Annotated in this window: 40 protein-coding genes and 3 pseudogenes; 23 read left to right on the top strand and 20 right to left on the bottom strand. The window is 59.1% G+C overall.

The window, feature by feature from the left end; all coding sequences use genetic code 11:
- Positions 1–223 precede the first annotated feature (223 nt).
- From FHT84_RS30210 to hemN, 12 genes are all read left to right on the top strand, one after another.
- Complete coding sequence (locus FHT84_RS30210) at positions 224–2,158, top strand: heavy metal translocating P-type ATPase (RefSeq protein ID WP_112340155.1); 1,935 nt, start codon at positions 224–226, stop codon at positions 2,156–2,158.
- Between the two features lie 141 nt (positions 2,159–2,299).
- Positions 2,300–2,611: a hypothetical protein gene (locus FHT84_RS30205; protein WP_095437860.1), complete on the top strand. Its 312-nt coding sequence runs from the start codon at positions 2,300–2,302 to the stop codon at positions 2,609–2,611.
- Between the two features lie 91 nt (positions 2,612–2,702).
- Entirely contained in the window at positions 2,703–3,407 is a 705-nt protein-coding gene (locus FHT84_RS30200) for a CBS domain-containing protein (protein WP_112340154.1), read from the top strand.
- 44 nt (positions 3,408–3,451) lie between these two features.
- The gene (locus tag FHT84_RS31730; RefSeq protein WP_281023926.1) at positions 3,452–4,240 is read left to right on the top strand and encodes a divalent metal cation transporter; all 789 of its coding nucleotides are present in this window, start codon (positions 3,452–3,454) and stop codon (positions 4,238–4,240) included.
- The gene (locus FHT84_RS31725; RefSeq protein WP_281023925.1) at positions 4,189–4,716 is read left to right on the top strand and encodes a divalent metal cation transporter; all 528 of its coding nucleotides are present in this window, start codon (positions 4,189–4,191) and stop codon (positions 4,714–4,716) included. Before FHT84_RS31730 ends, FHT84_RS31725 begins: the two co-directional genes overlap by 52 nt.
- A gap of 231 nt (positions 4,717–4,947) precedes the next feature.
- Positions 4,948–5,661: a CBS domain-containing protein gene (locus tag FHT84_RS30190; protein WP_112340153.1), complete on the top strand. Its 714-nt coding sequence runs from the start codon at positions 4,948–4,950 to the stop codon at positions 5,659–5,661.
- A gap of 455 nt (positions 5,662–6,116) precedes the next feature.
- Positions 6,117–7,877 carry a thiol reductant ABC exporter subunit CydD gene (gene cydD, locus FHT84_RS30185; RefSeq protein ID WP_112340152.1) on the top strand — a complete coding sequence of 587 codons (1,761 nt, stop codon included), beginning with the start codon at positions 6,117–6,119 and terminating at the stop codon, positions 7,875–7,877.
- The gene (locus FHT84_RS30180) at positions 7,874–9,562 is read left to right on the top strand and encodes an amino acid ABC transporter ATP-binding/permease protein (protein ID WP_183765708.1); all 1,689 of its coding nucleotides are present in this window, start codon (positions 7,874–7,876) and stop codon (positions 9,560–9,562) included. The genes cydD and FHT84_RS30180 overlap by 4 nt, the downstream gene beginning before the upstream one ends.
- 80 nt (positions 9,563–9,642) lie before the next feature.
- Positions 9,643–11,238 carry a cytochrome ubiquinol oxidase subunit I gene (locus FHT84_RS30175; protein WP_112340150.1) on the top strand — a complete coding sequence of 532 codons (1,596 nt, stop codon included), beginning with the start codon at positions 9,643–9,645 and terminating at the stop codon, positions 11,236–11,238.
- 5 nt (positions 11,239–11,243) lie between these two features.
- The gene (gene cydB / locus FHT84_RS30170) at positions 11,244–12,398 is read left to right on the top strand and encodes a cytochrome d ubiquinol oxidase subunit II (RefSeq protein WP_112340149.1); all 1,155 of its coding nucleotides are present in this window, start codon (positions 11,244–11,246) and stop codon (positions 12,396–12,398) included.
- A gap of 22 nt (positions 12,399–12,420) precedes the next feature.
- Entirely contained in the window at positions 12,421–12,534 is a 114-nt protein-coding gene (gene cydX, locus FHT84_RS30165; protein ID WP_112338802.1) for a cytochrome bd-I oxidase subunit CydX, read from the top strand.
- Between the two features lie 79 nt (positions 12,535–12,613).
- Complete coding sequence (gene hemN / locus FHT84_RS30160) at positions 12,614–13,960, top strand: oxygen-independent coproporphyrinogen III oxidase (protein ID WP_112340148.1); 1,347 nt, start codon at positions 12,614–12,616, stop codon at positions 13,958–13,960.
- 10 nt (positions 13,961–13,970) lie between these two features.
- Here the strand turns inward: hemN and FHT84_RS30155 are convergent, their stop codons facing one another.
- Both FHT84_RS30155 and FHT84_RS30150 read right to left on the bottom strand, forming a co-directional pair.
- Entirely contained in the window at positions 13,971–15,890 is a 1,920-nt protein-coding gene (locus FHT84_RS30155; protein ID WP_112340147.1) for a PAS domain-containing sensor histidine kinase, read from the bottom strand.
- 21 nt (positions 15,891–15,911) lie between these two features.
- Positions 15,912–16,670, bottom strand: a complete 759-nt coding sequence (locus FHT84_RS30150; RefSeq protein WP_112340146.1) for a helix-turn-helix domain-containing protein — start codon at positions 16,668–16,670, stop codon at positions 15,912–15,914.
- A gap of 142 nt (positions 16,671–16,812) precedes the next feature.
- Between FHT84_RS30150 and FHT84_RS30145 the strand changes: the two genes are divergently transcribed.
- A complete protein-coding gene (locus tag FHT84_RS30145; RefSeq protein WP_112340145.1) occupies positions 16,813–17,538 on the top strand; it encodes a response regulator in 726 nt (241 codons plus the stop codon).
- A 25-nt stretch (positions 17,539–17,563) separates the two neighbouring features.
- Here FHT84_RS30145 and FHT84_RS30140 read toward each other — a convergent pair whose 3' ends face one another.
- Complete coding sequence (locus tag FHT84_RS30140) at positions 17,564–18,004, bottom strand: hypothetical protein (RefSeq protein ID WP_112340144.1); 441 nt, start codon at positions 18,002–18,004, stop codon at positions 17,564–17,566.
- Between the two features lie 68 nt (positions 18,005–18,072).
- Positions 18,073–18,906, bottom strand: a complete 834-nt coding sequence (locus FHT84_RS30135) for a universal stress protein (RefSeq protein WP_112340143.1) — start codon at positions 18,904–18,906, stop codon at positions 18,073–18,075.
- A gap of 284 nt (positions 18,907–19,190) precedes the next feature.
- On the opposite strand from FHT84_RS30135, the gene FHT84_RS30130 reads away from it, so the two are divergent.
- From FHT84_RS30130 to adhP, 3 genes are all read left to right on the top strand, one after another.
- Entirely contained in the window at positions 19,191–20,375 is a 1,185-nt protein-coding gene (locus tag FHT84_RS30130; protein ID WP_112340142.1) for an acetate/propionate family kinase, read from the top strand.
- A 70-nt stretch (positions 20,376–20,445) separates the two neighbouring features.
- Positions 20,446–22,860, top strand: coding sequence for a phosphoketolase family protein (locus FHT84_RS30125; RefSeq protein WP_183765711.1), 2,415 nt, complete (start codon positions 20,446–20,448; stop codon positions 22,858–22,860).
- A gap of 201 nt (positions 22,861–23,061) precedes the next feature.
- Positions 23,062–24,144, top strand: a complete 1,083-nt coding sequence (gene adhP / locus FHT84_RS30120) for an alcohol dehydrogenase AdhP (protein ID WP_112340140.1) — start codon at positions 23,062–23,064, stop codon at positions 24,142–24,144.
- A gap of 35 nt (positions 24,145–24,179) precedes the next feature.
- Here adhP and FHT84_RS30115 read toward each other — a convergent pair.
- The 14 genes and pseudogenes from FHT84_RS30115 to FHT84_RS30050 all read right to left on the bottom strand — a co-directional run.
- Positions 24,180–24,455, bottom strand: a pseudogene (locus FHT84_RS30115) (DDE-type integrase/transposase/recombinase); the annotation flags it as partial.
- 257 nt (positions 24,456–24,712) lie between these two features.
- Positions 24,713–24,934: pseudogene (locus FHT84_RS31800) on the bottom strand (aldehyde dehydrogenase family protein); the annotation flags it as partial.
- An 11-nt stretch (positions 24,935–24,945) separates the two neighbouring features.
- Positions 24,946–26,025 (bottom strand): ABC transporter ATP-binding protein, encoded by a 1,080-nt coding sequence (locus tag FHT84_RS30105; RefSeq protein ID WP_183765714.1) that lies wholly within the window; start codon positions 26,023–26,025, stop codon positions 24,946–24,948.
- Complete coding sequence (locus FHT84_RS30100; RefSeq protein ID WP_112340137.1) at positions 26,022–26,822, bottom strand: ABC transporter permease; 801 nt, start codon at positions 26,820–26,822, stop codon at positions 26,022–26,024. Before FHT84_RS30100 ends, FHT84_RS30105 begins: the two co-directional genes overlap by 4 nt.
- Before the next feature lies 1 nt (position 26,823).
- On the bottom strand, positions 26,824–27,696 hold the full coding sequence (locus FHT84_RS30095; RefSeq protein WP_112340136.1) for an ABC transporter permease: 873 nt from the start codon (positions 27,694–27,696) through the stop codon (positions 26,824–26,826).
- Positions 27,697–27,809: 113 nt separating this feature from the next.
- Positions 27,810–28,820 (bottom strand): ABC transporter substrate-binding protein, encoded by a 1,011-nt coding sequence (locus FHT84_RS30090; RefSeq protein ID WP_112340135.1) that lies wholly within the window; start codon positions 28,818–28,820, stop codon positions 27,810–27,812.
- Positions 28,821–28,875: 55 nt separating this feature from the next.
- Complete coding sequence (locus FHT84_RS30085) at positions 28,876–29,190, bottom strand: NIPSNAP family protein (protein ID WP_112340134.1); 315 nt, start codon at positions 29,188–29,190, stop codon at positions 28,876–28,878.
- A 5-nt stretch (positions 29,191–29,195) separates the two neighbouring features.
- Positions 29,196–30,659, bottom strand: a complete 1,464-nt coding sequence (locus FHT84_RS30080; RefSeq protein ID WP_183765717.1) for an aldehyde dehydrogenase — start codon at positions 30,657–30,659, stop codon at positions 29,196–29,198.
- Between the two features lie 5 nt (positions 30,660–30,664).
- The gene (locus tag FHT84_RS30075) at positions 30,665–31,705 is read right to left on the bottom strand and encodes an LLM class flavin-dependent oxidoreductase (RefSeq protein WP_112340132.1); all 1,041 of its coding nucleotides are present in this window, start codon (positions 31,703–31,705) and stop codon (positions 30,665–30,667) included.
- Positions 31,702–32,637: a flavin reductase family protein gene (locus tag FHT84_RS30070; RefSeq protein ID WP_112340131.1), complete on the bottom strand. Its 936-nt coding sequence runs from the start codon at positions 32,635–32,637 to the stop codon at positions 31,702–31,704. The genes FHT84_RS30075 and FHT84_RS30070 overlap by 4 nt, the downstream gene beginning before the upstream one ends.
- Positions 32,634–33,479 carry an alpha/beta hydrolase gene (locus FHT84_RS30065; protein ID WP_112340130.1) on the bottom strand — a complete coding sequence of 282 codons (846 nt, stop codon included), beginning with the start codon at positions 33,477–33,479 and terminating at the stop codon, positions 32,634–32,636. Before FHT84_RS30065 ends, FHT84_RS30070 begins: the two co-directional genes overlap by 4 nt.
- 16 nt (positions 33,480–33,495) lie before the next feature.
- Positions 33,496–34,098, bottom strand: coding sequence for an amino acid synthesis family protein (locus FHT84_RS30060; protein WP_112340129.1), 603 nt, complete (start codon positions 34,096–34,098; stop codon positions 33,496–33,498).
- Positions 34,099–34,439: 341 nt separating this feature from the next.
- Positions 34,440–35,351 carry an agmatinase gene (locus FHT84_RS30055; protein WP_112340128.1) on the bottom strand — a complete coding sequence of 304 codons (912 nt, stop codon included), beginning with the start codon at positions 35,349–35,351 and terminating at the stop codon, positions 34,440–34,442.
- A 53-nt stretch (positions 35,352–35,404) separates the two neighbouring features.
- Positions 35,405–36,100 carry a GntR family transcriptional regulator gene (locus tag FHT84_RS30050; RefSeq protein ID WP_112340127.1) on the bottom strand — a complete coding sequence of 232 codons (696 nt, stop codon included), beginning with the start codon at positions 36,098–36,100 and terminating at the stop codon, positions 35,405–35,407.
- Between the two features lie 119 nt (positions 36,101–36,219).
- Between FHT84_RS30050 and FHT84_RS31795 the strand changes: the two genes are divergently transcribed.
- On the top strand, positions 36,220–36,432 hold the full coding sequence (locus FHT84_RS31795; protein ID WP_183765720.1) for a hypothetical protein: 213 nt from the start codon (positions 36,220–36,222) through the stop codon (positions 36,430–36,432).
- Here the strand turns inward: FHT84_RS31795 and FHT84_RS30040 are convergent.
- On the bottom strand, positions 36,423–36,668 hold the full coding sequence (locus tag FHT84_RS30040; RefSeq protein WP_112340126.1) for a CopG family ribbon-helix-helix protein: 246 nt from the start codon (positions 36,666–36,668) through the stop codon (positions 36,423–36,425). The genes FHT84_RS31795 and FHT84_RS30040 overlap by 10 nt on opposite strands.
- Before the next feature lie 309 nt (positions 36,669–36,977).
- Positions 36,978–37,604: pseudogene (locus FHT84_RS30035) on the bottom strand (IS6 family transposase).
- 346 nt (positions 37,605–37,950) lie between these two features.
- On the opposite strand from FHT84_RS30035, the gene FHT84_RS30030 reads away from it, so the two are divergent.
- From FHT84_RS30030 to FHT84_RS30005, 6 genes are all read left to right on the top strand, one after another.
- On the top strand, positions 37,951–38,955 hold the full coding sequence (locus FHT84_RS30030) for a LacI family DNA-binding transcriptional regulator (protein WP_112340125.1): 1,005 nt from the start codon (positions 37,951–37,953) through the stop codon (positions 38,953–38,955).
- Positions 38,956–39,042: 87 nt separating this feature from the next.
- Positions 39,043–39,834, top strand: a complete 792-nt coding sequence (locus tag FHT84_RS30025) for a 3-methyl-2-oxobutanoate hydroxymethyltransferase (RefSeq protein WP_183765723.1) — start codon at positions 39,043–39,045, stop codon at positions 39,832–39,834.
- An 11-nt stretch (positions 39,835–39,845) separates the two neighbouring features.
- Positions 39,846–40,859 (top strand): sterol desaturase family protein, encoded by a 1,014-nt coding sequence (locus FHT84_RS30020; RefSeq protein WP_112340123.1) that lies wholly within the window; start codon positions 39,846–39,848, stop codon positions 40,857–40,859.
- A 10-nt stretch (positions 40,860–40,869) separates the two neighbouring features.
- Positions 40,870–41,187 (top strand): MocE family 2Fe-2S type ferredoxin, encoded by a 318-nt coding sequence (locus tag FHT84_RS30015; protein WP_112340190.1) that lies wholly within the window; start codon positions 40,870–40,872, stop codon positions 41,185–41,187.
- Between the two features lie 52 nt (positions 41,188–41,239).
- Positions 41,240–42,466, top strand: coding sequence for an FAD-dependent oxidoreductase (locus FHT84_RS30010; protein WP_112340122.1), 1,227 nt, complete (start codon positions 41,240–41,242; stop codon positions 42,464–42,466).
- A gap of 65 nt (positions 42,467–42,531) precedes the next feature.
- Positions 42,532–42,653: ACT domain-containing protein (locus FHT84_RS30005; RefSeq protein ID WP_245430235.1), on the top strand; the 122-nt coding region annotated here is incomplete at its 3' end.

The raw sequence follows: 42,653 nt of genomic DNA, 5'->3' as shown, positions 1-42,653 counted from the left end.
TGGCCATGGGGACTTCCCATGAGACCGTATACGTTGACGCAAACTGATCAGAACACCGTAAAATCCTCTTGCAGACGGGCGGGCCATACGTTTTTTTAAATTCGCATGTCTCTCGGAACGGGCCGCATTGAGGCGGATCAATGTCTGTTCGATGGAAACGGTTCTAATCAGCTGATCGAGCGCACCAGCATAGCGGATACAAACTCAGCCACCGGAGCCAATCATGACGTTCTCCAGCGTGACCAGCACGGTAGGTTTCCTGGTAGAAACCAGTGGATCATCTTTGGTGCTGATTGCAGCATCCGGGCTTTTGGCAGGCATTACCTTCGTATTGGTCGATAACGTCGCGCTTGCCTCCCTTGTCTGGGCGCTCGCCACCTTGCCGATCCTGGGCGCGTTGTTGCTTCAGACCTTCCGTTCCTTGCGTAACGGCGATTTCGGTTTGGATATCGTCGCAGCCCTGTCGATGGCGCTCGCCCTTTCCTTTGGCGAAAGCCTCGCAGCCAACGTCGTCGCGCTGATGTATGCAGGTGGACAGATGCTGGAGGGATATGCGTCCGGCCGCGCCGCCCGTGAGATGACATTACTGATGGGACGGGTGGCACGAACCGCATTTCGCTATGTTGGCGATCGGTTGGAACTAACTCCCATCGAGAAGATAGTTGCTGGCGATCACATCATGATCCGCCAAGGCGAAGTGCTGCCCGTCGATGGTATTCTTCTGTCTCCCCGCGCTATTCTTGACGAGTCTGCGTTAACGGGAGAGCCACTCCCTGTGGATCATCGGGCTGGTGAAGAGGTGCTAAGCGGCAGCGCATCGATCGGTCCCGTCTTTACTGTCAAGGCACTTCGCCCCGCCTCTGAGAGCACATATGCTGCGGTTGTACGCCTCGTCGAGACGGCACAGAAGAGCAAGGCGCCGATGGCGCGCTTTGCGGACCGCTATGGCCTGGCATTTTTGCTCATGACGGTAACGATAGCATTGTCGGCCTGGTTGCTGTCCGACGATCCGCGACGTGCTCTTGCCGTTCTCGTCATTGCCACGCCCTGCCCGCTTATCCTGGCCGTACCGGTCGCGCTTATGTCGGGTATCTCGCGCTGTGCCTCGATAGGCTGCCTGGTGAAAGACGGTAGCGCCCTTGAAGCCTTAAGCCGCGTGCGGGTTGCCGTCCTCGACAAGACCGGCACACTCACACACGGCAAAGCCCAAATCATAACAGTCGGCTGCAGCGCTTGGATCGATAAGGACGAGTTGTTGCGTCTTGCCGCTTCGTTGGATCAAGCATCGAGCCACGTCATGGCTGCCGCTTTGATCGAGGGAGCGCAGGAGCGCAATCTGCGGCTGTCGCCACCAACCAATGTCGAGGAAGTTGGCGGAGCCGGGCTTGAAGGAACGGTCGACGGACGCCGCGTCGTGATCGGTGATAGCCGCTTTGTGAAAAGCCGAAGTTCTCGAAGTGCTTCCCAAGTCTTCGAAAATCATCACCGATCTGGTGAAGTTGCGGTGACAGTCGCAATCGACGGTATTGTCGCGGGAAATATCATAATGTCCGATCCGGTGCGCGCCGAGGCGATCAGCGTTCTGCAGCGATTGCGCAGCGCCGGAATTGCGAAAATCGTTCTTGCTTCAGGCGATCGCCTGGATGTTGCCTCGAACGTCGGCAACATCCTCGGTATCGAACAGGTGCTTGGCGAACAGACACCGGCTTCGAAAGTGGAGGCCGTTATCGCGGCGAAAAGCTTCGGTCCGGTGATGATGGTGGGTGACGGCGTCAACGATGCGCCGGCACTTGCGGCGGCCGACGTAGGTGTTGCATTAGGCGCGCGTGGGGCGGCGGCCTCTTCGGAGGCGGCAAGCATCGTACTGCTCGTGGACCGACTCGATCCTTTGGCAACCGCCCTGGTTGTCGCCCGCCGGACCGTTGCGATCGCCCGCCAGAGCGTGGTTGCTGGGATTGGCCTTTCAGTTGCCGGCATGATCGCCGCGGCATTTGGCTATTTGCCGCCGCTGCACGGTGCTTTACTTCAGGAAGTCATCGATGTCGCAGTTATCCTGAATGCATTGCGTGCCCTTGGGCCGTCCAAATCGGAGGGCGGCCCATACAGCCAGTCAGCGAATATAGCGACCAGACCTGCCTCTAAGACGCAAACATCCTGAAGCACGGATAGTCGGATCACATCACCACGTCGCTTTGCGTCTGGTCGGGAAGATCCTTCCCCTCATTGATCCTGATCAATGCCGCGGCGGCAAATATCCGCAGACTGCTTCCTGCTACCAAACCCATGAAGGAGCAAGCCAATGCTGAGAGCCAGACGCGACAGCCTGGGCGGTGCAGCCTCTAAAGCCATTCCCTCCCTCGGCGAGGTGGAAGGGCGCATGATGGTCCTTGAACTCATCGCGCTGACGGCGCTCACCCGTCTGATACGTCTTCACGATATCGGCGAGAGAGCAGATCTCATCAAAGCAATGCGGCACGCCATCGATCGCAAATGCCATGACGCCAGACTGTGCGGAACCGACACGAAGTCCGCTGAGGAATATGCGGAAGAACTGCTGGCCTCGGCCCAAGAGCAGGCAATCGTTCTGGAATCGATCCGAAACGACGCCTGACGATGACATCGAGCGGCTTTTGGCGTGCCTGGGATTCTATAGGCGCGGCAATAGCGGGAATACCTAAAGTAAGTGAAGATGGAGAGCCGTCGTGCAAGCCAAAGACATCATGACACGGAATGTCATCACAACCACGCCGACGATGAGCGTCCGAAACGCGGCGCTGCTCTTGCGCGCCAATGATATCAGCGGCCTTCCCGTGATTGGCGACAACGGCGAGGTCTGTGGCATCCTCACCGAAGGGGATCTCCTGCGACGCGTCGGCGATAACTGGGCGTCGTGGGCCAAAGACAAGTTCGAGCAAGACGATCGGCATGGCTTGAACACTTACATTCAAATCTACGGATGGTCGGTCGGCGAGGCGATGCACCGCGAGGTTATCAGCGTCACCCCCGAAACGGATGTCGGGCGGATTGGTAACCTGATGCTGTCCCACAGAATCAAGCGAGTTCCGGTCATTAGCAACCGTCGTCTTGTCGGTATCGTCAGTCGATGCGATTTGATCAATCTGGTCATCGATGCACCTGATCGACACGTCGCTAAAGGTGATGACGCCATGCGGCTCGCCATCAAGACCCGGCTGGCCGCGGATCTCGGGATTGCTAGCAACAAGGTCGACGTCATCGTCAAAGACGGCCAGGTACAGGTGAAGGGAATCCTCGAATCCAATATCCAACAAAAGGCGATCCGAACGCTTGTGGAGGGAATTCGAGGAATCAATGGATATATCGATCGGACAACGCTCCTGCCTTCGGACGCCATCAGCGTTTCAACGAGGCGAGACAGTGGCCAATGAGTCAGGAACTCGCCACTATTGGACAATCCTCGTGGCGATCGCGATTGTCGGGTCGCCTTGCTCGCCTGCGAGAGCACCCACTCGCGAGTGTGGGTCCAGGCCTGATCACCGGCGTCGCCGACGATGATCCGAGCGGTATTGCCACCTACTCCCAGGCGGGAGCGCAATTCGGTCTGAACATGCTTTGGACAATGCCGGTGTCATTTCCAATGATGGCGGTCGTCCAGGCGACGTGCGCTCGGATCGGGCGTGTGACCGGACAGGGCCTGGCGGCGAACATAAAGACCGCATTTCCACCGGTGATCCTCTATGCCGTCGTTTTCTCGCTCCTGATCGCCAATATTCTGAATATCGCCGCCGATGTTGCCGCCATGGGCGAGGTCGCGGGGCTGGTGACAGGCTTCAACCGACACCTGATGACAATGTTCTTCGTTTTCGGGACGCTCGCGCTTCAGGTCTTCATCCCTTATCACCGCTATGTCGCGTTCCTGAAGTGGCTGACAATTTCGCTCCTGGCTTATGCGGCGGTCCTCTTCACCGTCCATATCGACTGGCAGCAAGTTGCCTTGAGGACGATCTGGCCGACGACCACCCCGACGTCGACCTATGCTGCGGTCGTCGTCGGCGTCTTCGGGACGACGATCAGTCCTTACCTCTTCTTCTGGCAGGCATCGGAAGAAGTGGAGGATATGATGCCGCTCCCGATTCAGTGCCTTTGTCCAGAGACAGTGCGACAGCTCCCAAGGAACTTCGTCGCATTGGCTGGGACACATGGAGTGGTATGCTCTACTCCAATCTCACGGCCTTCTTCATCATATTGGCGACCGCCGTGACGCTCAATGTCGCCGGCATCACCCAGATCGACACGGCCGTACAAGCAGCAAGCGCACTGCGGCCGCTGGCCGGACCCTTTGCCGCACTTATCTTCGCGCTCGGAATTTTAGGCGTCGGTCTCATCGGCGTGCCTGTTCTCGCAGGTTCCGCCGGCTATGCGCTTGCAGAGGCCATGGATTGGAAATTCGGGCTCGAGCGCGCTCCCAATGACGCCCGAGGCTTTTACGGTGTGATCGCCATAAGTGTGCTGCTCGCCCTGGTCATTCAGTATTCGCCGATCAATCCGATGAACGCACTGTTCTGGAGCGCCGTTATAAATGGGCTGCTGGCCGTTCCCTTGATTGCCATCATCCTGTTGTTGGCGACAAACCCGAAGGTCATGGGCCCGTACACGATAGGGATATTGGCAGCATATATCGGCTGGGCCACGGTCGCGTTGATGGCGGTCGCAGCCGTGATGATGTTCGTCTCATAGCGCCTCCCCCGCGGTTCTCCCGCTGTGGCTGTTTGAAGTTGCAGCGCAGCTTTCAAGCAAATGGTCTGCGGTCCATCGTCGCGCAAACAAAACTTGCCAATGACCTCAACTAGCCCCGCTCATTTGATGTCGATCAAAGCATCGCAATCGTGCGCTCTGTAACCTTCTCGGCATGGAACAATCCAAACCCCTATCGGCACCACAAACCAAATCCATCGCCGGGAGACGACCATGCTCATTCAAGAAATCATGAACGCACCAGCCATCACCGTAAGTCCCAAAACATCGGTGGTGGATGCGGCAACGATTATGCTCGACCGTCACGTCAGCGGTCTTCCAGTCGTTGATGCCAACGGAAACATCGTCGGCATTGTCAGCGAAGGCGATTTCCTTCGCCGCTCGGAATTGCAGACGGAGCGCAAGCGATCCTGGCTGCTCGAGTTTCTGACCAGCCCCGGCAAGCTTGCTGATGAGTATGTTCTTTCGCATGGCCGCAACGTTGAAGAAGTGATGACGTCGGAGGTTGTCACTATCGCTCCCAATGCAACGCTCACCGTTGCCGTCGACCTGATGGAGCAGCATGGGATCAAGCGCTTGCCTGTCGTCGTCCAAGACAAAGTGATCGGGATGGTCTGCCGATCAGACCTGTTGCGGGCGCTGGCGAACATGCTGCCAAAGGAGAAGGTCCAGGCCAGCGACGATCAGATCGCCGAGGCGGTCATTGCCGAGCTGTCCCATCAGAGCTGGAGCCAGAATGGCTTTATAAAAGTCAGCGTTCAGAACGGCGTTGTCGAATTGTCCGGCACTATCTTCGACGAAAGAGAGCGACTGGCTGCCAAGGTTGCAGCGGAGAATGTGCCGGGCGTCAAGTCCGTTACCGACCAGATCACATGGATCGATCCCTATCTCGGTGTTGCCATGCCGGCGCCGAGTGAAGCGGTCTGAACAACACAATCGCCATAGGCACAAAGGCGATATGGCGGGCGGCGAACGACTGGCTCGACGCGCCGTTTTGATCGCCATCTGGATTCCTCGGACAGCCAAAAACTAGCTGTTGGTGACGACCGAGCTTTTCCCCACTGGCTGAGACTCTGTCTGGCAACACCCGTCTCTCATAATTTCTCGAAGTTGACCTAGGTCAAAGCTGAAGCGTCACAGGCAGATTACTAAACGTCGAGTTCACCATTCAGACAGTCCAGACCAACCCAAAAATCTCGCACTGAATGAAGTGCATTTAGAATTGTCTAAAAGCAATGAAGCGACGGAAATCATCATGAGCCCTGCGCCTCTCGTCCAATCCTTCCTCATTCATCTCGTGCTTGTCGAAGCAGCGAAGACGCGCGTCATTTGCTCGGTCGCAAGGGCATGAGCGCCAACTCCATCGACAAGAGGCAGGCACGATGACCACCGCATTCTTCGATACGGGATCGGAAGTCAGACGAGAGGCGGAGACCGACGTCACCGACAGCTCAATCCAACCGTCTTCCCCAAAAGACCGGCCGCCAAGGACAATGCGCGCCAAATTATCACCGGCCGCCCTCGTGCAAACGCTGGCGACACTCCTCTGGATACCCCAAGCAGCCTTGCTTGCCAGTGGAATAGGCGTGATCGCTGACGGACATAGCATAACGGCAACGGCGGTACCGGCGCTGTTCGTCTTTCTCCTTGGCGCCTTGCGTGCCGGGCTGGATGCCTTGGGCGGACGTTTGGCCTTTCAAGCCGCGCGCGCAGAACTGAGCCGGCGGCGCGAGATTGCCGTTACGGCACTCGCCGCCCGATCGCCACTGGACAGCGATCGTCCAGCGTCCGGTTTTGCCGCAAGTCTCGTCGCCGAGCAGGCTGAAACCATCGTGCCCTATCTCGCTCGCTTCCGACCGGCGCGGCTGAAAGCAAGTGCCGTCCCACCGGTCATCCTCATCTGCGTTGCACCGGTTTCCTGGGTTGCAGCCCTCATTCTGCTCTTTACGGCGCCACTGATCCCCGTGTTCATGGCCTTGATCGGTTGGCGAGCCAAGGCCGCAAGCGAAAAGCAACTGGCCGAGACCGGCGGGCTCAATGCTTTTCTCCTCGACCGGCTGCGCGGCCTTGCCACTATTCGCGCGCTCGGCGCCGTCGATCGCACCGCCTTGCGACTGCGGGCTGATGCAGAACAGCTCAAGATGCGAACCATGGCTGTGCTCAAGATAGCCTTTCTATCCTCGGCAGTTCTGGAGTTGTTCGCCGCTCTGGGCGTTGCCGCAATGGCCGTCTATGTCGGCTTCAATCTGCTCGGCGCAATCGATGTCGGCACGTGGTCCGGCAGATTGAGCCTGACCCAAGGTCTGTTCATTCTCCTGCTGGCTCCGAGCTTCTTCGAGCCTCTGCGAGAACTATCGGCGGTCTGGCACGACCGGGCAGCCGGAGAGGCAGCCCTGGACGCTCTCGACGCACTATCCAGCACTGGCATGACGTTGCCTGGCTGGCGCGATGAAAAGGTGGCGGAAACCAGCCGTGATCGTACGCTGCCGTCAATCAATGTCGAACGGCTCTGTTTCCGGCATCAGGCTGAACAAATGCCTGTTTTCGACGGTTTCAGCCTGGCGATCGCAGCCGGTGAGCATGTGGCTCTCCTCGGAGAAAGCGGTGCTGGCAAGACAACGATGCTATCGTTGATTGCCGGTCTGGCCCTTCCAGAGAATGGCCTGATCCATATTGGCGCAGAGCGCCTTGACGACACCTGCGCCGCAATGCTGCGCCGCCGGATGGCTTGGATCGGGCAGCGGCCGCATATTTTTGCCGGCACGATCACCAGCAACATCACGCTCGGCCGACCCGAAGTCGGCCCGCACGCGGTACAACGAGCGATTGACCTCGCCCATCTGCGGCGAACTGTGACCCAGCGTGGCGTCACGTCCATCGGCGAAGGCGGGGCAGGTCTGTCCGGTGGCGAGGCCCTGCGGCTAGCGATTGCCCGTGCCGCCGCGGCCCCACATATCGACATCATCCTCGCAGACGAGCCGACCGCGCATCTCGACAGCGAAACCGCACGCGAAATCACCGAGGCATTATTGGTAGTTGCTCGCGGACGGACACTCGTTGTTGCCACACACGACCCGGTTCTGGCCGCAAGGATAGGCCGGCTAATCCATATCGACGCATCGGTCCGGGAGGAAGCCGCATGAGGTCGACATTCCCCGCTCTTTATACCATCTGTCGGCTTTTCCTGGCGGCGCGCGGACGCGTATTATTGCTCGGCGCGCTGCTGTCGGCCCTTACCGTGCTTGCCGGCATCGCTCTGCTCGGGCTCTCGGGTTGGTTCATTACGGCGACTTCGCTTGCCGGCCTGACGGCAACGGCCATCACCTTCGATGTCTTTGCCCCGTCCGCCGGCATCAGGCTGCTGGCGATCCTTCGCACCGCTGCACGCTATGGCGAACGGGTGACTACCCATGACGCGACGCTCAGTGTTCTTGCCGCGCTTCGCGAAAATCTGTTTCGCGGTTGGGCGGCACCCAGTGCAGCAACAATGTTGATGCGCAGGCCTGCCAAGCTGCTCTTCCGGCTGACGGTGGACATCGATGCGCTCGACTCTCTCTATTCGCGCATTCTGGTGCCGGCCGCCGTCGCCATCGTCTCCGCTCTGGCGGTCAGCATCGCGCTGATGCTGCTCTCGGTCCCGTTCGCGCTGCTCGTTGGCCTATGGCTTGTCGCTGCCGGTCTTGGCATTCCCGCCCTTGCAGGACGTCTAGCGCTGAAACCGGCACGGCGGCGTGCGCATGCGATAGAAGCGCTGCGCTCGCGCGCCATCGATCTCGTCGCCGGACAGACCGAACTCGTCATGGCCGGCAGATTGCAGGCGCAATGCGCGGCGCTCGCTGTCGCCGATTATCGTTTGCGAGAGGCAGATGATACGCTGAACCGGATCGAAAGCGGTGTTGTCGCCGGCTTCGGCCTCGCCTCGGCTGCGCTGCTGTCCGGCACTTTGCTGGCGGTCACCACCCTGGCCGAGCGGAACCTTATCGGTGCGCCGGTTGCCGCTCTCGGCCTGCTGGTAGCCCTTGCAGCGCTCGAACCTTTTGCAGCGCTGCGCCGTGGGGCGCTGGAGCTCGGTCGCACCGTGCTTGCCGCTCGGCGCCTTTCCCCTCGTCCGATACACACTGCTCACCCGCCCGCACATTCTATGCCGGAAGACGGGCTTGCCATCCAAGTCTCCGGCGTCTCCGCCCGATATGACGGAGCCGCGATGGCGTCGCTGGAGAATATCACGCTGTCTCTGGCATTGGGCGAGCATCTCGCAGTGATTGGCCCGAGCGGAGCCGGAAAGTCGACCCTGTTTGCCATCGTGGCCGGCGAACTCGCCATCGAACGCGGCGTGGTCGAAACCGCTCCGGCGACGATGCTCACCCAACGCACGGAGCTGTTCCAAGACAGTCTGCGGGATAATTTGCGCCTTGCTGACCCGGATGCAGACGACGAGATGCTCGACGCGGCGCTTGCGAATGCCGGCCTCCTGGAAGACGTACTGGCCCTGCCGAAAGGCCTCGACACCCGCCTCGGCGAAAGCGGGCTTGGCTTATCCGGCGGACAATCCCGTCGCCTGGCGCTTGCTCGCATGTTCCTGCGTGACACGCCGATCTGGCTTCTCGACGAGCCGACTGAAGCGCTCGACCGTGAAACGGGACGTGACGTGATGCAACGCATTGCCGACCGCAGCCGCGGCCGCTCGCTGGTTATCGCCACGCATATTCGCCGTGAAGCCGAGATCGCCGACCGAATCGTCCTTCTCGATCAAGGTCGTATCGTCACGAATGTGCGGCGGGGAGACGCTGAATTCGACGCAGCACTCGCACGGCTAAGGCAGGACTGACGCGGCCGAGCGATCACTCATAACCGCAGCTCATCCAAGGCTGCGGTGCATCAAACACCGCAAGGGGTGGGAGAAAGACTATGGAACTCGATATCGTGGCGCTGTCGCGCCTGCAGTTCGCCATGACGGCGCTGTATCATTTCTTATTCGTGCCGCTGACGCTCGGCCTTTCCGTGCTGCTTGCCATTATGGAAACGACCTATGTCATGACCGGCCGCCAGATTTGGCGGCAGATGACGAAGTTCTGGGGGACACTCTTCGGCATCAACTTCGTACTCGGCGTTGCAACCGGCATCGTGATGGAATTCCAGTTCGGGATGAACTGGAGCTATTACAGCTACTACGTTGGCGATATTTTCGGCGCGCCGCTGGCGATCGAAGGATTGATGGCCTTCTTCCTCGAGGCGACTTTCGTTGGCCTGTTCTTTTTCGGCTGGGATAGGCTGTCGAAGGTCGGCCACCTGGTCGCCACCTGGGCTGTTGCGCTTGGCTCGAATTTCTCGGCGCTGTGGATCCTGATCGCCAATGGCTGGATGCAGAACCCGGCCGGCTCGGCGCTCAACCCGCAGACCATGCGCATGGAGATCGTCAGTTTCTTCGATGTCGTCTTCAATCCGGTGGCGCAGGCAAAGTTCGTTCACACTGTCTCGGCGGGCTATGTCTGTGCCTCGGTCTTCGTGCTCGGTGTCTCGGCCTGGTATCTCCTGAAGGGCCGCAGCGTCGAGCTCGCCAAGCGTTCAATGACGGTTGCCGCATCCTTCGGCCTGGCTTCGGCGCTGTCAGTCGTCGTGCTCGGTGACGAAAGCGGCTATCTGACGACCGAGCATCAGAAGATGAAGCTCGCAGCAATCGAAGCCATGTGGAAGACCGAACCGGCGCCGGCTGCCTTCACCGCTTTTGGCTTCCCGGATCAGGAGGCCCGCGAGACCCATTATGCCATCCACATTCCATGGGCCATGGGCCTGATCGGGACGCGATCGCTGACGACGGAAATCCCTGGCATCGACAAGCTCGAGGAACAGGCCAAGGACCATATTCGCGAGGGCATCAAGGCCTATGATGCGCTGATGAAGATCCGTGCGGCAAAGCCGGCAGCGCCCGGAGAAGTTTCGCAGGATGTCGCAACCGCGCGCACCTCCTTCGAGGATATGGGCCACGAGCTCGGCTATGCCCTGCTGCTCAAGCGCTACGTCGACGATCCACGCCAGGCAACGGAGGAGCAGATCGCGCAAGCGGCTCGCGACACCATTCCAAATGTGCCGACGCTTTTCTGGTCGTTCCGCATTATGGTCGGGCTCGGCCTGTTCTTCATCCTGCTGACGACGGTCTTCTTCTGGCTCTCGGCACGACGGAAGCTGGATCACTATCCGCTATTGCTGAGCATCGCGGTCTTCGCCATTCCCCTGCCCTGGGTCGCCATCGAGCTTGGCTGGGTCGTGGCGGAATTCGGCCGCCAGCCCTGGGTTATCGAAGGCGTGTTGCCAACCGCCGCTGCCGTTTCCAATCTTGGAGCTGTTAGCGTGCTGATCACGTTGCTTGGTTTCGCGGCGATCTACACGGCGCTGATCGTTATCGAAATGAGTCTGATGGTGAAAGCCATTCGCAAAGGCCCGCAACTGGGCGACGAACCAGAAGCCGACCTCACCTCCAAAACTCTCATTCCTGCTGCGGAGTAACCACCATGATCCTTCATGAGTTGATCGACTACGAAACCCTGCGCGTCATCTGGTGGCTGCTGCTCGGCGTGCTTTTGATCGGCTTTGCCGTCACCGACGGCTTCGACCTCGGCGTTGGCGCGCTCCTTCCCTTCGTCGCCAAGACCGATACGGAGCGACGCATCGCCATCAATTCCGTCGGCCCGACCTGGGAGGGTAACCAGGTCTGGCTGCTACTCGGCGGCGGCGCGATCTTCGCCGCCTGGCCGCCGCTTTACGCCGTGTCCTTCTCCGGTTTCTACCTTGCCATGTTCGCCATCCTCTTCGCACTCATCCTGCGGCCGGTTGCGTTCAAATACCGCTCCAAACGCGAGAGCGCCCGCTGGAAGACAGGCTGGGATTGGGCGCTGTTTATCGGCGGCTTCGTTCCCTCGCTGATCTTCGGCGTTGCGGTCGGCAACGTGCTGCAAGGCGTACCCTTCCGCTTCGATAATGATATGCGGATCTATTATGAAGGCTCGTTCTTCGGCCTGCTCAATCCCTATGCCCTACTCTGCGGCCTCCTTTCTGTCGCCATGCTCGCCATGCACGGTGCGGCATGGCTGCAGCTCAAAACCAGCGGCGTTGTCGCGGAACGCGCACGCAGCTATGGCAGCCTGGCGGCGCTTGCGACGATCGTGCTTTTTGCCCTTGGCGGCCTTGCTCTCTGGTACGGCGTCGACGGTTATCGCATTACCAGCCAGATCGATCCGATCGGGCCGTCCAATCCGCTCCTGAAGACGGTCGATCACGGCAGCGGTGTCTGGTTTGCAAATTACGGCAGCCATCCGTGGATGATAGCCGCTCCGATCTTCGGCTTCATTGGTGCCATCGCCACGCTGCTGTCGATGATTGCTCGCCGTGAAGTGGCGCCCCTGCTCTTCAGCAAGCTCGCCATCTTCGGCATCATCTCGACGGTCGGCGTCTCGATGTTCCCCTTCATCCTGCCTTCTTCACTCGACCTCCGCTCCAGCCTCACGGTCTGGGACGCGTCCTCAAGCCATATGACGCTGTTCGTCATGCTGATCGCAGTGCTGATCTTCCTGCCGATGATCCTGGTTTACACCGCGTGGGTCTATCGCGTGCTGTGGGGCAAGGTCGACGAGGAGATGGTCAACGACAAGAACGGCCACGCCTACTAACCCCCATACAAGGAGAAAGAACATGTGGTATTTCGCCTGGCTTCTCGGCTTCCCGCTTGCCGCCGCCTTCGCCGTCCTCAACGCCATGTGGTACGAACTCGTGGACGACAATACCGAGAAGAACAAGCGTGGATAGTACCCCGGCGGCCGGGCACGTCGCCCGGCCCATGCCCACCAATCGATCCCTCTGCCTGATCAATTGAAAGACGCCTCCCGTGCTCACCAGTTCGCTTGCCCGTTACACTCAACCCGTGCCGCGTTACACCAGCTATCCGACGGCGCCGCATTTTCACGACGGCATTGACGGCGCGTGCTATGCCAGATGGCTTGGCGAGACGGATCCACATAAACCCGTTTCGCTCTACTTGCATGTGCCCTTTTGCGATCGGCTCTGCTGGTTTTGCGGCTGTCATACCAAGCAGGTACGACGCTACGATCCCGTTGACGATTATCTGGACGCGCTTGGGGAGGAGATCGCACTTGCAGCGCGGATTCTTCCGAGTCGGCGGCGTGTGAGCGCCGTCCATTTCGGTGGCGGCTCGCCGACCGTGATCGAGCCTGAGGACATCGGCAGTCTTCGTGCGAAACTCGATGGTGCTTTCGACCTGGATCCGGATTGTGAGATCAGCGTCGAGATCGACCCGCGCAATGCGGACCATGATAAGCTCGAAGCTTGGCACCGCTTTGGCATCACGCGTGCAAGCCTCGGCATCCAGGATTTCGATCCCGACGTTCAAAGGGCAATCAATCGGCCACAAAGTTTCGAGCAGACACAAGCCGTCGTGGGAGCCTTGCGCAACGCCGGCATCGGCTCAATCAATCTCGATATTCTCTACGGTCTGCCGCTACAGACAACGGAGACGCTGCGACGGACTATCGATCTCGCGGTGTCGATGCGGCCCAATCGTATTGCACTCTTCGGTTATGCGCATGTCCCCTGGGTGAAAAAACACCAAAGCCTTATCGATCAAGATACCCTTCCCGGTCCGGCCGAGCGGTTCGACATGGCAAGCGGTGGTGCCGCTCAATTGGTGGAAGCCGGCTATATCGCACTCGGTCTCGATCATTTCGCCGACCAGGACGACAATCTTGCCACTGCTGCCAGCGATGGAAGGATGAGACGCAATTTCCAAGGATACACGACGGACGATGCTGAGACGCTGATCGGATTTGGAGCATCTTCGATCGGCAGGCTGCCACAAGGCTATGTCCAGAACTCGGTTTCTGCTGCGGACTATATCCGCAAGGTCAGAGCCGGCGAGCTTCCTACTATGCGCGGCTTCGCACTTTCGCCTTCCGATCGCATCATCGGCAGGTTGATCGAGAGCCTCATGTGCAATTTCTCCTTCTCCCTCTCCGATCTGAAGCGAGCTTTCGGAGCCGAGGTCGACGCTTTCTTGGCAGAGGTTGAAGACGTTGCAGCGGTAGAGTCCGACGTCGTCCACTTTGATGGGGATGTATTCTCAATGAAGCCAGAGTGGCGGCCCTTTGTCCGCACGATTGCCTCCCGCTTCGATCGCTATCTGGCAACCAACAAAGCGCGCCACAGCGCCGCCGTTTGAATGCAAAAAGTTAATCGAGCAGCTCACGCAGGCGGATAGCAAGTTGGCGGGCGGTGTAGGGTTTTTTCAACCAACTGCCAGCCTCCGCCAATTCGCGACCGGCGATCGTGGGTTCGGCATAGCCGGATGTGAATAGCACCTTGATTTCAGGGCGCATGGCCCGGATTTTATGTGCCAGTTCATCCCCAGCCATGCCGCCCGGCATGACGACATCAGTAAACAGCAATGCGATGTCGTGATTCTCCTGGAAAAGGGCCAGGGCCTCGGTTCCATTGCCTGCCTCAAGGACACTGTATCCGGCATCGAGAAGCCGGGAGACGGTGACGCGGCGAACACGAGCATCGTCCTCGACGACGAGGATACGCTCGAAGCCTTTTGGAATCATGTCAGGCTTCTTGTCGTCTGCATGAACTGGCTCCATTTCCGTTCGTGCCTTTTGAGCAGGCAGGAAGATGCGAACGCTCGTCCCTTGGCCGATCTCGCTATAGAGCTGGACAAGGCCACCTGACTGCTTGGCAAAGCCATAGACCATGCTGAGGCCAAGCCCAGTACCAGCCCCCATGCCCTTTGTCGTAAAGAACGGCTCAAAGGCACGCTCCCTCGTCTCGCTCGACATGCCAACACCGGTATCGGTCACTGCAATCAACACGTATTCACCGGTCCGGACCTCCGGATACATGCGTGCGTAGTCAGCATCGAGCCGCTGGCGAGAAATCTCTATCGACAAAAGCCCACCGCGGGGCATCGCATCCCGTGCGTTGATGGCGAGGTTAAGGAGAGCATTTTGCAATTGAGAGCCATCGACAAGTGCTTCGTTCGCCGAACCAGTAATGACGGTTCGCAATTCGATCGCCTCGCCCAATGTGCGGCGCAAGAGATCGGAAAAGCCGGATACAAACCTCCCCACGTCCATAAGCTTGGGATTGAGAGGCTGGCGACGACCAAAGGCAAGGAGTTGAGCGGTAAGCTTCGCCCCGTCCTCGGCCGCTGCCTGTGCCTCGGAAACCAACGACAGCAACTTCGGATCCTGCAGCCGCGCCTCGATCATTTCCAGGTTGCCGCTGATGACGGTGAGCAGGTTGTTGAAGTCATGGGCCAGGCCGCCAGTCAATTGGCCTATGGCTTCCATCTTCTGTGATTGTCGAAGTTCCTCTTCGATCTTGTGGCGGCTCGTCAGGTCACGGACGAAGCCGGTGAATATTCGTTTGCCGTTGGCGATCGCCTCGCCAACTGACAATTCCATCGGAAAGACCGTGCCGTCTTTGCGTCGGCCACTGACCACGCGGCCGTACCCGATGATGCGGCGCTCGCCGGTCGTCAGATAATGCGAGAGATATCCATCATGGGCCTCGCGGTCTGGCGAAGGCATCAGCATCGAAACGTTTTTTCCCTGCACATCCTCCGCCGAATATCCAAACAGCTTTTCCGCAGCGGTGCTGAAGGACGCGATCACTCCTAATTCGTCGATCACAATCATCGATTCGGGGACGGTCGCCAGAATTGACCGCAGATGAGCCTCACGCTCGGCCAGATCCGCCTGTATCTGCTTTAAGTGACTGATGTCATTATTCGTTTGAACGATGACGTGTTGGTCTGGATCGGCAGAGGATGCCGCAACCCAACGGCTCGTCACGACGACGGGCCTGCCGTCCTTGTGTAGATGCACAAGCTCCCCCTGCCAAGCAACCTGCCGGGCGACCTTGCCGCGGATTTCCTCGAGAGGCTCCGGGAAAATAGTCGACAGCAACTCATGAACCACCCGGCCAATGGCCTCCTGTTGGGTCCAGCCGTAGAGCCGCTCGCATCCCGACGTCCACCTGCGGATAATTCCGTCGAACGTGTGCACGACAATATTCGCGCTATCGAGGATCTGGGCGATTTCGTCCAACCTGGTTTCCGCGGCCTGCTGTCCTGAGGGCTGATCGATCATCGAACTTCCATTTGCATTCGGTTAGTGGCGCCGCCGGGCATCATCCAAGGAAATGACGGGCGAATAGCGATCGTCGCATTCATCACCCTCTCCCGCCAGATGTGCAAGCATCCTGGCCTTTAAAATGCGGATGGAATGGCGACCCGCGGGACCGACGATACCCTTGTTTGTCAGCCTCGTCATGGTTCGGGAAACTGTTTCGATCGTGAGGCCCAGATAGTCGGCGATATCGAGACGGGTCATCGGAAGATCAACGACACTGCATGAGCGATCCTGTTCTCGTTTCCGCTGCAGCTGCTGCAGCAAGAAGCTGCAAAGCCGCTCTTCGGCATTTTTGCAGGACAGCAACACCATTTGATCCTGGGCTGCCGCCATTTCGTCGCAGAGACGGGCAAGAAGTTGCGGCCTCAGTTCCGGCGAATTGCCGACCGTATCCTCGAAGGCTCTCCGGGAGAAACGGCGCAATCTGACAGGGGTTACGGCTTCGGCGCTATAGAGATAGTGATTTCTGAGGGAAACGCCGACAAGATCGCCCGGGTAGAGGAAGCCTGTGATGACGCGCCTGCCGTCCGCCATGATCTTGAAAATGCGCAGAACCCCCTCTACCAGCTCAAAGAGCTGTTTTGCCTGGTCGCCCTCGAAGAACAACGTTCCGCCGGCATCCAATTGTTCCAGTGGTTGCTTCGAGAACAGTGATTGAAGACAGGTCGGTTCGGTATCGAAGGCAACGACAACCTCATTGTAACTCTGAGCTCGCTCAGCGCTCTTTGCCGACAACATGACAATCCCTCTCAAATGTTGTTCCGATGCCGTGTAGATTGTTGCCTTCCGAGTGACAGCCGAATGTTACGCGTGTTAGAGATCGTGCAATTTTGTAACGGATTGTCACAGGTCGCAGCCCGTCTTTACTGGAACCCTTGCAATGGCACTCGATCAGCAGCGGCGTGAACATCTTCTGGTCGTGGACGACGACCCCAGAATCCGTCAGATGCTGACACGCTACTTCGAGGACGAAGGGTATGTCGTAAGCACTGCATCGAACGGCCCTGAGATGCGAGCGTCTCTGCAGCAAGACAATTTTGATATCATTCTATTGGACTGGGTCCTGCCCGGTGGCGAGGACGGATTGGACCTTGCCCGCGAAATCCGCAGCCAGTCGGACATTCCGATCATCATGCTGACCGGTCGCGACGATGTTGTCGACAGGATCGTCGGAATTGAGGTTGGCGCCGACGACTACATCGCCAAGCCCTTTCATCTCAGGGAAGTGCATGCTCGCCTCAAGTCCATTCTTCGCCGCCGACAACCGGCGGCAAAAGCTCAGGAAACCGAACCCGGTGACGTGTTTCGTTTCGAGGGCTGGCAGCTCGATATCGGCAAACGGCAGCTTCTCTCACCGGCCAAAATCGAAATCGAATTGACCACCGGCGAATTCGACATGCTGGTCGTGTTCGCGCGCCATGCCGGGCGGGTGCTCAACCGCGAATTCCTCATGGAATCGACGCGCGGCCGGAATCTGGAGGTGTACGATCGGACGATCGATGCCCAGATCGCGCGACTGCGCAAGAAGATCGAGGCCGATTCCACGCATCCACAGTTGATCAAATCGATACGCGGTGTGGGTTACGTCTTTACCGCAAAGAGATAAAGGCGACCTCGCTGCGAACGAATCCTCATCGGTCCCTTTCGTTGCAGAACATCATAAGCCCGTGATCCAATCGATAAACGCGCTCCTCGTCGTGCATCTGTTCCCAATTGCCCGGATTTTGATTCCAGAATCTAATTTGGTTGTACTTGAGTTCCCTGGCCCGCGATCGAATGCTCGCCAATAGGGTTTGCGCAATGCCACGTTCATCAGCTGCACTTGCGACAATCAGAAAAATGACGTCAAGCAGCAGCCCGACGGCGGGATGATCGCAGGGCCTATAGATGCTTAGGCCCTGAATGTAGCCTCGAGGGTTGACCGCGACGAGGATTTCGTCGTGGCGATTGGCGTCGGATGCCATCCGGCGCCATGCAACCATGCCAAGGTTTGGAACTGCTGCCTGGACAAGAGGATAGGCTTGCACGATCTGATCCGGCCGCAGCGCGGCGATAACATAAGTGCCAGCCATTCTTCTTCCTTTCCAAGAATAAAGGCAATCGACCACACCTGTCGGCGGGGTCATGAGCCAATTGGGTGTCAGCGTGTCATCATCAACGGAACGGGCGTCTGCTCGAGCATGGAGCGCGTCGTCCCTCCGAAGATCCACTCACGCACCCGCGAATGCCCGTAAGCACCCATGACAATCAGTTCGGCACCGATATCGATCGCATGCTGACGCAGCACGTCCGCGACAGCACGCCCGCCGCTGGGCAAGACATCCACCGAGACCCGGATTCCATGCCGTGCTAGGAAGGTCGCGACATCGGCTCCAGGCTCTTCGCCGTTGCTGCCGATCGTCGCGGATGGATCGACCATGGCGACACACACGCTATCGGCCGCAATCAGCTGGTCCATCGCAGCCCGCACGGCCATGCTCGCCTCGTTGCGAGAGTCCCACGCAACCAAGACCGTTTTCGGGCGAAGAGAAGCGGCATGCCCTTTCGGCACAAGAAGGATCGGCGCCGGCGACCGAAACAGGGCTCCGTTCAAAATTTCCTGCCGCATGTCGTCATGGGCCAGAAAGCCGCCGCCGATCAGCGTCAGGTCGACATAGCGCGCCCGGTCTCCGATTTCATTCTCCGCCCATCCGTATTCCGTAAAGAGGCTGTTTACGTCGAATGAAACATCATCCGCCTGCAGAATGGCGTTGGTAGCAGCGACCTTCCGACGAAGATCTTCCGTCTGACGCTCACGCTCCTCGAACCATACCGTGGACGTCACTTCGCCATGTCCGCCGATCGGCGGAGCAGCGAGTGCCGTCACCAGCACGGACAAATGGGCTTTCGCCTCCCGGCACAATTCGATTGCGGAACGCAGATCGTCATCATCTTGATTGACGCCGATGACACTCAAAATGGTCTTCGCTTGCATGGTCACACCTCCTGTTTGAACTCGTTGTTCGATGGGCCTGAGTTTATGCACCGGCGGGCGCTGCGCCTTGATCTTGGTCAACACCCCGGATCGAAGATCGATCGCTGGCGTCACACAGCTTGATGTGGGTCAATGCAAAAGGCGGAGGCCAGCCTTAGAAGCGATGGCTGTATTCAAGCTTGGTCAAGCTCTCCGGATTGGGTGGAAACTCGGCGCAACATTTCATCGCAGCCGACTGTCTCGGCTTAATCGTTGGCAGCTGATTTCCAACCGAAGGAACCATGATGACTGACGCCAAGTTGCTGCTCACATTCAATGCGGGCTCGTCAACGCTCAAGATCGGTTTATTCCAATGTGATGTGAACGGAGCACGTCGCATCGGCAAGGGTTTGGTCGACTTCAGCAGGCGCCCGCTGTCGCTTCATCTGACGGAAGGACCGGCAGTCTTCGACACGTTCATACACGCCGAAGGCGGTGAGGATCTGCGCAATGTCATCGCCGAAACATTCGAAACACTCGGCAGGCATTTCAACATGGATGCCGTGCGGGCTGTCGGTCATCGTGTCGTACATGGCGGCGAGCGGTTCGTCGGTCCCATTCGCCTCGACGAGACTAGCATCGGCGATATAGACCAGTTGACCGCGCTCGCGCCTTTGCACCAGCCTCAGGCGCTCCGCCTGATCCGTGCGGTCAAACATCTACGACCGACGCTAGCGCAGACGGCCTCCTTCGATACAGCCTTCCACGCAACCCAGAGCGATCTAGTTCGCCGATTTGCCTTGCCCCGTGCACTGCACGATCAGGGGATCAAGCGCTACGGATTTCATGGTCTTTCCCATGCTTTCATCGCCACGGAACTACGAGCGCGCGCACCGAAGGTGGCCGCGGGCAAGGTGATTGTCGCGCATCTCGGCAGTGGTGCGAGCCTGTGCGCCCTCGATGGCGGCGAAAGCCGTGACTGCAGCATGGGATTTTCAACGCTCGACGGCATACCGATGGCAACACGCTGCGGCGCTCTCGATCCCGGCGTGCTGTTGCATCTTCTCGGGCCGAAAGGCCGGACGCTGCGCAACCTTGAGGAGATGCTCTATCATCGCTCAGGCCTGCTTGGCGTGTCGGGTATTAGCGGCGACACGCGCGATCTCCTGAAGGACGAGCGCACTGAGGCGCGCGAAGCGATCGATCTCCTTGCCTTGCGCATTGCGGGAGAAATTGGCCGTATGGCGGCAACGCTGGGCGGCCTTGACGGCATCGTTTTTACCGCCGGGATCGGCGAACACCAGCCGGAAATTCGGGCTGCGATCTGCGGTCGCCTGCGATGGCTGGGCGTCGCCCTCGACGATAATGCGAACGCCACTAGCGGGCCCATCATCAGCACATCGGCAAGCCCTGTCGCGACCTTCGTCATCGCAACGGACGAGGAGCAGATCATCGCCAATGAAGCGCTGTCAGTTTTGGCGGCTGAGTGATCCAGATCAACCGCCTATCGCGTGGTTCGCGGTAGGCTGACGAATGACCATATTGAATTGGAGCGACCACATGGATAAGCAGCCAAGCGCAACTTTTGCGCATCCACTCAACGCCGCCGAACTCGACCTCATCGATCGCTATTGGCGCGCCGCCAATTACCTCTCGGTCGGCCAGATCTACCTGCTGGACAATCCGCTACTGCGCGAGCCGCTACAGGCCGGGCATATCAAGCCGCGCCTGCTTGGCCACTGGGGTACGACACCAGGGCTCAACTTCATCTACGCCCACCTCAACCGGATCATCCTCGATCGCGATCTCGATATCATCTATATTTGCGGGCCTGGCCATGGCGGCCCCGGCATGGTCGCCAACACCTATCTCGAAGGCACCTATAGCGAAATCTATCCGGACATTTCCGAAGATGCGGACGGCGTGCGCAAACTGTTCCGTCAGTTTTCCTTTCCCGGCGGCATTCCCAGCCACGCCGCCCCCGAAACTCCGGGATCGATCCACGAGGGCGGCGAGCTCGGCTATGCATTGGTTCATGCCTATGGCGCCGTCCTCGACAATCCCGACCTGATCGCCGCCTGTGTCGTCGGCGACGGCGAAGCTGAAACCGGTCCGTTGGCCGCCAGCTGGCATTCCAACAAGTTCCTCAATCCGGCCCGCGACGGCGCCGTGCTGCCCATCCTCCATCTCAATGGCTACAAGATCGCCAATCCGACCATCCTTGGTCGCGACACCGACGAGGACCTGCGTCATCTCTTCATCGGCTATGGCTACGAACCGTTCTTCGTCGAAGGTTCTGACCCGCACCATATGCATCAAGCGATGGCTGCGACCTTTGAACAGGTCTTCGACCGCATTCGCGCCATCCAGACTGAGGCCCGCACCGGCGCTCCCGGCAATTTCTGCCCGCGTTGGCCAATGATCGTGCTGAGAAGCCCGAAAGGCTGGACGGGACCGAAGGAAGTCGACGGCAAGAAAGTCGAGGGTTTCTGGCGGGCGCATCAGGTGCCGGTTTCCAACTGCCGCGAGGACGCCAGCCATCGAAAAATCCTGGAAGACTGGATGCGCAGCTATGATCCGCAGGATCTTTTCGACGCCGACGGGCGCTTGAAAGAGGAATTATCTGCACTGGCGCCGAAAGGGAAACGCCGCATGGGCGCCAATCCAAATGCCAATGGCGGGCTGCTGCGCCGTGAACTCGTTGTGCCTGATCTTCGCAACTATAAGGTTGCCGTCGAGGAGCGCGGCCGAACAATGGCGCAATCAACCGAGGTCCTTGGCCATTATCTGCGCGACATCCTGACCCTCAATGCCGATCACGCCAACTTCCGCATCTTCGGCCCAGACGAGACGGAATCCAACCGTCTCGGTAGCGTCTTTGAAGTGACCGACCGTGTCTGGATGGAGGAGATGAAACCCTATGACGTTAGCCTTGCCCGAGACGGCCGGGTCATGGAGGTCCTCAGCGAGCATCTATGCCAAGGATGGCTGGAAGGTTATCTGCTCACCGGGCGCCATGGTCTGTTCTCCTGCTATGAAGCCTTCATCCACATTATCGATTCCATGTTCAACCAGCATGCCAAATGGTTGAAGGTGTCGCGCGAACTGCCATGGCGCAAACCGATTTCCTCGCTGAACTACCTTCTGACTTCGCACGTTTGGCGACAGGACCATAATGGCTTCAGCCATCAGGATCCGGGGTTCATCGATGTTGTTGCCAACAAAAGAGCCGACACCGTGCGCATCTACCTGCCGCCGGATGCCAATACGCTGTTATGGATCGGGGATCACTGCCTGAAAACCTATGACCGCATCAACGTCATCGTCGCCGGCAAACAACCGGAGCTGCAATGGCTGTCGATGGATGAAGCGGCGAAGCATTGCGAAGCCGGCATCGGCATTTGGCATTGGGCCTGTAACGAACAGAACGCGATCGAACCGGATGTGGTCATGGCCTGCGCCGGCGATGTCCCCACCATGGAGACGCTCGCTGCCGTCGATCTTCTCCGCCAGAATATCCCGGAATTGTCGATCCGCGTTGTCAACGTCGTCGATCTGATGGCGCTGCAATCGAGCGAACAGCATCCTCATGGTCTCGCCGACGAGATCTTCGACGGCTTTTTCACACCGGATCGGCCGGTCATCTTCGCCTATCATGGCTACCCCTACCTGATCCACCGCCTCACCTATCGGCGCACCAACCACCGCAACTTCCATGTCCGCGGCTTCATCGAGGAAGGAACCACGACGACGCCCTTCGACATGACCGTTCTCAACGAGCTTGACCGCTACCATCTTGCCATCGAGGCGATCGAGCGCGTGCCGGGTCTCAAGGAAAAGGCACGGGATGTGATCCAGCTTTTCCGCGACAAGCTCGAAGAGCACGGTCGCTACATTCGCCAATACGGTGAAGACATGCCGGAAATCAGCAATTGGAAATGGCCCTATGGCGACAATGGGGATCGTTTGTCCTGAAGCGATGCTTCATCGAGGGACCGGGATCGGCTCCAGCATGGTAGGTGACGTTGTCGTAAGCATTCAAACACGATCTACTAGACCCATTCGAACGAGGCTGTCATTGGACTGAATATTGAGCGTTGATCTATGTCATGGTCGGCATTGCCGTTACGGCTAGTCTCGCCTCATCAACTTTGAAATGGATGAAGGAGACGAGTGATGATTGCAAAGACAATGGCGGCGGCGGTCGTGCGCCGGTTCGGTGAGCCGCTTGTGATAGAGCATGTGCCGGTGCCGGTTCCCGGACCGGGCGAGCTTCTCGTCAAGGTCATTGCCTGCGGTGTTTGCCATACGGACCTCCACGCAGCGGACGGCGATTGGCCCGTGAGACCGTCACCGCCGTTTATTCCAGGCCATGAAGTTGCCGGCGTCGTCGCGGCGCTTGGGCCGGGAGTGACCGATTTCAAGGAAGGCGATCCGGTCGGGGTCGCTTGGCTGCATGACGCCTGCATGCGGTGCGAATATTGCGAGACAGGCTGGGAGACCCTGTGCGAGCACCAGCATGATACCGGCTACAGTTGCGACGGCGGCTTTGCCGAATATGTCATCGCCTCGGCGGCCTTCACCGCACGGCTTCCGGCCAACGTTGATTTTGCGCAGATCGCCCCTATTCTGTGCGCTGGCGTCACCACCTACAAAGGACTGAAGGAAACCGAAGCCCGTCCGGGCGAATGGGTGGCAATTTCCGGCATCGGTGGCCTCGGCCATATCGCAATCCAATATGCAAAGGCGATGGGCCTTAAGATCGTGGCACTCGATGTCGCACCGGAGAAGCTAGCTCTGGCGGGTGCGACGGGCGCCGATGTCGCGATCGACGCCCGGTCGCCTGACGCAATAGCCGACGTCCTTAAGGCGACCGGCGGCGGAGCACACGGCATTCTGGTAACAGCCGTCTCGCCGCCGGCCTTCTCCCAGGCACTCCAAATGGTGCGCCGCAAAGGCACGGTCGCCCTCGTCGGCCTGCCGCCGGGCGAATTCCCTACCCCGATCTTCGACGTTGTGCTCAAGCGAATCACCTTGCGCGGCTCGATCGTCGGGACGCGCCGCGATCTGGACGAGGCCATTGCCTTTGCAGCCGACGGCAAGGTCAAGGCGGATATCACCAAAGCGCCGTTAAGCGACATCAATGCAATCTTTGCCAAGCTCAAGGCCGGCAAGATCGAGGGTCGAATGGTTCTGGATTTCACCATGCCGATCACGACCGCGAAGCCGGTAACAGATGGTAAATTGTTTCAGGTGTGAGACGCCTCCGTCTGAGGACTATATCGCGTTGCCGACTTGTCGACAGCGCGGTACAGATATGTCCATTTACCACGAACCTTCACATAGGTTTCATCGACCCGCCAACTCGTCGATTGCGGCCGGCGCAGCCGCTTTTCAATCTTTGGCGCACATTTCTGGGCCCAGCGATATATCCTAGAATGATCGACGGACACACCGCGCCCGCCTATCATCTGCTGGATGATCACGGTAACTCACCCGTAGCGGCGATACCGGCGCACCGCCCACAAGATCACCTTGCTCCGAAAATGGCGCCGTTTAACATCGCTCATCAAAAGTATTCGTTTGATGTGATGGGATCAGGACCCGCGACCTTGGTATCAAGAAAACTCCCTCTATGCGAGCTTCGTCAGCAAGCCAAAGGCTTGATCTAGCTGAAATTTTCTGCAGTTTATTGAAACTCTTTTTTCGCTAATAAGTCTTCGATCCGATTTCGTATGTCACCGTTAGGTTCGATTTCCTTCAGCCGATTTAGGGCAGCTAAGGCTTCCTGAGGCCAGTCTCTTCGATCCCACTTTGGCCGAGGCCAAGGGTTTCCCTGCTCCAGCGTCGGGGTCGTCGCCAGATCGTCGCGATTTTCGATCATCAGGCAGTGCGATGCCTTGAGAATGGGCGCCCGTTCCCCGGCCGTCTTGCTCGCCTGAAGCTTCTTCGCGATGTCGGCCGATCTGATCGCCTCCTCCGTCTCCGCGGCGCCGAGATCGGAGACCGGGCATGACTGGCGGAAAAGCGAGGGATCAGCGAGCTTCATATAACGACTTTTCAGCAGAACACGTGAGCAGCACCGGGATCGAATTCGAGATGAACGCTGTCGCCGCGGCTCAACTGCGAAATCGCCTCATGCCCAAACGGCAGGCGCACCGACAGGGCTTCGCCGGTCGCCGTCTGCGTTGCCACATGCACGTTGTTGCCGAGGAAGGTGATGTCACTGACGGTGGCGCTAAGGCCTTTGCCCTCACTATTGCCGTGTCCCAGCCGAATGCGCTCAGGCCGCAGCATCAGCGCCGCCTTGCTGCCGGAAGCCGCGCGGCCATGCACGGGAATATGCTCGAACACAGCTTGGCCACCGAGCGAGATCGTCGCCTGACCATTGCCCGACGACAACAGGACGCAGGAGATGAAATCGCTATCGCCGATGAATTCCGCGACAAAACGCGTGCGCGGATTGGCGTAAAGTTCCGGGCCGGTGCCGATCTGATCGATGACGCCCTTGGAGAAGACGGCGATGCGATCGGACAGGCGCAGCGCCTCCTCCTGATCGTGGGTTACATAGAGGACCGTCACCTCTGTCTGCTGATGGATGCGCCTGATCTCGTGCTGGATTTCCTCACGCAATTTCTTGTCGAGCGCCGAGAGCGGCTCGTCCATCAAAAGCACCGGCGGATCGTAAGCGAGTGCCCTTGCAAGAGCGACGCGCTGCTGCTGGCCGCCCGACATCTGCGCGGGCTTGCGATCCTCGAAGCCTTCGAGCCGGACAAGGCGGAGCATTTCCCTGACCCGGCTGTCGACCTCTGCCTTGGATTTGCGGCGAACCTTTAGCGGAAAGGCGATATTCTCTCCGACAGTCAAATGCGGAAATAGCGTATAGCGCTGGAACACCATGCCGATATTCCGCTTGTGCGATGGCGTCGACAGCAGCGTCTCGCCGTTCAGCAAGATATCGCCCTCGGTTGGGCTCTCGAAACCGGCGAGGATATAAAGCGTCGTGCTCTTGCCCGAGCCGGAGGGGCCGAGAAAGGTCAGGAACTCGCCGCGCTTGACCTCGAGATTGACATCGTGAACTGCGACGACGGGACCATATTCCTTGCGGATGCCTTTGATCTTCAGGAAGGATTCGCTCATTTTTTTAGAACCTTGCGCACGGTCGCGGCCAGCGTCATCAACATGACCGTCAATAGGATGAGAAGCGTGGAGGCGGCAGCAACCACTGGCGTCAGGTCCTGCCGGAGCGTAGCCCAGACTTTGACGGGCAGCGTCTGCAGCGTAGGGCTCGCCATGAAGATCGCCACGACCACCTCATCCCAGGACGTCAGGAACGAGAAGACAGCAGCCGAGAACAATCCATGGCTGATGGCGGGCAGCGTGACCCTGATCTTCGCCTCCAGCGGAGACGCGCCGCAAAGCACGGCGGCATCCTCGATCGACTTGTCAAAGCCTTCGAGCGCGCCAGCGATCGAGAGGATGGAAAAGGGGAGCGCCAGAACAAGATGGGACAACACGAAGCCGACCAAGGTGCCGCCCAGCCCAATTCGCAGGAAGAAGGCGTAGAGAGCGACGGCGAAGACGACGACGGGAAGGATCATCGGCGTCAGGAACAGTGCCTTCAGCGCATCGCGAAACATGAACTTCCCGCGCACCAGGCCGAAGGATGTCACAAGGCCGAGCAGCACCGAAAGCACGGTGACGATCGAAGCGCTCTTGAAGCTCGTCCAGGCGGAAGCCAGCCATTGCGGATCGGAAAGCAGTTCTGCGTACCAGCGCCAGGTCCAGCCCGGCGGCGGAAAGATCAGCCATTGCGATGAACCGAACGACAAGGCTGCAATGAACAGGATCGGAAGAAGAAGAAAGGCCGCGGTCAGGACGGTGATGGCAAGCAGCACATATTTCCACCAGCCGAGACGATCGAAATTCAGCAGCATCTCAGCGTCCTCCCGTGCTCTGAACGCCGAAGAGCCGCAGCTGGACGGCATAGAGCGTCAAAGTGACGACGAGCAGGACGAAGGCCGCCGCGCCGCCCATGCCCCAATTGACGAGTGATTGCACGAACTGAGCGATGAGTTCGGCGAGCATCATGTTCGCGGTGCCGCCAAGCAGCGACGGCGTGACGTAGTAGCCGAGCGACATGACGAACACCATCAAGGCCCCCGCCATCATGCCGGGAGCGGCAAGCGGTATCAGAATGCGAGTGAGGCACTGCAGACGGCTGGCGCCACAGAGTGCCGCCGCCTGTAGCACGGCCGGATCGATCTTCCTGATGACGCCGTGGAGCGGCAGGATGATGAAGGGCAGCATAATATAGGTCATGCCGATCGTCACACCGGTCAGGTTGTTGACGAGGGCAAGCGGCTTGTCGATCAGGCCCATGCCGACGAGCATCTTGTTGATCAATCCCGTGCGCTGCAAAAGCACCATCCAGGCATACGTTCGCGCCAGCAGGTTGGTCCACATCGACAACAGCAGGATCGCAAAGACGACGGAAGACCAGCGGGACGGCATGATCGCCAGCGTCCATGCGACAGGAAAACCGATCAGCAGCGACAAGACGGTCACGACACCCGATACGATGAATGTATTTCCGAAGATCTTCAGATAGGTCTCGGAGCCCAGCAATTCCGAGTAATTGCCAAAGCCGAATGCCGGCTCCATCACGCTGCGCAAAAGCAGCGCGATGACCGGAAAGATGAAAAAGATCGCGACGAAAGCGAGAGCCGGCGCCACCTGGGCAAATCCGGTAGGCCTTGCCGCCTTGCGCGCCGGTGCGACCTCGTCCGCAACGTCTATGTATGTCGACATAGCAATCCTTTCCCATCATGGGCGCCAATGAGCAGCGATCACTACTCGCGGGCCTGGACCTCGCATTGCCCCACCGCGGAGATTTTCCGCGGTGGTCTGATCATCTCCGCCGCTTACTGCGCCTGCCAGGCGTACCACTTCTTGCCGATGGCATCCCGGTTCGCGGCCCAGTAATTCATGTCGGCATTGACCTGACTGGCGGTCTGCTGGTCGGGCAATGTCTTGGCTATCTCAGGGTCCATGAGTTTCGCCGCACCGAGGTTGGTCGGCGCATATCCGGTGGCCTTGGCCAGATCGGCCTGCGACTGTGCCGAGGTCGCGAGCGCGATGAACTTCATCGCCGTTTCGAGATTCGGCGCACCCTTCGGGATGACAAGGGAATCCGCTGCCGTGATGTTCTGGCTCCAGGAGGTCTCCGTCTTGACGCCGCTATTGGCAAGCGCGGTCATGCGGCCATTCCAGAGACTGCCGAAAGGCGCTTCGGCCGACGCCAGCAGCTGCTGCGATTGCGCGCCGCTCGACCACCAGACAATATCGGATTTGATCGTATCGAGCTTCTTGAAGGCACGATCGAGATCGAGCGGATAAAGCTTGTCGGCGGGAACGCCATCGGCCAAGAGCGCCGCTTCGATGACGCCCGGCGCGGACCATTTGTAGAAGGTCCGCTTGCCGGGGAATTTCTTCGTGTCAAAGAGATCAGCCCAGGTCTTCGGGCAGGCGCTGACCGCATCGGCGTTGCAGCCGATGACAAAGGAATAATAGAAGCTACCGACGGAGTAGTCGCTGACGAAACGCGGATCGAGCTTGGACTTGTCGATGACGGAAAAGTCGAGCTTTTCAAGCAGACCCGCCTTGCCGGCTTGCGCGGCATAATCACCCTCGACGTCGACGACGTCCCAGCTGACCTGGCCGGCTTCGACCATCGCTTTCAGCTTGCCATAATCAGTCGGGCCGTCCTGCATGACGCCGATGTTGGTCTTTGCCGTGAACTGGTTGGCCCAGGCGACCTTCTGTGCATCCTGCGTCGTTCCTCCCCAGCTCGTAAAGACCATTGTCTCGGCCTTGGCGGGCATGGATGCTGCTATCATTGCGGCAAAGGCCGCGAGTGCAATTCTTGCTTTCATGTTCCCTTGTCCTTGTTTTTAAGTTCTTAGAGGCATGCCTTACGCGCCTGCCCGTTCATTCCAATGGGGAGAAACCGGTGGGCTTCATAATCTTGTTTTCCGCTTGTTCGATCAGGTCGCGGATCTTTGGCAGGAAAGCCTGCCATTCGGGGTCCGCCGCCAGCTGCCTGCGCCGCGCCTCGCGATCGTCGAGGCTTGAATAGGCCCAGATGTGCACGATCTCGTTGAGCACCCCGATTTCCGAATGGAAATAACCGACAAGATTGCCGAGATGCGCCTTCTGGATAGCAATCCCTTCCTCTTCGACGGCCTTCAGATATTGCGGGATCATGCCGTTCTTCAGCCTGTAGGTGCGGATCTCGTAAAACATCGGCTTCACCTCATGACGAAGGGATCGGGGATCGGGTCATCGGACGTCCGCAGCCAGATGGTCTTGGTGCGCGTGTAGTCGAGCGCGGCCGCAAGACCGCCTTCCCTACCATGACCGGAAAGGCCGAAGCCGCCGAACGGCGCGATCGGCGATACCGCGCGGTAGGTGTTGACCCAGACGACACCGGCGCGGATGCCCTTCATCAGGCGATGGGCACGCGTGAGGTTCTGGGTGAAGACACCGGATGCCAGGCCGTAGCGGGTGTCGTTTGCAAGCCTCAGCGCTTCCGCCTCGGTCTCGAACGAAACAACCGACAGAACCGGCCCGAAGAATTCCTCGGCCAATGACGGCGAGTTGACACCATCGCAATCCAGGATCGTCGGCGGGAAATAGTAACCCACGCCGTCGGGCTTTTGCCCGCCGGTGATGAGCCGAGCACCGCTCCTGATGGATGTCTCGACGAGCGCGGCCACATGATCCTGTTGTCTCCTGGTGGCGAGCGGACCGACCTCGGTTGCCATGTCAAGCGGTGAGCCGATGCGGATTGCTTCGGCCTTGCGCTTGAGGATCGACAGAAATGCCTCCTTGACGCTGGCCTCGACGATCAGCCGCGAGCCGGCAACGCAGCTTTGGCCCGTTGCTGCGAAAATGCCGGCAACCTGCGCATTGGCGGCACTTTCGAGATCGGCATCGGCAAAGACGATGAAGGGCGATTTTCCCCCGAGCTCCAACGATGTCGAGGCAAGGTTTTCGGCCGAGTTACGGATGACGTGGCGCGCGGTCTCCGGCCCGCCGGTAAAGGCGATATGCGCGACCTTGGGGTGCCGCCCAAGTGCCGCACCGCAGGAAGGTCCGAAGCCGGTGATGATGTTGACGACGCCGGCCGGAAAGCCGGCTTCGTGGACCAGGCGCGCGAATTCCAGCGAGGGCGCAGGGCCATCCTCCGACGCCTTGACGACCATCGTGCAGCCGGCGGCGAGCGCCGGGCCGATCTTCACCGCCGAGAGAAAAAGCTGGCTATTCCAGGGCACGACCATGGCGACGACGCCGACCGGCTCGCGGCGCAGCCAGACATCCATGTCCGGTTTGTCGATCGGCAGATAGGAGCCCTCGATCTTGTCGGCAATACCGGCATAGTAGCGATAATAGTCGGCGACATAGGCGATCTGCGCCGAGGTCTCGCGGATGATCTTGCCGGTGTCTCGTGTCTCCAGTTCGGCAAGTTTCTGCGCATTGGCCGCGACGAGGTCCGAAAGCCTGTAGAGAAGCTTGCCACGCTGCGTCGCCGTCATCTTTGCCCAGGGGGCTGCGTAAAGCGCCTTCTCGGCGGCATCGACGGCGCGGTCGACATCGGCCTCCCGCGCTTCTGGCATTTCTGCCCAGACGTCGCCGGTCGCGGGATCGATACTCTGGAAGCGGGCTTCTCCATCCAGAAATTCGCCGTCGATGTAATACTGGAAGCGCTGCATGGCGTTCACTCCTGAAATGCCGGCATGACCTCGGCGATGAAGCGTTCGAGCGATGCCTTCTTACGCTCGAACGACATGCCGGTGTCGATCCAGAAGGAATATTCGTCGTAGCCCATCGCCTGATAGGCCTTCAGTCGGGCAATCACGGTTTGGGCATCGCCAACGACATTGTTGCTGCGCATGACCGCATCCGACAACATGGCATTGGCACGAATATCCTGTTCCGGAATGCGTTCGATCAGGCCCTGATGGACCGGCTTCTCGTTCTTGAACCAGGCGAAGAAGTAGTTGTAATAGACGCTGAGCTCATGGGCGGCCCGCGCGATGTCATCCTCGGACGAGCCGACATAGGTGTGGCGGAGGAGCATGATCTTCGGTCGCTCGATGTCCGGGTTCTTGGCGCAGGCGTCGTTGAACCGCCCCATCAGCGCCTCGACTTCATCGTCACCCTGCCAGAGCGGCGTCACCTGGACATTGCAGCCATTGGCGACGGCGAATTCATGCGAATTCGGGTCGCGCGCGGCAACCCAGATCGGCGGATTGGGCTCCTGCAGCGGCTTTGGCGCCGAGGTGGTCGACGGGAATTTGAAGAACTCGCCCTCATGGGCGTAATCCCCCTGCCAGATACCTCTAACGGCTGGGATCAGCTCGCGCATGCGCTGGCCGGCACCCCAGGCGTCGAGACCAGGCAGCAACCGTTCATATTCGAAGGAATAGGCGCCACGGGCAATGCCGATATCGAGCCTGCCGTCACAGATGATGTCGGCCATGGCGGCTTCGCCGGCAAGCTTGATCGGGTGCCAGAAAGGCGCGATCACCGTTCCTGTTCCGAGCCTTGCCCGCGATGTCCGCCGCGCCAGATCGGCGATCGTCACGAACGGATTGGGTGCGATGGTAAAATCCATCCCGTGATGCTCGCCCGTCCAGATCGCGTGCATGCCGCCCTTGTCGGCGATCTCGCAGAGCGCGACGAACTCCTCATAGAGGCTCTTATGCGTCTGGCTCGCGTCGAGGCGCTCCATGTGAACGAAGAGAGAAAATTTCATGCCCGCACCGCCTTTCCGGAAACCGGTCGCACCATGCCGGAGGTCTCGTCGCCAAAATAGACCCCGAAATTGCCGATCTGGCTTTCCAGCGCGAATCGGGAGACGATATCGGCCGTGGAGCTGGTCTTGAAATGCGCAGTCTTGAGCGCATCCGGCTTGAGGAACCGGCCCTTGCGCGGCTCACCTTGTGAAGCAAAGGCCCGATAGACGATGTGATGCTTGCCATCGCTCCTGCCTTCATAGACGGAATAGAGAAAGCCAACGGTCACGGTAAGGCCGGTCAGCGTCTGTAAATACTGACCGAGAATATCGGCGGGGCTGCCCTCCCTGCCCTCGCAATTCGGAAGAGCCAGAACATCGTCCCCGAGCAGCAGGATCTCACCGTCGCGCTCGAGAACGGCACCCAGCTCGATATTGCCCTCCGCCGCAGCGGAGACCGCCTTGCTCGCCAGGATCGGCGTGAAATAGCCGCCACGGGCATAGCCCAGCCCATTGCGGCCGCTATTGTCGAACGAGACGATACGTCCCATCAGGACAACGTGATCGCCTGCTTCGATCACTTCGCTCATGGCACATTCGAACCAGGCGGCGACATCGGCGAGGATCGGACAGCCATACGCCCCGGAAGTCCACTCGACGGCGGCGAACCGGTTTTCAACGGGTCGGGCAAAGGTGTTGGAGACGGCCTTCTGCGTCTCCGAGAGCACATTGATGGCAAAGTGCTTCGCGCTCGTCATGGCCGCAAAATTACGCGAGGTCTTGGCGAGGCAAACAAGAAGAAGGGGCGGCTCAAGCGATACCGACGTGAAGGAATTCGCCGTAAAGCCGATCGGCAGACCAGCCTGATCGCGCGCGGTGACGACCGTCACGCCCGTCGGAAACGCGCCGAAGGCGTCGCGCAGCGCCCTTGGATCGAAATCTTGTGCCGTCATCTTGCGTCCTCCCCGCATGAAAGCCACTCGGCAAGCAGCTCATTGACGATATCTGGCGCGGTCAGGTTCACCATATGGCGGTGCCCTTCGACGATCCGTGCCCAGCCTTTGGGTGCCGCCGCGGCCATCTCCTCCGCCATCCGCGGCGTCGAGTTCGGATCGTCGGATCCCGTCAGGAACAAGGCCGGCGCCCCGACATCCGGCCAGCGATCGGCATAGGTCTCATCGCCACCGGCGAAAGCCGCATAGGCCGTGGCATAGGCTTTCGGATCGACAAGGCTCAACCAGTTCCGCGTGAGTTCCCGCGCGATTCCACTTCGAGCATCATCGCCGAACCAACGCAGCAGCGGGCCTTCCTTGTCGACACCTGAAATCGGTATCGCGGCTGCGCGTGCGAGCACGGCCGCCTTGGCCTCGGGATCGCGCCGATAGACGCCATTGAGATAGGCGACCCTCTTGATCCGCTCTCCGAAGCTTGCGGCCGCCCCTCCGGCAACGAGCGCGCCCATCGAATGGCCGGCGATATTGACCTCACTGAACGCCATCTCATCGAGAAAGCCGCCGAACCAGGCGACAAAGGCTTCCAGCTTGCTGCCCGGAGGCAAACCAACGCTTTCCCCATGACCCGGCATATCGACGGCGATGACGCGATGGCTTCTGGAAAAAGCCTCGATCTGTGGCGTCCAGGCTTCAAGCCGCATGCCGACACCATGGATCAGCACCAGCGGCTCGCCTTTGCCGACTTCATGATAGGCTGTGCCGCGCGCCGTGTGCTTGCGAGGCAAACCTCCCACATTCAGAAGATCGGCCTTGTTCTGATCCATCGTTTCCATCGCCGGCATCCAGATGCCCGATCTCTTAAACGCCGGCCGGATTGGAGACGTCCTGTCCCAGATCCTTAAGATCCTGATAGCGATCGCCGATGCGATGATGCGGCCGACCACCGATCGAGGCACCAAGCGCAATGACGATTTCGTCGGCGGCCGGTGCATCGGGTATCGACGTCTGGATTGTCAGGTAATGCGAGCGGCGACCTTCATCATTCTTGTCCATGAGCGGGATCATGATCGGCGCATTGGCCGGTCCGCGCGTGTTGCAGAAGGCGAGATAGGATTTGGCGCCGACGGCATGGCGATAATGATTGCCGAAGCGAAGAGTGTGGATCAGCGCGGATGCATGCTCGATCTCGCCGTCGAGACCGACGACGGCGGATTTGCCATAAGCTTCGACGGCCTCGCCCGATCCGACCGCATCGATGATCATCGTGGTGAGCAGTTCGCCGAGAACGGGTGCCGCGGCATGAATCTCGGGCTTCAGATCCGCGACGAAGCCGCGACCAGCCCAAGGGTTTTTGACGATCGCGCATGCCGAGAAGAGCTTCAACGGCGTGGCCGCCGCCCTGCCCCCTTCAACAAGCGTCGTTTCGATCTGCAGGACGGTTTTTCGGATCTGAAGGTTCATGGCTCGCTCTCATCTAAAATTACATATGATGGTATGCCATAATACATTGCTGTCAAGCGGCTTTGAACGAACGAACCCGAAAGTCGTGTCGATTTCAAAATTAAATCATATATAACAATGGCTTGGCGACACTCAGAACAGCGCTTGCGCAGGCGCTGCCTGTTCATTACACATCACCAGTTACCCATGGTCCGCTTTTGTATTAGTTATTATGGTCTACCATCACCTCGAACGCGAAAATGAGTCACTCCGCGTCGACGGCCAAACGACAATTTGATGAGGTCGAATACCGCCGACGGTGCGGTACGTTTTGAGCCAGGCTTCGGGGAAACCGATCGGGTTCAAACCTGCCGCACGATGGCGCCGATCGCGTTGACGAGAACACGCGCGGCGGTCACGGCCGACAGGCCATCGATGTCGGCGGGAGGATAAAACTCCACCAAATCGAAGCCGGCGATCCTTGCCCGCCTGCCAAGGCCGGCAATCAGGTCGATGACCTCGGTATAGATGAGGCCGCCGGGTGTCCGCGCCGCAACTCCCGGCATGATGCTGGGATCGATGCTGTCACAATCCAGGGTGACGACAACACGCGCTCCCTCCGGAATATGCCGGAGAGCCGCGGCCACTCCCTCAGCATGGATCTCGCGGGCGGTCACGAAACGGCTACCGTAACGCTGCGCGGCTTCGATCTCTTCGGGCCGGGCACTTCCGACACTGCGAAGGCCAACTTGCACCATCCCGGCGACATGCGGCATTTCGCTTGCCCGCCGCATCGGGCTCGAATAGCCGTAACGCTCGCCATGCAATTCATCGCGCCAGTCGACATGGGCATCGATCTGCAGGACCCAGACCGGTCCGTGATCGGCAAAGCCTGCGATAAACGGCATGGTGACGGAACAGTCGCCGCCGAGCAGGATCGGCACGGCCTGCAATGCCAGCACCTCGCGCGTCTTAGCCTCGATCCGGGCTCGGTTTCCGGCATTGTCATGCATGGTGGTTTCGATGTCGCCCGCATCGATGCAACTGGGCGGTCTGCCATCGAACAGCGGGCCGCCAAGATCGAAATCCCAGTGATCGATCAGCGCCGCGTCCGCCTGGCTTGCAGCACGGATGGTGCCGGCCGCCAGCGCATGGCCGCTGCTATCCTTGCCGGCATAGGTGCTGCCGTGACCGGCAGCGAAGATGACCGCGCGCGGTATGCGCCCCTCATCCAAACGATCTGGAAGGCCGAGAAAGGAAAGAGAGTTGGTCATTTCGCATCAGCCTCGACGATGTTTTTCCCGGAACACGGGTAGTGGCACGAAGATCAGTCGGCCGGTTGGCGATCGGAAAGCACGGCCTGGGCGATGGCACTGGCGCTTGCGACATGTTCCATCGCCGCCCGATAGGCGCCTTCGCCGTCACCGCGCCGGATAGCATCGACGATGCGCGCCATCTGTGCTGGCCCCTGAACGTCACGATCCCTGGTCTTGATCGTCATGGAACGCAGATGATTGATGCGCACCGTCAGTAGATTGACGACGCCCCATGCCACGTGGCGGTCGACGCTGCTGAACAGCGTCTGATAGAAAGAGGATGTGTGAGCAAGCACGCCGGCCATGTCCTTGCCGCGATAGCTCTGCCTTATGTCTTCGAGCGACTTGTCCAGGGCATCGGCGATCGCGGGATTGTTTTGCTCGGCGCAAAGCCGCGCCGCCATCCCTTCCAGTGCTGCGCGGATCTCGTAGATCTGTTTGGCTTCGTCGTGATTGAGCTGGGCGACGATCGGCCCCTTGTTCGGGAGATTGGCGACAAGGCCTTCGGATTCGAGATGGCGCAGAACCTCGCGAACGATGGTGCGGCTGACACCGAGCTGGGCACAGAGATCGCGCTCCACCAGCCGATCTCCCGGCCGGAAATAACCATTGACGATCGCTTCTCGTACCTTGTCGAGCGCAAGTTCACGCAGCGTCTTGGCCGGACGTTCCACGCGAATTGCAGTGCTAAGCCCATCGTCATTCATTTTCCAACCCTCGGCTTCGGATACCATAATATGGCGTACCAAAATCATCCATTCCCGCAATGAAGTCAATGCAGCAGAGCGCCCGACAGTCAGAGCAACGCTTGTTCGTGAATGCCTAAATGCTCCTTCAGCACCTTCTTATGGTCGACACCGATTACGAGATATCGCTGTTCTCCGGCCATTATCACGTGGTCGACGAAGCAGTGGAGGCAAACATCCGGCAATATGCGCGCAGCGGCATCCGGATTATCTTTCTGGATGTATGCGCCAATCTCAACAAGCGGTCGCAGCGCTCTCCTCGTGCAGCAAATATGCTTTTCGCTCATGATTGATGAGCAGACCTGGTGTATTTTCGGATAACTTTCGTCATTTCTTCATCGGTCACGAATTCGCCTCGCTTGGCTTCAGCCAATCCGGCTTCGACTTCAGCAATTTGCCACTCTTCACGAGCAACATAATCCTCGATTTGCTGGGCTGCCATATCAGAGCGCGAGCGATCAAGCGTCTCCGCGATCTGGTCGTGTTTACTAGCCGTCTTGTCTGAAACACGCACGTTGAATGCGGCCATAACACCCACCCTTTCTTAGCTCAGTAAGATTATCTGTGAACCGTCAAGGTTCAGCATGAACTCACATCAAAGCGCCCGAGAGGGCTTACACAAAAAAACGCAAATGGCTTTGATTGGTCTTGAAGGGTTTTGAACCAGCGATCCGCGCGCTTAATGCGCTGAGCGATTGAAAACCCGATCTGTTGATTACGGTGCGTTGTTTGGAGCGTAATCCAGTTTATGGAACCAACAGTCGACATTACGAAGTTGTTTGAGGCTGGGTCGCTTGTCACCACGGGGCGAGTATTTTGCGCCCCCATTTTCAGCGATTTATTCGGCCCACAGGCTAAATGCGTCGATCCCAGTGCATGGCGGGTATGCAATGGAGGTGAGATCGTAGCGGTGAGGGCTGAAGATCGCATTGATTTGGTCAAGGGCCGACAGGAAGCGTTGCGCCTGACGAGGCGATTTGAACCACCCCATGATGTTGTCGCGTTTCGGGTCGACCGGTGTAAGTTTTCAATTCTGTTGTTCAGACCGTTATGCGCCTGATGATCGGCGTCCGCCGCCAAGATCTACACAGGCTTGGCGTAGCTGCCAAGCTTATCTGTCACGACGATGCGCGGCTCGCAAAATTGCCTGACCAGTCTGGAGAAGAGGCGCTCGTCTGCCTTGGTGGTGCGGCGCCGCTGAACCAAGATGTCGAGCACATCGCCGTCAGCATTGATCGCTCCTCAGAGCCAGAACTTCTGTCCGCCGATCGCAATCACGGCCTCATATATACGCCACTTGCCATCGGGCTTGCGGCTGTCCCTGCGAATGCGGGTGACAAAGTGGCGGCCAATGCGATTAATCTATACACAAACAGTTTTCCAGCTGACGATCACACCGCGTTCGGCAAGCAGGTCTTCTACATCCGCCATGCTCAGCAAAAAACCGGTGATCGTCCCACCCCATATGTTCAGCAATCTCACGCGGAAAGCGAAACCCCTTCAACCGCGGAAGAGGCTTGGAAACTTCATTGCGCCTCGGCACCTGATGCACCGGCTTCAACGAGCCGGGCAGTATCAGACGGATAAGTGCAATGTGATCCACTCTCGTTTATAGCTCGGCAAACGCCGAAGAAAGAAGAGCACCGCCATTACCGCCTTTCGAGACGTCCCGCTTGACCAGTGCCGCATCTCCCGTGACCATGTCAGAATAGAAAAGTGTTAAAGCACGAGATCGTTACCTCGCTTTGCTATATCACTCGTCCGTTATCCTGGATCAATCCGCCAGGTGGCCGCTGAGGTGGAATAAAAAAATGAAGCCAACATTCCAGAATATCGCGCGCCTCGCGGGTGTCGGAACGGCAACGGTCGAGCGGGTGCTGAACGGGCGCGGAGGAGTGCGTCCCGCCCTTGTGGAGAAGGTCACCGCCGCTGCACGTGCACTCGACTATCCGAAGCGGCTGCCGGATCTCCATCGCGGTATCGTGCGTATCGATGTCCTTCTCATGCGACCTGAGACGACGTTCTACTCCCGGCTCGCGCAGGCCTTCGGGCGAGGTGCCGCTTTGCTCGATTCAACGATTGCGGTGCATCGTACCTTCCTGGATGAGCAAGATTCACTCATGATTGCGGATTGGATCGCAAGACCTAAGGAAAAACGTGCCGGCCTAATTGTCGCTGCACCGGACCAATCGGAGGTCCGCGCCGCGCTTCGTTCGGTCGAGGCTGAAGGCGTTCCGGTCATCCAGATCGTCACGCGGGCAGAAAACGTCGAGGCTAACTATGTCGGGATCGACAACTACGCCGCCGGGCGAAGCGCTGGCCTATTTATCTCAAGAATGCAGCCGCACGACGGTACGGTCGTCGCGCTCTGTCACAGCCAGATATACCAGGTTCACCGCGATCGCATTCGCGGTTTCTCCGACTATTTCGCGGAGCGCCCGCGCGACGGAATGGAATTTGTCGCTGTTCTTTTTGGGCAGGACGAGGCCGTCCGCAGCGCAGAAATGCTGGTAGAGGCGCTCAACGTGTGGCCGGACCTAGTGGGCTTCTACAATGCGGGGGGCGCCAATTCCTCGCTCGCATCGGTCCTGCGCAAGCACCCACGCGGCCGGGACATCTTCTTCGTCGGCCATGAACTTACCGAGCGAAGTGCAACCGCCTTACGCGAAGGTGTCATGTCCGTGGTCCTGGACCAGGCGCCAGAGGCTCAGGCGCGCCGCGCGCTTGATCTGATGCTCGCCCGCCTCGGCCTTGTCAGCGAGCCCGTCGCCAACGATCCGATCCGGTTCGTTACAATCACTCGGGAAAATCTCTGATACCGCTTGATCTGATTTGATCAGAAAACTAGCGGCGGATGTTCCACCTCCATCCTATGATCGCCCCATAAATCGAGGGGAGATCTGATGACAAGACGCATCACGGTCCATGATCTGCAGAGCCAAAAAGGCTCGCGCAAGTGGCTTCAGCTGCATGTTGACAACGCTGAGGAAGCCGCCGCAGCGGTGGAGTGCGGGATCACCATCCTGTCCTGCGAACCGGATCACCATCTCGAAACCATTCGCTCGGCCGTGCCGTTCGCCTTCTTGTCGGTGGGCATGCCTCACGGTGCCGTTTCATCGCAGGAAGAAGCAATCCGTCTCGGTTTTCAGATGTTGAAGCGTGGTGCAGACTCCGTCTATTGTTCGCATTCTCCCTATTTCATCGAGGCGATGGCGCGGGAAGGCATACCGGTTACCGGTCATGTCGGGCTCGTGCCAAACCGCGCCACATGGACAAATTTCCGAGCGATCGGCAGTACACCGGAGGAAGCGCTGCGTGTGCTACGCGCCGTGAAAGATCTCGAGAATGCAGGCGCCGCAGCGATCGAGGTCGAAGTGGTGCCAGTGCGCCTGGCCGACTATATCACCCGCAACACACCGATGATCACCATGGGGATGGGCTGCGGTTCGGCCTGCGACACGCAATATCTCTTCTCGTCGGACGTGCTTGGCACGCATGCGGACCACTATCCCCGTCATGCCAAACGATACGCCGATTTCGTCGCCCTCACGGCCGAGTTGCAGAGGAAACGCGTTGAAGCTTTCCGCGCCTTTGCTGCCGATGTCGCCAGCGGCGCCTACCCCGAAACGAAGCATCAGGTGGACATGGATGACACCGCCTTCGAACGCTTCTCCACTCTCGCCCAATCAATCTGACGGAGACCCCGATGGATGACCTCAGCTTTGGCAAACGTAACAAACGGGGCGATTGGGCTCCCGACGGACGGATTGAGACCGCCCCCGTCTTCACCCTTCCTCCGAAGCCGGTGGCCTTCCTGAAATGGCTGCCACACTATTTCTTACCGTGGAACGTGCTCTTCGCCGCCTCCGCTGTTGCCTATTGGCATTTCATCGTGCCGGAAGCGGAGGTCCTGAAAACCTTCCACATTGCGTGGATCCTGCGGCTCTTTCTCGTCAACTGCGTTGCCGTTTTCCTGTTTTACGGTGCCTTTGAACTGCGCCTGTATATCCTTCGCACCCAGGAAAACCGCTTCAAGTACAATGGCAAGTTTCCCGGCGACAGCAAGAACCCGGCCTTCCTCTTCGATAGCCAGAATGCCGACGGCATCATCCGGACCTTCGGCACGGCTCTTCCAATCTGGACGGCACTGGAGGTCGGTATCCTCTATGCCTTCGCCAACGGGCTCGTGCCATGGGTGTCCTTCGCCGCGAAGCCTTGGTACCTGTTCGGAATCGCGCTTGTCATGCCGATTTTCCATGAGGCGCATTTCTTCGCGATTCATCGGCTGATTCACTGGGGCCCGCTTTATCGCTGGATCCATTCCGTCCACCACAACTCGGTCAATCCGTCGCCCTGGTCATCGCTGTCGATGCACCCGGTGGAGCAACTGCTCTATTTTTCCTCCGCGCTGATCCACCTTGTCATTCCATCGAATCCCATTCTTGCGATCTATCAGTTGCACTATTCCGGCTTCGGGGCAGTCGTCGGCCATCTTGGTTTCGACAAGATCGAACTGGGCGCGGAGGCAGCGATCGACAGCCATGCCTATACCCATTACCTGCATCACAAGTTTTTCGAGGTGAACTACGGCGACGGCCTTGTACCTTTCGACAAGTGGTTCGGTACCTGGCACGACGGGACCAAGGAAAGCGATGCGCGGATGCAAGCACGATATGAAAAGCGTAAGGCCCGCGCCAATGCGGCAAGCGCCGCAAAGTAACGAGGACATCATGACTAGCTGGATTCCCGCCTGCCGCCTCGACGATATCGAACAGGAAGGAGCGCGCCGCTTCGACCACTCCGGCCGAACCTATGCGCTCTATCGCTCCCCGGACGACGAGGTCTTCTGCACCGATGGGCTGTGCACTCATGAGGCTATTCACCTCGCCGATGGACTCGTCATGGACTACGAGATCGAATGCCCCAAGCATTCCGGCATTTTCGACTACCGCACAGGCGAGGCCAAGCGCCTGCCAGTATGCAAGAACCTCAACGTATACGCCGCGCGCATCGAGGATGGAACGGTGCTGGTCGAACTGCCGGGCTGAGGCATCCGGTCGGAACACGTTTTACTTTCTCTCTCTCACGCGAGGCTTGGTCATGTCCTCTTTTGTCATCGTAGGCGCCGGGGAGTGCGGCGCACGCGCAGCCTTTGCGCTGCGTGAACGGGGTTTCGACGGCACTGTCACACTTGTCGGTACCGAACCGCTCTTGCCCTATGAGCGGCCACCACTCTCTAAAGATGCCATCGTCGCGGGTGCCCAGCCGACTTTCGTTGCCGATGCCGCTCGCTTCGAGGCGGAGCGCATCCGCATAGTCACCGGCGTATCGGTGACCGCAATCGACCGGAACGGAAGAAATGTAGCGCTTTCGAACGGCTCCCGACGTCCGTACGACAAGCTTCTTCTGGCAACTGGCGCCAGTGCGCGAGAACTACCAGGGATGCCGTGTTCGAACGGCCGCATCCGCGTCCTGCGCAGCTATGGCGATGCCTCCGCCATCCGCCCGCACATGGCCGAAGGCAACCATATCGCGATCATCGGCGGCGGTTTCATCGGCTTGGAGCTTGCTGCTAGCGCCCGAAAACTGGGCGCTAGCGTCACGCTTCTCGAAAGCCTACCGCGCGTTCTTACCCGCGGCGTCCCAGCCGAAATCGCCGAGGTGGTCTGCAAGCGCCATCGCGACGCGGGCGTGGACCTTCTCTTGGGTATCAAAATAGCCGCGATCGATGAACGACCGAGTGACGTGCGCATCTCGTTGGAAGGAGGCCGGGTGATTGCGGCCAACCTTTTGGTCCTCGGTATCGGCTCGATTCCGAATGTGGCGCTCGCCGATGCAGCCGGCCTTGTCATCGACAACGGTATCGCGGTCGATCAGCATATGCAAACAAGCGATCCCGATATCTTCGCGGCCGGGGACTGTTGCTCCTTTCCGATCGGCCACTACGGTGGTCGGCGTATCCGGCTAGAGTCCTGGCGCAATGCGCATGAGCAGGGCGCGCTTGCCGCCGCCAACATGATGGGCGCACAAGAAACCAGCGCCGCTGTGCCGTGGTTCTGGTCGGACCAGTACGACCTGACGCTGCAGATCGCGGGGCTTGCCGAGGGGGCTGTAACGGCGGTTCGACGTGATCTGTCGACTGAGGCATTCATCCTCTTCCATCTTGGCGCCGATGGCCGCTTGCTTGCCGCGAGCGGCATCGGACCGGGCAACGCGATCGCTCGCGATATCCGGCTCGCCGAGATGATGATCGCCGCTGGACGCCATCCCGATCCGGCAGCGCTTGCCGCACCGGAGATCAAGCTGAAACAACTGCTCGCCGCCTGATCTCCCTCATCTTGTCAATATCAACTCGAATAGACCGCTCGATGGCGGTTCGACAGAGGATTGTCATGACCACCCATGTGCTCACAGTATCCTGCCAATCGACGCGTGGGATCGTTGCGGCGATCTCGAACTATCTGGCCGAGCAGGGCTGCAACATCGTCGATTCCAGCCAGTTCGACGATCTCGA

It is taken from the genome of Rhizobium sp. BK289, assembly GCF_014193575.1.
Taxonomy (GTDB): domain Bacteria; phylum Pseudomonadota; class Alphaproteobacteria; order Rhizobiales; family Rhizobiaceae; genus Rhizobium; species Rhizobium tropici_C.
The sequence above is the reverse complement of the archived record's forward strand: the minus strand, read 5'-3'. Positions and strand labels throughout refer to the sequence as shown.

What these genes read in the sequence shown, in the direction of transcription:
- FHT84_RS30150 (WP_112340146.1), bottom strand. Translation starts at nt 16,670, where the DNA reads ATGTTGTCGGCAAAGAGCGCTGAGCGAGCTCAGAGTTACAATGAGGTT.
- adhP (WP_112340140.1), top strand. Translation starts at nt 23,062, where the DNA reads ATGATTGCAAAGACAATGGCGGCGGCGGTCGTGCGCCGGTTCGGTGAG.
- FHT84_RS30055 (WP_112340128.1), bottom strand. Translation starts at nt 35,351, where the DNA reads ATGACCAACTCTCTTTCCTTTCTCGGCCTTCCAGATCGTTTGGATGAG.
- FHT84_RS30065 (WP_112340130.1), bottom strand. Translation starts at nt 33,479, where the DNA reads ATGCCGGCGATGGAAACGATGGATCAGAACAAGGCCGATCTTCTGAAT.
- FHT84_RS30135 (WP_112340143.1), bottom strand. Translation starts at nt 18,906, where the DNA reads ATGCAAGCGAAGACCATTTTGAGTGTCATCGGCGTCAATCAAGATGAT.
- FHT84_RS30025 (WP_183765723.1), top strand. Translation starts at nt 39,043, where the DNA reads ATGACAAGACGCATCACGGTCCATGATCTGCAGAGCCAAAAAGGCTCG.
- FHT84_RS30155 (WP_112340147.1), bottom strand. Translation starts at nt 15,890, where the DNA reads ATGATCGATCAGCCCTCAGGACAGCAGGCCGCGGAAACCAGGTTGGAC.
- FHT84_RS30075 (WP_112340132.1), bottom strand. Translation starts at nt 31,705, where the DNA reads ATGAAATTTTCTCTCTTCGTTCACATGGAGCGCCTCGACGCGAGCCAG.
- FHT84_RS30190 (WP_112340153.1), top strand. Translation starts at nt 4,948, where the DNA reads ATGCTCATTCAAGAAATCATGAACGCACCAGCCATCACCGTAAGTCCC.
- FHT84_RS30070 (WP_112340131.1), bottom strand. Translation starts at nt 32,637, where the DNA reads ATGACGGCACAAGATTTCGATCCAAGGGCGCTGCGCGACGCCTTCGGC.
- FHT84_RS30030 (WP_112340125.1), top strand. Translation starts at nt 37,951, where the DNA reads ATGAAGCCAACATTCCAGAATATCGCGCGCCTCGCGGGTGTCGGAACG.
- FHT84_RS30210 (WP_112340155.1), top strand. Translation starts at nt 224, where the DNA reads ATGACGTTCTCCAGCGTGACCAGCACGGTAGGTTTCCTGGTAGAAACC.
- cydB (WP_112340149.1), top strand. Translation starts at nt 11,244, where the DNA reads ATGATCCTTCATGAGTTGATCGACTACGAAACCCTGCGCGTCATCTGG.
- FHT84_RS30010 (WP_112340122.1), top strand. Translation starts at nt 41,240, where the DNA reads ATGTCCTCTTTTGTCATCGTAGGCGCCGGGGAGTGCGGCGCACGCGCA.
- FHT84_RS30205 (WP_095437860.1), top strand. Translation starts at nt 2,300, where the DNA reads ATGCTGAGAGCCAGACGCGACAGCCTGGGCGGTGCAGCCTCTAAAGCC.
- FHT84_RS30090 (WP_112340135.1), bottom strand. Translation starts at nt 28,820, where the DNA reads ATGAAAGCAAGAATTGCACTCGCGGCCTTTGCCGCAATGATAGCAGCA.
- FHT84_RS30105 (WP_183765714.1), bottom strand. Translation starts at nt 26,025, where the DNA reads ATGAGCGAATCCTTCCTGAAGATCAAAGGCATCCGCAAGGAATATGGT.
- FHT84_RS30060 (WP_112340129.1), bottom strand. Translation starts at nt 34,098, where the DNA reads ATGAACCTTCAGATCCGAAAAACCGTCCTGCAGATCGAAACGACGCTT.
- cydD (WP_112340152.1), top strand. Translation starts at nt 6,117, where the DNA reads ATGACCACCGCATTCTTCGATACGGGATCGGAAGTCAGACGAGAGGCG.
- FHT84_RS31725 (WP_281023925.1), top strand. Translation starts at nt 4,189, where the DNA reads ATGCTCTACTCCAATCTCACGGCCTTCTTCATCATATTGGCGACCGCC.
- FHT84_RS30125 (WP_183765711.1), top strand. Translation starts at nt 20,446, where the DNA reads ATGGATAAGCAGCCAAGCGCAACTTTTGCGCATCCACTCAACGCCGCC.
- FHT84_RS30015 (WP_112340190.1), top strand. Translation starts at nt 40,870, where the DNA reads ATGACTAGCTGGATTCCCGCCTGCCGCCTCGACGATATCGAACAGGAA.
- FHT84_RS30020 (WP_112340123.1), top strand. Translation starts at nt 39,846, where the DNA reads ATGGATGACCTCAGCTTTGGCAAACGTAACAAACGGGGCGATTGGGCT.
- FHT84_RS30080 (WP_183765717.1), bottom strand. Translation starts at nt 30,659, where the DNA reads ATGCAGCGCTTCCAGTATTACATCGACGGCGAATTTCTGGATGGAGAA.
- FHT84_RS30095 (WP_112340136.1), bottom strand. Translation starts at nt 27,696, where the DNA reads ATGTCGACATACATAGACGTTGCGGACGAGGTCGCACCGGCGCGCAAG.
- FHT84_RS30130 (WP_112340142.1), top strand. Translation starts at nt 19,191, where the DNA reads ATGACTGACGCCAAGTTGCTGCTCACATTCAATGCGGGCTCGTCAACG.
- FHT84_RS30085 (WP_112340134.1), bottom strand. Translation starts at nt 29,190, where the DNA reads ATGTTTTACGAGATCCGCACCTACAGGCTGAAGAACGGCATGATCCCG.
- FHT84_RS31795 (WP_183765720.1), top strand. Translation starts at nt 36,220, where the DNA reads ATGCTCCTTCAGCACCTTCTTATGGTCGACACCGATTACGAGATATCG.
- cydX (WP_112338802.1), top strand. Translation starts at nt 12,421, where the DNA reads ATGTGGTATTTCGCCTGGCTTCTCGGCTTCCCGCTTGCCGCCGCCTTC.
- FHT84_RS30100 (WP_112340137.1), bottom strand. Translation starts at nt 26,822, where the DNA reads ATGCTGCTGAATTTCGATCGTCTCGGCTGGTGGAAATATGTGCTGCTT.
- FHT84_RS30175 (WP_112340150.1), top strand. Translation starts at nt 9,643, where the DNA reads ATGGAACTCGATATCGTGGCGCTGTCGCGCCTGCAGTTCGCCATGACG.
- FHT84_RS30145 (WP_112340145.1), top strand. Translation starts at nt 16,813, where the DNA reads ATGGCACTCGATCAGCAGCGGCGTGAACATCTTCTGGTCGTGGACGAC.
- FHT84_RS30140 (WP_112340144.1), bottom strand. Translation starts at nt 18,004, where the DNA reads ATGGCTGGCACTTATGTTATCGCCGCGCTGCGGCCGGATCAGATCGTG.
- FHT84_RS30050 (WP_112340127.1), bottom strand. Translation starts at nt 36,100, where the DNA reads ATGAATGACGATGGGCTTAGCACTGCAATTCGCGTGGAACGTCCGGCC.
- FHT84_RS30040 (WP_112340126.1), bottom strand. Translation starts at nt 36,668, where the DNA reads ATGGCCGCATTCAACGTGCGTGTTTCAGACAAGACGGCTAGTAAACAC.
- FHT84_RS30180 (WP_183765708.1), top strand. Translation starts at nt 7,874, where the DNA reads ATGAGGTCGACATTCCCCGCTCTTTATACCATCTGTCGGCTTTTCCTG.